The organism is Catellatospora sp. KI3 (assembly GCF_029948125.1).
In the GTDB taxonomy this organism is placed as follows: Bacteria; Actinomycetota; Actinomycetes; order Mycobacteriales; family Micromonosporaceae; genus Catellatospora.
The window spans coordinates 1-57,354 of sequence record NZ_JASAMB010000015.1 but is presented as its reverse complement, the minus strand read 5'-3'; the positions used below and the strand labels follow the sequence as shown (position 1 = coordinate 57,354).

The following is a 57,354-nucleotide window of genomic DNA, read 5'->3' as shown; positions in this document are numbered from 1 at the left end:
CAATGTAGACCGGAGCCGCCCGGCTCCGCCCGTGGCTGGAGGCACCCCCGTGCAGACATCGCTACCAGGTACGCGCCGCTCCCTCGGCGCACGGACGCTGCTCGCGTTCACGCTCGCGCTGGCGGCCGGTGCCGTCGCCGCGTCCCCGGCGCAGGCCGCCGACAACCCGTACGAGCGGGGTCCGGCCCCGACCACCGCCAGCGTCGAGGCCGCCCAGGGCCCGTTCGCCACGTCCTCGGTCAGCGTGTCCCGACTGCAGGTCAGCGGCTTCGGCGGCGGGGTCATCTACTACCCGACCACCACCAGCGCGGGCACCTTCGGTGCGATCGCGCTGTGCCCCGGCTACACGGCGAGCTGGTCCAGCATCAGCTGGCTCGGTCCGCGCCTGGCCTCGCAGGGCTTCGTGGTGATCGGCATCGAGACCAACTCCGTGTACGACCAGCCCGACAGCCGCGGCCGGCAGCTGCTGGCGGCGCTGGACTACCTGGTCAACTCCAGCTCCGTCCGGTCTCGGGTGGACTCGTCCCGGCTGGCGGTCGGCGGCCACTCGATGGGCGGCGGCGGCACCCTGGAGGCGGCGCGGTCCCGGCCGTCGCTGCAGGCCGCGGTGCCCCTGGCGCCGTGGAACCTGACCAAGTCGTGGTCGACGCTGAGCGTACCCACGATGATCATCGGGGGTGAGGACGACACCGTCGCGTCGGTGTCCTCGCACTCGGAGCCGTTCTACAACAGCATCCCGTCCGCGACCGAGAAGGCGTACGTGGAGCTCAACGGCGCCAGCCACTTCTTCCCGCAGGCGCCGAACACGACTGTCGCCCGGAACATGATCTCCTGGTACAAGCGGTTCGTGGACAACGACACCCGGTACGAGCAGTTCCTCTGCCCGGCCCCGAGCAGCTCCTCCATCGAGGAGTTCCGCATCACCTGCCCCCTGGTGAGCTGACCCCCAACCGGAGCGGCGGTCGGACCCCGCCCGACTTAGCATTGACGCTGGCCTATCTGGAGCACGGATGATCTCCATTCGTCCTCTGGATAGGCCAGCGTCGATGTAAAGCGGGGTGGGGGCCGGGGGCGGGGGGCGGGGCGGGTGGGGTCAGCGGGCGTGGGCGGGGGAGCGGGCGCTGCGGCCGTCGATCAGCTCCTCGGCGCGGCCGGCCGCCCCGTCACCCGCGTCGGCGTAGTAGTCCGCCGGCCGGGTCAGGTCCACCCCGCCGGGCACCCGCAGCCCGCGCAGCAGCACCGTCGCGCCGACCACCACGACCAGGTTGACCGCCAGCGCGAGCAGCCCGACGTACACCGCGCCGCCCCCGCCGAGCCCCAACTCCGACAGCGGCAGGTTCGATCCGCCGAAGTGCGCCTTCACCACGCTCCCGTCGGCGGCCCGCTGCGGCACCCGCCACAGCAGCAGCACCCCGGTGCCCAGCCCGGTCAGCAGCCCGCTGATCAGCGCGTACCGGTGGAACCAGCCGGTCCACAGCCCGAGCACCACCGCAGGCACCGTCTGCAGCACGATCACGCCGCCGATGAGCTGCAGCTCCACCGAGAAGCGCGGGTCGAGCAGCACGATGAACGCCAGTGCGCCGACCTTGGCCAGCAGCGACACCCACCGGCTGACCGCGGCCTCCTCGGCGGCGGTGGCGTGCGGGCGCAGGTATTCGCGGTAGACGCCCCGGGTGAAGAGATTGGCCGCGGCGATGGACATGACCGCGGCCGGGATGAGCGCGGCGACGGCGACGGCGGCGTACGCGATGCCCGCGCACCAGGCCGGGAACGCCTCGTGGAACAGCTGCGGCATCACGGTGTTGAGGTCGCCGCCGACGGGGCGTACGCCCTGGCCGATGGCGAAGAAGCCGAGCAGTGCCAGCAGCCCGAGGGCGAGGCAGTACACGGGCAGGGCGGCGGTGTTGCGCTGCACCGTGGCCCGGTCGCGGGCGGCGAGGATGCCGGTGAGCGCGTGCGGGTACGCGAAGACGGCCAGCGCCGACCCGAACACCAGCGTGAGGTAGCCCAGCGACCCGCCCTGGGGCAGCAGCAGGCCGGTGGCGGGGGAGGCGTCGCCGTCCAGCCGCACCCCGGCGCCGCGGAACGCCGCGGTCCAGCCGCCGGACATCGCCACCAGCAGCGCGACCGACAGCAGCAGCCACAGCAGCAGCGCGTCCTTGGCGATGGACAGCAGCGCCGGGGCGCGCAGCCCGGCCCGGAACGTGCACAGCGAGGCGGTGCCGACGGCCAGCAGCAGCGGCCACTCGCCGTCCACGCCGAGCGTCTTGAGCAGCGCCTGCAGTGCGATGAGCTGCACCGCGATGTAGGGCAGGGTGGCGATGATGCCGGTGACGGCCACCAGCGCGGCGAGGCTGCGCGAGCCGAACCGGGCGCGGGTGAACTCGGCCGAGGTGACGAAGCCGTGCGCGTGCGACACCGACCAGGTGCGGGTGCTGATGACGTACGCCATGGGCGCGGTGATGATCGCGAAGGGCACGGCGAAGAAGCCGACCGCGCCGACGCCGTACACCAGGGCGGGCACGGCGATGTAGGTGTACGCGGTGTACATGCTGCCGCCCAGCAGGAACCAGGTGACCCAGTTGCCGAACGCGCGGCCGCCCACGCCCCACTCCTCCAGCGACTGCGGGGTGTGCGGGCGGCGCCAGCGGGCGGCGTAGAAGCCGAGCAGCAGCAGTACGGCGAGCAGTGCGGCGAAGACGCCGAGCTCCAGTCCCCGGTCGGTCATCGGCGCCGCGCCTTGGTCGCCTGGTACACGACGGTGATCACGAGCATGGCCAGCAGCGCGTCGGCGAGCTGGTACCAGTAGAAGAAGGGCATGCCCCACAGCCGCGGCTCCAGCCGGTTGTACAGCCCCACCGGCAGCGGTGCGAGCACCGGCACCAGCAGCAGCGACTGCCAGGCGCGCCCCCGGCGGGCGGGTCCGGGACGGTCGACCACGATGTCTCCTCTCAGGACGCAGGGTGATCAGCGCAGTGTCGGCCGGTAATCGACCGGCGCCATCGGCGAAATCACCGGTCTGCCGTACTGGCTGGTGAAGGCCGGTATGCCGGAGCGGTCCGGCCCTTCCCCGGTGGCGGCGCCTCGCCTATATTGCACTGGCAGTGCAGATTTCCACGAGCTGAGGCAGGGGTACGAGTGGACGACACGGTCACCGACGGCGAGGTGCGCCGCCGGGTCGAGGAGTTCCTCGCCGGGCGGCCGGTTCCGGCGCCGGGCGACGAGGACGGCCGCCTGGCGTTCCTGCGTGCCCGCTTCGACGCCGGCCTGGCCTGGGTGCACTACCCCGTGGGCCTGGGCGGCCTGGCCGGGCCGCGCGAGCTGCAGCCCCGGGCGGACGCGCTGTTCGCGGCGGCGGGCGCACCCGACAACACGCCCCGGCGCATCGGCATCGGCCTGGGCATGGCCGCCCCGACGATCCTGCGCCACGGCACGCCTGAGCAGCACGAGCGCTTCCTGCGTCCGCTGTGGACCGGCGAGCAGATCTGGTGCCAGCTGTTCAGCGAGCCCGGTGCCGGATCGGACCTGGCCGCGGTGGCCACCCGGGCGGTGCGCGACGGCGACGGCTGGCTGGTCAGCGGGCAGAAGGTGTGGACCTCGATGGCGCACCGGGCCCGCTGGGGCATCCTGCTCGCCCGTACCGACGCCGACGTGCCCAAGCACCGGGGCATGACGTACTTCGTCTGCGACATGCACGCCCCCGGCGTCGAGGTGCGGCCGCTGCGGCAGCTCACCGGCGAGGCCGAGTTCAACGAGGTGTTCCTCACCGACGTACGGCTGGGTGATGAGCTGCGGCTGGGCGAGGTCGGCCAGGGCTGGGCGGTGGCGCAGACGACGCTGATGAACGAGCGGGTCGCCATCGGCGGCGGCCCGGTGCCGCGCGAGGGCGGCCTGGTCGGGCTGCTCGCGCGGACCTGGCGCGAGCACCCGGAGCTGCGCACCCCGGCCCTGCACGACGAGCTGCTGCGGCTGTGGGTGCGGGCCGAGGCGGTCCGGCTGACCGGCGTTCGGCTGCGCCAGCAGCTCGCCGCGGGTGAGCCCGGACCGGAGGGCTCAGCGGTGAAGCTGTCCTTCGCCACCCTCGCCCAGCAGCTGAGCAGCCTGGAGGTGGAGCTGCTCGGCGAGGCCGGGCTGCGCCACGACAGCTGGGAGTTCAGCCGCCCGGACGTCGTCGACTTCACCGGCCGGGGCGCCACGTACCGCTACCTGCGCGCCCGGGGCAACTCGATCGAGGGCGGCACCTCGGAGATCCTGCGCAACATCATCGCCGAGCGGGTGCTCGGCCTGCCCGCCGAACCCCGGGTCGACCTCGACCTCGCCTGGAAGGACCTGCCCCGATGAGCCTGGACCTGCGCTACGGCGAGGTGGAGGAGCAGCTGCGCGCCTCGGTGCGCGCGCTGCTGGCCGACCACTGCGCGCCCGCGGCCGTGCTGGCCGGGCTGGAGCGGTCCGGCGCGCCCGACCCGCGCCTGTGGCGCCTGCTCGCCGCGGACCTCGGGCTGTCCGGCCTGGCCGTGCCCGAGTCGCTGGGCGGGGCGGGCGCCGGGGCCTGCGAGCTGGCCGTGGTGCTGGAGGAGCTGGGCCGCGCCGCCGCGCCGGTGCCGTTCCTCGGTACGGCCGGACTGGCGGTCGCCGCGCTGACCACCTGCGCGGAGGTGCCCGAAGCGGCCGAGCTGCTGGCCCGGATCGCGGGCGGGGCGGTGGTCGCGCTGGCGGTCCCGTTCAGCACCGCGCCCGGCTCCGGCCTGACCGCGACCGTCGCCGCCACCGGCAACGTGCTGGCCGGCCCGGTCACCAGCGTGGCCGACGCGCTCGGCGCGGACGTGCTGCTGGTGCCCGCCGCGACCGGCCTGCAGAGCGGCCTCTACGCGGTGGACGCCGCGGCCGCCGGGGTGCGCCGCACCGCCGTGGTGTCGCTGGACCAGACCCGGCCGCTGTGCGACCTGACCCTGTCGGCGGTACCCGCCCGGCCGCTGGCGCTGGGCGCCACCGCCGCCCGTGCGGTCGAGGCGGCGCTGGTCACCGGCGCGGCGCTGCTCGCCTCGGAGCAGCTGGGCACGGCGCAGTGGTGCCTGGACGCCACGGTCGAGCACCTGCGCACGCGGCGGCAGTTCGGGCGGGTCGTCGGGTCGTACCAGGCGATCAAGCACCGGCTGGCGGACCTGTGGGTGGAGCTGGCCCAGGGGCGGGCGGTGGCCCGCTACGCGGCTGCCTGTGCCGCCGCGAATGATCCGGACGCGCCGGTGGCGGCGGCGCTGGCGCAGGCGCACTGCTCGCCGCTGGCGGTACGCGCGGCGGAGGAGTGCGTGCAGCTGCACGGCGGGATCGGGTTCACCTGGGAGCATCCGGCGCACGTGCACCTGAAGCGGGCCCGCAGCGCGGCGCTGGCGCTGGGCGGCGCGGGACGGCACCGGGCCCGCCTGGCGGAGCTGGTCGACCTGCCGCCGAGCTGATCTTCCTACACCACCGGTGCGTGAAGCCTGGCGCGGATCAGCGCTCCACCAGCGGAAATCACGGCCCGGTAACGAAGCTATTGACGAGACGTTGCACAAACATACACTCCAAGTGTAATTACTTGATCCCTTCCGGCTCGCGTCCACATCGAGGTGACGATGACACCGCTCGACGACTCCGCCGGTCTGGCCCTGCACGGCATCACGGTGCGGTTCGGCGGCCTGACCGCACTGGAGGGCGTGTCCCTGCGCGTACCGCCCGGCCAGGTGGTCGGCGTGATCGGCCCCAACGGCGCGGGCAAGACCACCCTGTTCAACGTGGTCTGCGGCCTGGTCCGCCCCACCGGCGGCACCATCGCGCTCGACGGCGCGCCGCTGGCCCCGCGCCCGCACCGGCTGGCCCGGCTCGGCATCGCCCGCACCCTGCAGGGCGTCGGCCTGTTCAAGGGCATGACCGTGCTGGAGAACGTGATGACCGGCGCCGGGCACACCGCGCGCGCCGGATTCCTCGCCGGCCTGCTCGCCCTGCCGCGCGGCGACCGCGACGAGCGGCGGCTGCGGGAGGAGGCGCTCGCGCTGCTGGACCGCTTCGGGGTGGCGGGGCACGCGAACGCCCTGCCCGGCACGCTGCCGTACGCGGTGGGCAAGCGGGTCGCGCTGGCTCGCGCGCTGGCCGCCCGGCCGCGCCTGCTGCTGCTGGACGAGCCCGCCGGCGGCCTCGGCGCGCAGGACATCGAGGAGCTGGCCGAGGTGATCACGAGCCTGCCGGGGGACGGCGGGTGCGCGGTGATGCTGGTCGAGCACCACGTGGACCTGGTGATGCGGGTCTGCGGCCGGATCGTGGTGCTCGACTTCGGCCGGCTGCTGGCCGAGGGCACCCCGGACGAGATCCGCGACGACCCCGCCGTGGCCGAGGCGTACCTCGGCGCGGCGGTCGAGGAAGGGGCGCAGGCGTGAGCGAGCTGCTGCGGGTCGAAGGGCTGACCGCCGGGTACGGCGCCGCGCCGGTGCTGCACGAGGTCGACCTGTCCGTGCCCGCCGGGACCATCGCGGCGGTGCTCGGCGCCAACGGCGCGGGCAAGACGACGCTGCTGCGTACGCTGTCGGGCCTGGTCCGGCCGTCGGCCGGGCGGGTGCTGCTGGACGGGCGGCCGCTGACCGGCGTCCCGGTGGAGAAGCTGGTGCATCTGGGCATGGCGCACGTGCCGGAGGGCCGGGGCGTGGTCGCCGAGCTGACCGTCGAGGAGAACCTGCGCCTGGGCGGCCTGTGGCGCCGCGACCGCGCCGACGCGAACAAGGCCCTGGCCGAGGTGTACGAGCTGTTCGAGCCCCTGGCCAAGCGCCGCCGCAGCGCCGGGCACCAGCTGTCCGGCGGCGAGCGGCAGATGCTGGCACTGGGCCGCGCCCTGGTGGCCCGGCCCCGGCTGCTGCTGCTCGACGAGCCGTCGCTGGGCCTGGCCCCGAAGGTGACCGCGCAGATCATGGCGCTGCTCAAGCAGCTGCGCGACCGCACCGGGCTGACCGTGCTGCTGGTCGAGCAGAACGTGCGCAGCGCCCTGTCGGTCGCCGACACCGGCGTGGTGCTGGCGCTGGGCCGCGTGGTCGCGGCCACCGGCGCCGACCGGCTGCGCGACGACGAGGAGCTGCGCCATGCGTACCTCGGCTTCTGACCGTCCGACCCCGAGAGGAGGTGCCCGGTGGACCGGTTCGTGTTCCTGACCTTCGACGGCCTGTCCAAGGGTGCGGTGCTGGCGGCGTTCGCGCTGGCACTGGTGCTGATCTGGCGCGCCGCGCGCATCGTCAACTTCGCCCAGGGCGCGATGGCCGTCGCCGCCGCGTACGCGGCGTACACCGTCACCACCGCGACCGGGTCGTACTGGCTCGGCCTGCTTGCGGCGCTGGTCGGCGGGCTGCTGCTCGGGGCGCTGGTCGAGCGGGCGGTGATGCGCTTCGTGGACCACCGCTCGCCGCTGGCCGAGGTCATCGTCGCGCTCGGGCTGGTGCTGGTGGTGCAGGCCGCGCTGGGCATGGTGTACGGCAACGAGTTCCGCGCCGCGGCCGCCCCGTTCAGCCGTACCGCGCTGGAGGTCGGCGGGGTGCCGCTGCTGTCGCGCTACGACCTGTTCGTGTTCGGCGCGGTGCTGCTGGTGCTGCTCGGGCTGGCGCTGCTGTTCACCCGTACCGGGGTCGGCCTGCGCATGCGCGCCGCCGCCTTCGCGCCGGAGGTGTCGCGGCTGCTCGGGGTGAACGTCGGCGGCATGCTGACGCTGGGCTGGGCGCTGGCCTCGGCGGTCGGCGCGCTGGCCGCGATGCTGGTGCTGCCGACCGAGCTGGGCCTGCACCCGCACGCGATGGACCTGGTCTTCGTGTCGGCGTTCACCGCCGCTGTGGTCGGCGGGCTGGACAGCCCGCCCGGCGCGGTCGTCGGCGGACTGTCGGTCGGCCTGATCCTGTCCTACGTCAGCGGCTACCTCGGCAGCGACGTCACCCCGATGGCGGTGCTCGCGCTGCTGCTGGTGGTGCTGCTGGTCCGGCCGGGCGGCCTGTTCGCGGCGACCGTGGCGAGGCAGGCATGAACCTGCTGCGCTCCGCCACGCTGCTGCGCCACCTGGCGCTGACCCTGCTCGCCGGCTTCGCGCTGTACCTGCTGAGCCTCGAACTCGACCCGTTCCGCAACTTCCAGCTGGCCACGGTCGCGGCGTACCTGTGCGCCACGGCGGGGCTGACCGTGCTGACCGGGCTCAGCGGGCAGCTGTCGCTCGGGCACGGGGCGCTGATGGCGGTCGGCGCGTACACCGTGGCGCTGTGCCAGAACACGCTGGCCGAGCACGACGTGACCGGCAACGGCGTGCTGCCGCTGTCGCTGCTGGCCGGGGTGCTGGTCACCATGGCCGCGGGTTTCGTGATCGGGCTGGCCGCCGCCCGCCTGCGCGGGCCGTACCTGGCCGGCGTCACCCTCGCCGTGGCCGTGGCGGTGCCCGCCGCGACGGTCACCTTCGACGAGCTGTTCAACAGCGAGCAGGGCCTCGGCGTGTACGTCGAACCGCCGCCGCTGTCGCTCGGGCCGTACTTCCCGAACGAGCGCTGGCAGGCCTGGATCGCGCTGCTCGGCGCCCTGCTTACCATGCTGCTGCTGGCCAACCTGGTCCGCGGCCGGTTCGGCCGGACCCTGCGCGCGGTCCGCGACGACGAGGTGGCCGCCCGCCTGTCCGGCATCGACGTGGCCCGCGCCCAGGTGCAGGCGTTCGTGGTCAGCGCGGCCGGGGCGGGGCTGGGCGGGGGACTGCTCGCCGTGCTGGCGCAGAGCGTCTCGCCCGGCGCGTTCTCGCTGACGCTGTCGCTGTTCCTGCTGATGGCGGTGGTGATCGGAGGCCTGGGCAGCCTGTCCGGGGCGGTCTGGGGCGCGCTGCTGCTGGTGGCGCTGCCGGACCTGGCCCACCAGGTGAGCAGCGGGCTGGTCGCCTCGTCGCCCGCGGCGGCGCAGCGGCTGGAGGGCAACCTGCCGCTGCTCGTCTTCGGGCTGACCCTGATCGTCGTCATGATCGCCATGCCGGGCGGGGTGCAGGGTCTGCTGCACCGCGTCACCGGCTGGGCCCGGCGGCGGCTGCCGAGCCGCTGACCTCGACTTCCCTCCTCAACCGGCACGGCTCCACGGAACAACATCGATAACAATCAATTTATTGCGACAGAAGGGTGTCGTCATGAACCGCCTGATGCGCCGTACGCTGGCAATCGCCACCGCGGCCGCACTGCTCACCGCCGCCGCGGCGTGCAGCGACGACGGCCAGACCCCGCCCGCGGGCGTCGAGGTCCCCGGCGTCACCGCCACCGAGATCGTCGTCGGCACGCACATGCCGCTGACCGGTCCCGCCTCGGCCGGATACTCCGAGATCGCCCCGGCGAGCAAGGCGTACTTCGACTACGTCAACGCCAACGGCGGGGTGAACGGCCGCAAGATCACGTACAAGATCATGGACGACGGGTACAACCCGGCCAACACCCAGACCGTGGTGCGCCAGCTGGTGCTCCAGGACAAGGTGTTCGCGATCCTCAACGGGCTGGGCACCCCCACCCACAGCGGCGTGCTCGACTTCCTCAAGACCAACCGGGTGCCGGACCTGTTCGTCGCCTCCGGCAGCCGCAACTGGAACCAGCCCGACAAGTACCCGGGCACGTTCGGCTTCAACACCGACTACACCGTCGAGGGCAAGATCCTGGCCACCCACGTGAAGGCGAACTTCGCGGGCAAGAAGACCTGCTTCTTCGGCCAGGACGACGACTTCGGCCGTGACAGCCTGGTCGGCGTCGAGGCGGTGCTCGGCGCCGGTGCCGTGGTCGCCAAGGAGAAGTACGTCGTCACCAACCAGAACGTGGCCCCGCAGATCGGCGCCCTGAAGGCGGCCGGGTGCGAGGTCGTCGTGCTGGCGACCGTGCCCGGCTTCACCGCCCTGTCCGTCGGCACCGCCGCCCGCCTGGGCTTCAGGCCGCAGTGGGTGGTCTCCAACGTCGGCTCGGACTACCAGACCCTGTCCAAGCTGCTCGGTGAGGGCAAGGTGCTGCTGGAGGGCGTCGTGGGCGCCTCGAACCTGCCCGCGCCGCTGGACCTGAACGACCCGTGGACCGCGATGTTCAAGAAGATCCACGACAAGTACAACGGCAGCGCCCCGTTCAACGGCAACACCGTCTACGGCATGTCGGTCGCGTACACCTTCGTCCAGGCCCTGCAGAACGCCGGCAAGGACCTGACCCGCGAGGGCCTGCTCGCCGCCGTCGAGAAGAACGGCTTCACCGGCCCCGGCTACGCCCCGTTCCGCTACAGCAAGACCGACCACTCCGGCTACGGCGGCTACCGCCTCACCAAGATCGAGGCCGGCACCCAGGTCTTCTTCGGCCCCGTCTACACCACCGACGACACCCCCACCAGCCCCGTCACCGAATACCCCACCCCCCGCCCCACCCCGCCGGCGGTCACCCTCCCCTGACGTGTCGATCATGAACCTATGGCACGGCTCGACGGCGTGTCATGTGCACAGGTTCCTGATCAACTAGGCGGCCGCCCCGGCACCCTCGACGGGTGCCGGGGCGGCCGGCCTGCCGTCAGGAGATGCGTTCGAGGACCATGGCCATGCCCTGGCCGCCGGCGGCGCACATGGTCTCCAGGCCGATGGTCTTGTCGTGCCAGCTCAGGGAGTTGAGCAGGGTGGTGGTGATGCGGGCGCCGGTCATGCCGAAGGGGTGACCGACCGCGATGGCGCCGCCGTTGACGTTCAGGCGGTCCCAGTCCAGGCCCAGCTCGCGGGCGCTGGGCACCACCTGCGCCGCGAACGCCTCGTTGATCTCGACCAGGTCGACGTCGGAGATGGACATGCCCGCGCGGGCCAGCGCCATCCGCGACGCCTCGACCGGGCCCATGCCCATGATCTCGGGCGACAGCGCGGACACGCCGGTGGACACGATCCGGGCCAGCGGCGTGATGCCCAGCTCCCGGGCCCGCCGGTCCGACATGATGACGACCGCGGCGGCGCCGTCGTTGAGCGGGCAGCAGTTGCCGGCCGTCACCGTGCCGTCGGGCCGGAACGTGGGTGCGAGCCCGGCCAGCGCCGCCATGGTGACGCCGGGGCGCGGGCCGTCGTCGGCGCTGACGACCGTACCGTCCGGCCTGGTCACCGGGGTGATCTCGCGCGCCCAGAACCCGGCCGCGACGGCCTGCTCGGCCAGGTTCTGCGAGCGGCAGGCGAACTCGTCCTGCTCCTGCCGGGACACGCCGAACCTCTCGGCGACGTTCTCGGCGGTCTGGCCCATGGCGATGTACACGTCGGGCAGCTCGCCGTCCTCGCGCGGGTCCTGCCACGGCCCGGTGCCCTCGCCGGTACGCCGCTCGGTGCGGGCCACGGCCGCGTCGAAGACGGTGTTGCGGGTGCCCGGCGTGCCGTCGCTGCGGCCGTTGCCGTAGTGCGACACCAGCTCCACGCCGACGGACAGGAAGGCGTCGCCCTCCCCGGCGCGGATGGCGTGCAGGGCCATCCGGGTGGACTGCAGCGAGGAGGCGCAGTACCGGTTGACCGTGGTGCCGGGCAGCCGGTCCAGCCCCAGCATGACCGCGACGACGCGGCCGAGGTTGTGGCCCTGCTCGCCCGCGGGCTGGCCGCAGCCGAGCACCAGGTCGTCGAGTTCGCGCGGGTCGAGCTGCGGCACGGCGGCCAGGGCGGCGCGCACCGCGGCGACCGCCAGGTCGTCGGGCCTCAGGTCGACGAGCGACCCCTTGTTGGCGCGGCCGATCGGCGTGCGGGCGGCGGCGACCACGACAGCTTCAGGCACAGGCATGTCCTTTCGGGAGTATGGCCAAACTATGTGCACTAAAGCTGCGACTTCTTTCCACCTCGTGTCAACGAGTCCCACCCGTGGATCACGTCACCATGCCGCCGACCTTGACATCGGTGTGGCGCCACAAATCGGTTACCGCTACAGTCAGCACTCAGAGTGCATCTAAATTCGCGCCCCGGCCCGCCGGGCGCGACTACACTCTGCGAGCACACCGGCCGGTCTCGACCCCTGGCCCGGCCCACCCCCGCAGTGATCACGGCGCCAGGGTGGGAACACGCCGTCAAACACGTCCATAAGTTCATGATCAACGTGGTGAAAGGGTGGGGGCGCCGGGGATGGGGAAGGTTGAGGGGCGGGTGGACGGGCGGACGGCTCGGGCGGAGCGGACGCGGGCGGCCATCGTGGACGCGCACCTGGCGCTGATCGCCGAGGGCGACCTGCGGCCGACCGGGGAGCGGATCGCCGAGCGGGCCGGGGTGTCGCTGCGGGCGCTGTGGACCAACTTCGCCGACATGGAGACGCTGTTCGAGGCCAGCGGCCGCCAGGTGCTGGCGGCGCAGGACGCGGCGTTCCAGCCGGTGCCGCCGAACCTGCCGCTGCGGCAGCGGGTGGCCGAGTTCTGCGCCCAGCGGGTGCGGCTGCTGCAGCTGATCGCCCCGATGGCGCGGGCGGCGCAGGTGCGTGAGCCGTACTCGGCGCAGCTGCGGCGCAACCGGCTCAAGCACATCGCGCGGGTGCGCGAGGAGATCGAGGTGCTGTTCGCGCCCGAGCTGGAGATGGCGGGCGCGGGCCGCGACCAGCTGCTGCACGCGCTGATCGCGTCGACGATGTGGCCCGCGTGGTCGATGATGCGCGAAGGGCTGGGGCTGGACGAGGAGCAGGCGGCGGCGGTGATGACCCGTACGGTCACCGCGCTGCTGCTCAACGCCATGGCGACCGGGCTGGGCTGACCGGCCGCCCCAGGCGGCACGTGCACACCCTTTTCATCGCGTTACTTATAGGTAACACTGGCGGCATGGTAAATGCATCTTCAGTGCACATACCTATGCTGCGCGGCCGCGACCGCCTCCGGGAGACCGTGGCCGACCTGCTGGTACGCGCCGAGGCGGGCGCCGGCGGCGCGCTGCTGCTGCACGGCGACCCGGGCTCCGGCCGCACCGCGCTGCTGCGCCACACCGCCGCCCGCGCACCCGGCTGGACGGTGCTCGGGGTCGGCGGCCTGCACGACGAGGCCGACCTGCCGTACGCGGCCCTGCACGGCCTGCTCCAGCCGGTCGGCGACCGCCCCGGACTGCTGCCGCCGCACCAGGCGAAGGTGCTGCACGGGGTGCTGACCGCCGGCGGCTGCGCCGGACCCGACCGGCTCGCCCTGTCCATGGCCGTGCTCACGCTGCTCGGCGCGCTCGGCCGCGAGCGGCCCGTGCTGTGCTGCGTCGACGACGCCGACGCGGTCGACCGGCCGTCCATGGCGGTGCTCGGCTTCGCCGCCCGGCGGCTGCGCGGGCAGCGGGTCGCCATGCTGCTCACCGCCGGCCCCGGCACCACCCTGGCGGGCGTGCCGTACCACGCGCTGGAACCGCTGGCGCCGGACGCGGCCCGGCAGCTGCTGGCCGACCTGCTCGCCGACGGCGACGCCCCGCTCGACGACGACGCCGCCGCGGCGCTGGCCGCGGTCGCCGCGGGCAACCCGCAGGCGCTGACCGAACTGGCCCGCTGCCTCACCCCGGCCCAACGGGAGGGCGACGCGCCGCTGCCCACCCGGCTGCCCGAGGGCAGCGTGCTGCGCCTGGCGTACCGCGAACGGCTCGACCGGCTGCCCGCCGACACCCGCTGGCTGCTGCTGCTGGCCGCCGCCGACGACGAGATGGACGCCGCCGGGCTGCTGCGCGCCGCCCGCGCGGACGGCGTCGACATCGGCGCGCTGGCCCCGGCCGAACGCCAGGGGCTGGTCCGGGTCGACCGGGGCGCCGTCGTCTTCGCCCAGCCCATGGTGCGCGCCCTGGCGTACGAGGAGGCCCCGCTGGCCCGCCGCCGCGCCGCCCACCTGCACCTGGCCGACGTCCTCGACCCCGACCGGGACCGGCTGCGCCGCGCCGTGCACCTGGCCGCCGCCGCGCACGGACCCGACCCGGCGCTGGCCGAGGAGCTGGAGCACGCCGCCGCGGCGGGCGGCTCGGCCTGCGGCGGCTACTCCCGCGCCGCCACCGCGCTGGAGCACGCGGCCCAGCTGAGCGACGAACCGGTCGGGGCGGCGATCCGGCTGGTCACCGCCGCGCGGTACGCCTGGCAGTCGGGCAGCCCGCAGCGCGCCCGGCGGCTGCTGCGCCAGGCCCGCCCCGCCACCCGCGACCAGGCGGTGGTGGGCGAGAGCGAGGTGCTGGCCGGGGAGATCGAGCTGCGCGCCGGGGCCACCGCCACCGCCGCCGACACGCTGCTGGCCACTGCCGCCCGGCTCGCCGCCACCGACCGCGAGCTGGCCGTGCACGCGCTGCTGCGGGTCGGGGAGGCGCTGTGCTTCTCCGGCGACTACCCGCGCTTCGGCGAGGTGGCGCTGCGGGCGGCGAGGCTGCGGCGCGCCGACGATCCGCCGTACCTCAATGTGATCTTCGAGCACTTCGCGGGCTTCGCGGCGACCTTCCTGGGGCGGCACGACCGGGCCGTCGCGCCGCTGCGGCGGGTCATCGAGCTGGCCGGGGAGGTCGACCGGGCCACCACGCTGACCTGCGCCGCCGCCAGCGCGCTGCTGCTGGCCGACGACATCGGCGCGCACCGGCTGGCCGCGCGCGCCGTCGAGGTGGTCCGCGAGACCGGCGAGGTCTGCGAGCTGCCGCTGGCCCTGGAGATGACCGCGTACGCCGAGTACTGGCTCGGCCGCCACGAGGCCGCCACCGCCACCAGCCTGCACGGGCTGCGCGCCGCGCGCGCCGGCGGCCAGGACAACTACGCCGCCGACCACCTCGGCATGCTCGCGGTGCTCGCCGCCGTACGCGGCGACCGCGACGCCTGCCTGCGCCGCGTCCGCGAGATCGAACTCGCCCCCGGCGCGGGCCGCGCCAACCGGCCCAAGGCGCTCACCCAGTGGGCGCAGGCGGTGCTCGACCTGCTCGGCGGGCGCCCCGCCGACGCGGTCACCCGCATCGCCGCCATCGCCGACCCGGTCACCGGGCGCGGGCACGTGGTGGTGCAGGCGCTGGCCACACCCTGGCTGGTCGAGGCCGCGGTACGCGCCGACGAACGCGAACGGGCCCTGCCCGCGCTGAACAGCTTCTCCAGCTGGGCCGACGCCACCGGCGACCCGGCCCGGCGGGCACTGGCGGCCCGGTGCCGGGCACTGCTCGCCCCGCGCGCCAGCGCCGAGGCCGACGAGTGGTTCCAGCGGGCGCTGCTGCTGCACCGGGCCGCCGAGTCCGATTACGAGCGCGCCCGCACCGAGCTGCTGTACGGCCAGGAGCTGCGGCGCAGCCGCCGCCCCCGGGACGCCCGGGAGCACCTGCACCGATGCCTGGAGACGTTCACCCGGCTGGACATGCCGACCTGGATCGAGCAGGCCCGCGCCGAGCTGCGCGCCGCCGGGGAGGCCGTGCAGGCGCCGGAGGTCACCGCGGTCGAGGTGCTGACCGCGCAGCAGCTCCAGATCGCCCGGCTGGTCGTGGACGGGGCGACGAACCGGGAGGTGGCGGCGCAGCTGTTCCTCAGCACCCGCACCGTCGACCACCACATGCGCAACATCTTCAGCCGCCTGGGCATCCGCTCCCGCATCGAACTCCACAAAGCCCTGACCTGACCTGCCCACTCCCGTGCCTGCCGTCTCGCGCGGGGCTTGGCATTGACGGTGGCCTATCCAGAAGACGGATTTCGGAAAATCGTCCTCTGGATAGGCCAGCGTCAATTTCAAAACGTGTGTGAGCGGGGCCGGAGGAGACGTCAGGGGAACTGGATTATGGAGCGGGCGCCCTCGCCGCGGGACATGCGGGTGAAGGCGTCGGCCGCCTCGTCCAGTGTGATGCGGTCGGTGACCAGCGGGGACAGGTCGAGGGTCCCGTCCAGGACGGACTCGGCGAGCAGCGGCACATCGCGATCGGGGTCGGACGACCCGTACACCGAGGCGCGCAGCGTACGCGCGTTGTGGAAGATCTCCAGCGCCCCCAGCGTGAGCAGGTCGTCCTTCGCCCCCATCCCGACGACGGTCACCTGCCCGCCGCGCCGCGTCGCCCGCCACGCCGCACGGATGGCAGCCGCCCGACCCACGCACTCCAGCGCGTGATCGGCGCCGCGCCGCCCCGTCAGCGCCCGTACCCCCGAGGACAGCTCGTCACCCGAGACCAGGAAGTGGGTCGCGCCCGCGGCCAGGGCCAGGTCCCGCTTGGCCTCGGACAGGTCGGCGGCGATGACCGGATCCGCCCCGGCCGCCCGCGCCGCCATGACGGCCGCCAGCCCGACCCCGCCGAGCCCGATGACCAGCACGGATTCCCCGGGGCGCACCCCGGCGGTCCGGTGCACGGCTCCGGTGCCGGTGAGCACGGCGCAGCCGAGCAGCGCCGCCTCGGCGAACGGCAGCGCGGCCGGTACTTCGATCACGGCGTGGTCCGGCGCCACGACCTCCTCGGCCAGCGCCCCGAGTCCCAGCGTGACGTGCAGCGGCTGCCCGTCGACGGTGCCGCGTCGGGCGGCCGGGGTGCCGCCGGTCTCGCACAGGTACGGCTGCTCATGCGTGCAGAACCAGCAGGTCCGGCAGGGCGGCGCCCAGTCGAGCACGACGTGGGCCCCGACCGCGACGCGCGCACCGGGCCCGGCCTCGACCACGACCCCGGCCGCCTCGTGCCCCAGGACCAGCGGGTACGGCGCCGACAGCGTCCCGTTGACCATGGACAGGTCGGAGTGGCACACCCCGGCCGCCGCGATGCGCACCCGCACCTCACCCGGCCCCGGCGCGGGCAGCTCGATCTCGGCGACCTCCAGGGCCGCACCGGGCTCACGGCACAGCAGCGCCCGTACGCGGCTCATCGCTGGATCGCCTTCGTCTCGAGGAACTCGGCGAGCCCGTGGGCGCCCAGTTCGCGGCCGATGCCCGACTGCTTGTACCCGCCGAACGGCGCGAGCGGGTTGAACGCGGCCCCGTTGACGTCCACGGCCCCGGTGCGCATCCGCCGGGCGACGGCCAGCGCGCGCTCCTCGTCACCGGACCAGACCGCCCCGGCCAGGCCGTACCGGGAGTTGTTGGCGATGGCGACCGCGTCGTCGTCGTCGTCGAAGGGCAGCACCACCAGCACCGGCCCGAAGATCTCCTCCTGCGCCACGGTGCTGTCGGGGTCCACGTCGGCGAGCACGGTCGGCGCGACGAAGTAGCCGGTCGGCGGCACGGGCGCGTCCAGTCCGCCCGCGACCAGCCGCGCCCCGTCGGCCAGGCCCTTGGCGATGTAGCCGCGTACGGTGTCGCGCTGGGCGGCCGAGGAGAGCGGACCCAGGCGGGTGCCCTCGTCGAGCGGGTCGCCGAGGGTCTGCGCGTTCGCGGCGGCCGCCGCCAGCTCCAGCGCCTCCTCGTAGCGGGAGCGGTGGACCAGCATCCGGGTCCAGGCGGTGCAGGTCTGGCCGGAGTTGAGGAACGCGTTGGCCACGCCGGTCTTGACCGCGCGGGGCAGGTCGGCGTCATCGAGGATCACGTTGGCCGACTTGCCGCCGAGCTCCAGGGCGACCCGGGCGATCCGGTCGGCGGCCAGGTGGCTGATCCGGGCGCCGGTGGCGGTGGAGCCGGTGAACGAGACCAGGTCCACGTCCGGGTGGGCGGCGATGGCGCTGCCCACGGCCGAGCCGGGCCCGCTGACCAGGTTCACCACCCCGGGCGGCAGCTGCGCCTCGTGTACGGCGTCGAAGAGCAGGTACGCGACCAGCGGGGTCAGGTCGGCGGGTTTCAGCACCACCGTGCAGCCCGCCGCCAGCGCACCGGCCACCTTGGCCATGATCTGGTGCAGCGGGTAGTTCCACGGGGTGATCGCCCCGACCACGCCGACCGGCTCGGACACGATCAGCGAGTTGCCGACGGTGTGCGCGGCGGGCGGGGCGGCGGCCAGCTCCGCGTACCCGCGCAGCACCGTCAGCGGCAGCCCGGCCTGGACCCTGGTGGCGACCCGCAGCGGGGTGCCCAGCTCGCGGGCGACGGTGGTGGCGATGTCGGCGGCGCGGGCGCTGAGCGCGGTATGCAGCCGGTCCAGGTGGGCGGCCCGTTCGGCCGGGGCCAGCCCGGACCAGTGTGGGAAGGCCGCCTTCGCGGCGGCCACAGCCCGGTCGACGTCGACCGCGTCGCCCGCCGGCACGTACGCGATGACCTGCTCGGTGGTGGGGTCGACCACGGCGATGCGGCCGGTGCCGTGCGGGGCCGCCCACTGCCCGTCGAGGTAGAGCGCGGTGCGGTCGGCGATCGGGGTGGCCCGTCCCGGATGCGCGACCGCGGTGTCGAGATCCATTGCTGTTCCTCCCGTCGAGCGGCCTGCCGCACACGTGCGGGGGAGGGGGCGGGCCGCGAAAACTAGCGCTGCAAGTTTCGACTGTAGTACGAGTCGGCGCTCGGCTCCAGAGGCGGGAGGGGGCCGATGGTGGCCTCGTACTCGGCGGCCAGGCCGGTGATGAGCGCCTGCAGGCCCAGCCGGAACGCGCCCTCGTCGACGCTGCGCTGGTGCCCGGCCAGGCGGTGGGCCTGGCTGAGGTGCGGGTAGTGCGCGGCGTACAGCTCGGGGTCCTCGACGAAGCCGCGCGCGAACGAGCCCAGCGCCGAGCCCGCGACCAGGTAGCGCATGACCGCGCCGATGTGGGTGGCCCGCGCGGGCGGCCAGCCCGCCTTGACCAGGCCGCCGTAGACCGCGTCGGCCATGGCCAGCGCGGCCGGGCGCCGCCCCGGGCCCTGGGCCAGGTACGGGACGATGTTCGGGTGCGCGGCGAGCGCGTCGCGGTAGGACGTGCCCCAGCCCAGCAGCGCCTCCCGCCAGCCGTGCGTGCCGAAGACCGACACGTCCACCTCGGCGATCACCGCGTCGGCGACCGCGTCCAGGATCTCGTCCTTGTTGGCGAAGTGGTTGTACAGCGACGGCCCGCGCACCCCCAGCTCACCGGCCAGGCGCCGGGTGGAGAACGCCTCCAGCCCGTCGGCGTCGATGAGCCGGGCGGCCGTCTCGACGATGCGTCGGCGGCTGAGCAGCGCCTGACTCGGGCGGGGCATGGCTCTCCTCCTGGTCGGGGGCGGTGGTCCGGGGTGGGAGAACAACTCTCCCATATCGGGGTCTGGACGAAATAAAACTTCCAGCGTTAGTTTTATTCCGTGGACCTGACACTGACGGCCGAACACGCCGCACTGCGCAGCCTGGCCGCCGACTGGGTCGACCGCGAGGTCGCCCCGCACGCCGCGGCCTGGGACCGGGCCGAGAGCGTCGACCGGGGCGTGGTCAAGCGCCTCGGCGAACTCGGGCTCCTCGGGCTCACGATCCCCGAGGAGCTGGGCGGCAGCGGCGGCGACCACCTGGCGTACTGCCTGGTGCTGGAGGAGCTGGGCCGGGGCGACTCGTCCGTGCGCGGGCTGGTCTCGGTCTCGCTCGGCCTGGTCGCCAAGCCGATCGCCGCGTACGGCACACCCGAGCAGCACGAACGCTGGCTGCCCGGACTCTGCGCGGGCGAGCTGCTCGGCTGCTTCGGGCTGACCGAGCCGGGCACCGGCTCCGACGCCGGGTCGCTGGCCACCCGGGCGGTCCGCGACGGCGACGGCTGGACCGTGCACGGCAGCAAGCTGTTCATCACCAACGGGACCTGGGCCGACGTGGTGCTGCTGTTCGCGCGTACCGGCGAGCCCGGCCCGCGCGGCGTGACCGCGTTCCTGGTACCGACCGACACACCCGGCCTGGTCCGGCGCGAGATCCACGGCAAGCTCGGCCTGCGCGGGCAGCCCACGGCCGAGCTGGTCCTCGACGGGGTGCGGCTGCCCGACGGCGCCCGCCTGGGCGAGGTCGGCCAGGGCTTCCGCATCGCCATGTCGACCCTGGACAAGGGCCGGATGTCGGTGGCGGCGGGCTGCGTCGGCATCGCCCAGGGCTGCCTGGACGCCGCCGTCGCCTATGCGCGGCAGCGGACCCAGTTCGGGCGGCCCATCGCGGGCTTCCAACTGGTCCAGCAGCTGCTGGCCCGGATCGCGGTGGACACCGCCGCCGCCCGGCTGCTGGTCTGGCAGGTCGCCGACCTGGTCGACCGGCACGAGCCGTACGCCACCCAGGCGTCGATGGCCAAGCTGTTCGCCAGCGAGGCGGCCGTGCGCTGCGCCAACGACGCGCTGCAGGTCTTCGGCGGGTACGGCTACATCGACGAGTACCCGGTCGGCAAGTACCTGCGCGACGCCCGCGTCACCACCCTCTACGAGGGCACCAGCCAGATCCAGCAACTCCTCATCGGCCGCGCCCTCACCGGCGTCAGCGCCTTCGTCTGATCCCGAGTTAAGAAGGGGCCCTTCTACCACGGATTCCGATAAGAAGGGTCCCTTCCTTACCTCACACCGAGTTGGGAGGAACGTGAGCAATGGACGCACGCTTTGAGGGGCGGGTGGCTGTGGTCACCGGCGCCGCGCAAGGTATCGGCGCCGCTACGGCCAGGAGGCTGGCGGCGGACGGGGCGAGGGTCGCCGTCGTGGATCTGAGCGGCGAGAAGGCGGAGGCCACGGCGGCCGAGATCGGGGGCGGGGCGATCGGGATCGCGTGCGACGTCACCGACGAGGCGGCGGTGCGGGCGATGACCGGGCGGGTGGTGGAGACGTTCGGGCGGCTGGACATCCTGGTCAACAACGCCGGCATCACCCGCGACGACCTGCTCCACAAGATGAGCTACGCGGACTGGAACGCCGTCCTGCAGACCAATCTGACCAGCATGTTCCTGTGCTGCCAGGCGGCGCAGCGGCACATGGTGGCCGCGAAGTACGGCAAGATCGTCAATCTGAGCAGCCGGTCGGCGCTGGGCAACCGGGGCCAGGCCAACTACGCCGCAGCCAAGGCCGGGGTGCAGGGCCTGACCGCCACGCTCGCCATCGAGCTGGGCCCGTTCAACATCACCGTCAACGCCGTCGCCCCCGGGTACGTGGCCACCGCGATGACCGCCGCCACGGCGGAACGGGTCGGGTCGACGCCGGAGGCGCACCAGGCGTGGGCCTCGGAGCACACTCCGCTGCGCCGGGTGGCTCAGCCGGCGGAGATCGCCTCCGTGGTCGCCTTCCTGAGCAGCGACGACTCCTCGTTCGTGACCGGCCAGACGCTGTACGTCAACGGCGGCGCGCGCTAATTCAAGGAAGGATCATCGATCGTGGACTTCTCTCTCAGCGACGAAGAGCGGGCCATCCGCGACACGGCGCGCGCGTTCATCCGCAAGGAGGTCGTGCCGCTGGAGGCGGAGCTGCTGCGCCGCGAACGGGCGCACCAGCCTGGACTGCGCCGTGACGAGTTGCGCGAGTTGCAGGCCAGGGCGCGCGCGTTCGGGTTCTGGGGCCTAGCCACCCCCGCCGAGTACGGCGGCATGGACCTGCCCGCCGTGCTGCAGTCGCTGGTCTGGACCGAGATCGGGCACACGCTGGTGCCGTTCCGGTTCGGCGGCGAGGCCGACAACATCCTGTTCTACGCCGACGCGGCGCAGCGGGAGGAGTTCCTGGTCCCGACGATCGAGGGGCAGCGGATCTCGTGCTTCGCGATCACCGAGCCGGGGGCCGGGTCGGACGCGGCGAACATCAAGCTCAGCGCGCGCCGGGACGGCGACGACTGGGTGCTCAACGGCGAGAAGACGTTCATCACCAACGGCAACGACGCCGACTTCGCCATCGTGGTCGCGGTGACGGACCGGGACAAGGGGGTACGCGGGGGCGGGACGACGGCGTTCCTGGTGGACCGGGCGATGGGGTGGCGGTCGGAGTTCATCGCCACGATGGGCGAGGGCGGTCCCGCGTCGCTGGTGTTCGAGGACGTGCGGGTGCCGCACCGCAACATCCTCGGCGAAGTCGGGCAGGGCTTCGAGCTGGGCATGAAGTGGATCGGCAAGGGGCGCTACATCATCCCGTCGCACGCGGTCGGGATCGGCGAGCGGGCGCTGCGGATGGCGGTCGACTACGCCGGCACCCGCGAGACGTTCGGGAAGAAGATCGGCGAGAACCAGGCCATCCAGTGGATGCTCGCCGACGCCGAGACCGAGCTGGAGGCGGCGCGCTGGCTGATCCTGCGCGCCGCGTGGACCGTGGACCAGGGCCTGGACGCCCGGCACGCGTCGTCGATGGCGAAGCTCTACGGCGCCGCGATGATCAACAAGCTGGTCGACCGCGTCATGCAGATCCACGGGGGCATGGGCTACACCCGCGAGCTGCCCATCGAGCGCTGGTACCGCCAGGTGCGCCTGCTGCGCATCTACGAGGGCACCGACGAGATGCAGCGGCTCATCATCGCCCGCGACCTGCTGCGCGGGTACACGAAGATCGGAGGTCACCTGGCATGAGAGTCTTCCACTCGCCGCAGGAGCTGGCCGCCGCCGTCGGCCAGGTCATCGGCCCCGGCCCGTGGCACCAGATCGAGCAGGGGCGCGTCGACGCGTTCGCCGACGCCACCGGCGACGACCAGTGGATCCACACCGACCCCGAGCGGGCGGCCACCGGTCCGTTCGGCGGCACGGTCGCCCACGGGTACCTGACCCTGTCGCTGCTGCCGCTGCTGGTGCGCGACCTGTACCGGTTCGACGGCGCCAGCATGGGCGTCAACTACGGCCTGAACCGGGTGCGGTTCGCCGCGCCGGTGCGCGTCGGGGCGAAGGTGCGGCTCACGGTGCAGATCGTGTCGGTCGAGCCGGTGCCGGGCGGGGTGCAGCTGGTCGCCCAGGCCACCGTGCGCACCGACGACAGCGACAAGCCCGCCTGCGTGGCCGAGACGGTCAGCCGCGTGTACTACCCCCAGGAGCAGCCGTGAGCACGCTGTCCCTGGCCGCCGTCCTGGCCGAGGGCGCGCGGCGGCACCGCGGCAAGACCGCCGTCGTCGACGGCGACCTGCGGGTCAGCTACGCCGACCTGTGGCAGCAGGCCCTGGCGTACGGGGCGGGCCTGCGCGAACTGGGCGTCCGCCGGGGCGACGTGGTGGCGCTGGTGGTGCCGAACACGGTCGAGTTCCCGCGCGCCTACTACGGGGCGCTGGCCGCCGGTGCCGTGGTGGTGCCGGTGCACCTGCTGCTCACCCCGGCGGAGGCGGCGTACGTGCTGCGCGACAGCGGCGCCAAGGTGGTGGTGTGCCACAGCGCGCTGCTGGCCCTCGGCGCCCCGGCCGCCGCCGAGGCCGGGATCGCACTGGTCAGCGTCGGTCCGCGCCCCGACGGCGGGGCGGTGCCGCCCCGGCTGGAGGACGTCAGCGCGGGGGTGCCGCCGCTGCGGTCGTACGAGTCGACCGGGCCGACCGACCCGGCCGTCATCCTGTACACCAGCGGCACGACGGGCGAGCCCAAGGGCGCGGTGCTGACGCACCTGAACCTGGTCATGAACACCGTGGTCAACGTGTTCGACGCCAACGACGCCCGGCCCACCGACGTGGTGCTGGGCTGCCTGCCGCTGTTCCACACGTTCGGGCAGACCGTCGGCATGAACGGGGCGTTCCGGCTCGGCGCGACGCTGGTGCTGCTGGCCCGGTTCAACGGCGCGGCGGCGATCGACCTGATGCTGCGGGAGCAGGTGGACGTCTTCCACGGCGTACCCACGATGTATCTGGGGCTGCTCGAAGCCGCCGCCGGCCGCACCGACCTGCCGAAGCTGCGCCTGTGCATCTCCGGCGGCGCGGCGCTGCCCGTCGCGGCCCTGGAACGGTTCAGCGCCGCCTTCGACACCACCGTGTACGAGGGCTACGGCCTGTCCGAGACCTCGCCGACGGCCACCACCAACCAGCCGCACTTCGGCGTGCGCCCCGGCACGGTCGGGCACACGGTCTGGGGCGTGGAGACCGAGATCGCCCGCCCGGACCTGGAGGACCGGATCGAACTGCTGCCCGACGGCGAGCTGGGCGAGATCGTGATCCGGGGGCACAACGTGTTCGCGGGCTACCTCAACCGGCCCGAGGCCACCGCGCAGGCGATCACCGACGGCTGGTTCCGCACCGGCGACCTGGGCACCAAGGACGCCGACGGGTTCATCACCATCGTCGACCGCAAGAAGGACCTGATCATCCGGGGCGGCTTCAACGTGTACCCGCGCGAGGTCGAGGAGGCGCTGGCCCGGCACCCGGCCATCGCGCAGGTGTCGGTGATCGGGGTGCCCGACGAGCTGCACGGCGAGGAGATCTGCGCGGTGCTGGTGCTCGACCCGGCGCGGGCCGCGCCGACCGAGGCGGAGCTGACCGAGTGGTCGCGCGAGCGGCTCGGGCGGCACAAGTACCCGCGCCGGTTCCGGTTCGTCGCCGAGCTGCCCATGGGGCCCAGCCTCAAGGTGCTCAAACGCGAGCTGCGCCGGATCGTCGCGCAGGAGACCGGCACCGCCTGACCTGCGCCGCCCCGGCCGCCCGCCCCGGTTTCCAACCCCGGCGCGGGCGGCCGGCGTATGTGCCGTGACAGTGGTCGGGCTCGGTTCGGGGAAGGCGGCGTAGGTGGACGATGATGAGTTTCGCGACTTCGTACACGCGCGGATGAAACGGTTGTCGCGGGTGGCCTATCTGCTCACCGGCGACCATCACAATGCGGACGACCTGGTGCAGAACTCGCTGGTGAAGCTCGCCGCGAAGTGGCCCTCGATCTCCCGGGACGGCAGTCCGGACGCCTACCTGCGCAAGATCATGTACCACGAGCACATCTCGGTGTGGCGGCGCAGCCGTCACCTGCGGGCCGAGTTCGCCGTCGAGCACCTGCCGGAGACGCCCGCCGACGAGGACATGGCCGCCCGTGCCGTGCGGCGCCTGCTGCTGGGGCAGGCGCTGGCCAGACTGAGCCGCAAGCAGCGCGCCGTGATCGTGCTGCGCTACTTCGAGGACCTGTCCGAAGCCGACACCGCTGCGGCGCTGAGCGTCTCGGTGGGCACGGTCAAGAGCCAGACCTCGTACGCGCTGGCCAAGCTGCGCGAGCTCGCGCCCGAACTGCACGTGCTGGTCCGCGAGCCGCAGGAGGTGCGGGCATGAGCGACCTGAGGGAACTGCTCGGCGACCTGGCCGGAGGCGCCCGCACCGGCGACTTCACCGAACGGGCGCTCGTGCTCGGCCGACGGCGCCGGGCGGGCCGCCGGATCGGCGCCTCGATCGCCGCCGCGCTGACGGCCGCGCTGCTCGGCGGCGTCGTGGTGCAGGCGGCCGCGCGCCGCGACGACGCACCGCCGCCACCACCGTCCCCCACCCCGAGCACGCTCACCCCGCCGCGCGACTGCGTCGCCCAGTACCCGGCACTCCCCGCCGGGTACGAAGGAGGTCGGGCCACCGTGACCGGCGGCGACCCGACCGGCCGCTACCTCGTCGGCGGCGTCGTCCCCTCAACTGACGCCGCCCCGGGCAGCCAGCCGGCGCTCTGGGACGGCGGCGAGCCGCAGGCGGTCCCGGTCGAGGGCGGCATGGCCGAGTTCGCCGCGGTCAACAGCGCCGGGACCGCGGTCGGCCGGAGCTACGTCGACGACAGCGTGTGGCAGCCGTGGGCCTACCGGAACGGGGCCGTCATCCGGATGAAGGGCTACCAGATGAGCCCGATGGCGATCAACTCCGCCGGGGTGGTCGTGGGCTACCAGCGCATCGACGGCGACGGCCACCACGACCGCCCGGTCCGGTGGCGCACCGTGGACGGCGAACCGGAGCTGCTCCCGCTGCCGAAGGGCATGGAACGCTGGTGGGGCATGGCGGTCGCGATCGACGACGACGGCACCGTCGCCGGCTTCTTCGCCGACGATAAGGCCGAGGGCGTCAGGTCGTTCCTCTGGGCGCCGGACGGATCGGTACGCGAACTCGTCGGCCCGCCGCAACCCGGCGTCACCGCGGCACAGCTCGACACCCGGGTGACGGCGATCCGGGGCGGCTGGGTGACCGGCTACTCCGGTGACTTCCGGGAGAACGGCACCTCGATCACCACGCTGTGGAACCTGGCGACGGACGAGGTGCGGCTGGTGGAGTCGCCGTCCATCAACCGGCCCGTCGTCAACGCGAAGGGCTGGCTGGTCGGGGCGGCCTCCGGCGGCGGCTTGGCGGCCGTGCGCGGTGCGGACGTGCTGGAGCTGCCGAAACCGGCCGGGAGCGGCTCGTACGCGCCGGTGTTCGTCAGTGACGACGGCCGGGTCGTCGCGGCGGCCGACCAGGTGCTGCCCATGCGCGGAGCCGCGCTGGTCTGGCACTGCTCCTGAGCCGGAGCATCCGGCGGCCCCGCCCCGACCAGCGGGGCGGGGCCGCCGGTCACAGGTCGGTGGAGCGGAACTGGTCGACGATCCGGTAGCCGAGCCTGTCGTACAGGTTGCGGGCGACCGTGTTGCTGCCGAAGACGTTCAGCCCGAGCTGGGCGTCTCCGGCGGCCGCGGTCTCCCGCTCGCCGAGCAGCATCACCGCCCGGCCGTACCCCTTGCCGCGGTGTCCCTCGTGGACGTTGACCCCGAAGACGTAGCCCATGCTGGGCGCGTGCCCGTGCCGCAGCCAGATGTGGGCCACCGCCTGCCCGTCGTCGCACAGCGTCCACAGGCTGTGCCCGGCCGTGGCCAGGCCGTCGGGCAGCAGCTCGGCGAACTCGCGGTCGGACCGGGCGCGGGCCGCCTCGGCCGTGGCCGACCCCGAGGCGGTGATGTCCTCGGCGTAGCCGACGATCTCGCCGCTCAGCCAGGGTCCGTACTCCTCGGGCGACATCGGGCGGCCGGTGAGGCCGTCGGGCAGCACGACCGGCAGGGACACGTCCTTGACCATCTGCTGGGCCCGCAGTTGCAGCGTCCCGAACAGCGCGTCCACCACCGGGTCACCGGTCGGCGTCACCGCGCCGAGCCGCTGCACCCCCTGCTCGGCGGCGTACCGCCGGGCGGCTTCGAGCAGCGCCCCGGCCACCTGCTCGTCGCCGGCGGCGTGCAGGTCGTGGACGAACGCCTCGGACGGGTCGGCGGTGGGGGAGACGCCGAGGGCGAGCTGCCCCACGACCTGTCCATCCGATTCGGCCACCAGCACCGTGGCGGACAGGGCGCGCTGCCGGGACCCGAGCCGCCGCTCCACCTTCTGCTGCCGCGCGGCCGGATCGGCGTACCAGCCGAAGTGGCTGTTCAGCCGCTCCCGCCAGGACTCCTGCCACGACTGCTGCTCGGCCTCGGTCGCCACCCGTACGCTCACCATGTCCGCGACCCTATGCCGCCGCCGCCGGGGACGCCACGCAGTTCGGGCGGCTTGACAGCGCGTGTGCGGGTGTGATGCCTTGACCCCGTGGAGCACCTGGTCCTCTGGGACATCGACCGGACGCTGATCAACGCGGGCGGCGGCGGCAAGGCGATCTTCCTGTCGGCGTACCGGGAGGTCGTCGGCGCGGAACCGCCCAGCCTGCCCGACTTCGGCGGCCGCACCGACCACTACATCTTCACCACCGCCCTGACCGGGCACGGCCGCGGCGTCGACGACCGGCTGACGGCCCTGTTCCTGGACACCCTCGCCGCGCACACCGAGGCCGCCCGCGAGCAGATCCGCGCCAACGGCGTGGCGCTGGCCGGGGCCGCCGCCGCGGTGGCCGCGCTGGCCGAGGTTCCGGGCGTGGTGCAGACCGTGGTCACCGGCAACATCCGCGACGCCGCGCGGATCAAGCTGGCCGCCTTCGACCTGCTCGGCCCGATGGACCTGGACATCGGCGGGTACGGCGGCGAGCACCCCGTCCGGTCGGTGCTGGTGCGGCTGGCCCGCGACCGCGCCGAGCGCAAGCACGGGGTCGCCCTGCCCGACCACCGGGTCGTGGTCATCGGCGACACCGAGCACGACGTCGAAGGCGCCCTGCACAACGGCGTCACCGCGATCGCCGTGGCCACCGGCGGCGCGACCGTCGCCCAGCTGCACGCCGCGGGCGCGCACACGGTGCTCGAGTCCCTGGCCGACACCGCCGCGCTGCTGCGCGCCATCGGTGTGGCCTGACCGCCCGTCGTGTCCGGCCGTGACCTGTCCGGCTGCGCCTCGACCGGTCGTCACCTGCCGCGACGGCCATAACCGGTTCGACAGCGACCCCGGCGGGCCAGCATGATCGGCGCCATGACGCGAACCGATCTGCCGTCCAGCTGGGACGAGCGAACCACCCTGACCACGTTCCTCGACTACGCCCGCGCCACCGTACGGGCCAAGTGCGAGGGCATCACCGAGGAGGCGGCCCGCACGGCGCCGCTGCCCGGCTCGCCGCTGATGACCGTCGCAGGGCTGGTCAACCACGTCCGCTGGGTGGAGAACAACTGGTTCCAGGTGGTCTTCCTGGGCGAGGAGGACACCGGGCCGTGGACCGAGGAGGAGCCGGACCGCGAGTTCACCGTCGCCCTCGACTACCCGATCGCGCAGCTGCTCGACGAGTACGACGCCCAGTCCGAGCGCTACCGCGCCCTGGTCGCCGCCACCGACCTCGACACGCTCTCGGTGCGCAGACTCCGCCGCAACGACGCTCCGGTCACGCTGCGCTGGATCCTGTTCCACCTGGTCGAGGAGATCGCCCGGCACAACGGCCACCTCGACGTGGTACGCGAGCTCGTCGACGGCACCACCGGCGTCTGACCTGCGTGTTTCCCCGGCCCGGCCGCCACCGCGCGCGTAGCGTCGACAGCCATGGAGCAGGAGCTGGCGGGCAGGGTCGCCGTGGTCACCGGGGCGAGCAAGGGCATCGGGCTGGAAGTGGTCCGGGCGCTCACGGAGCGCGGGGCGCGGGTGGCGGCAGGGGCGCGTACCGTCACCGCCGAACTGGCCGCGCTGGCCGCCGACGGGGCGGTGACCGCGCTGCCGGTGGACCTGGGCACGCCGGACGGGCCGGGGCAGCTGGTCGAGGCGGCGGTCTCGGCGTACGGCGGGATGGACGTGCTGGTCAACAACGTGGGGGCGGTGTTCCCGCGGCTGGGCGGGTTCACCAGCGTCACCGACGAGGACTGGCTGACCGGCTTCAACATCAACCTGATGTCGGCGGTACGGGCGACGCGGGCCGCCGTACCGCACCTGCTCGCCCGGGGCGGCGGCGCGATCGTGACGGTCAGCTCGATCAACGCGTTCTACCCCGACCCGGCCATCATCGACTACACCTCGTCGAAGGCGGCCCTGACCAACTTCTCCAAGGCCCTGTCCAAGGAGCTCGGCCCGAAGAACATCCGGGTCAACACGGTCAGCCCCGGCCCGGTCGAGACCCCGCTGTGGCTGGCCTCCGGCGGCGTCGCCGACCAGTTCGCCAAGGCCTCCGGCGCCTCCGCCGCCGAAGTCCGCCAGCAGGTCGCCGCCGCCGCCCCCACCGGCCGCTTCACCACCCCCGCCGAGGTGGCCGACGTGGTCGCCTTCCTGGCCGGCCCTCGCGCCGCCAACCTGACCGGCACCGACATAACCATCGACGGCGGCTACACCCCGACCCTCTGACCCGTTGATCATGAACTTATGGACGTTGTCGACGGCGTGTCACCACCCCGGCACCATGATCACCTTCGCGCCGGGCGGCGCGCCGGGGCATGGCTGCCGCGCGTAGTGAGAGTTGACCACGGCGCCAGGGTGGTGACACGCCGCCCATCACGTCCATAAGCTCATGATCAACGGGTCGGAGGGGCGGGGGTCAGGCGGTGGCGGGGGTGGGGGAGGAGGTGGGGGTGGGCTGGGGGGTGGGGGTGCCGGGGTTGAGGACCCGGCGGAGGACGGCGGGGGCGAAGAGGCGCTGGGGGGCGGCCATCAGGTTGGCGACGCTGAGGAAGGCGTGGCCGACCTGGGGGTGGCGGGCGGCGGCGACGTGCAGCTTGGCCACGTACCCGTTGAGGAACTTGACCTTGCCGGTGCGCTTGCCGGGCACCGCGTCGTAGCGCAGGTCCGCGCCGACCGCGATGTCCCACGGCACGTCGATGACCTTCGCCGCCGCCTTGAAGAAGCGCCGCTGCAGGTTCTCGCGGCCCTTGGCCAGCTCGTCGCGCAGCACCGCGGCCTCGACCGCGGCGACGGTCATGCCCTGGCCGTACGCCGGGTTGAAGCTGCACACCGCGTCGGCTACGGCCAGGAAGCCGATCGGCAGCCGCTTCATGTGCTCGTAGCGGCGGCGGACGCTGACGGGCAGCCGCATCCGGTGCGGCGGGCCGAGCGGCTCGGCCTTGCTGAGCAGCTCGTACATCTCCTGCCCGGCGAACTGCTTGGCGTACTCGTGGTAGGTCTCCGGGTCGCTGATCGGCGCGGGCGCGCCGCCCGCCGCGATCATGGTGACCATCCAGCGGTCGCCCTCGGCGGCGATCGCCACGCCGCCGACCGGCTGCTGCGGCGAGGGGCTGCAGAGGAACGCGGTGAAGTCGGCCTGCCCCGGGGTCCGCCGGTAGTTGCGCGACACGTACGTCGTCTTCGGGTCGACCAGGTCCTCGACCGGCTTGTCGTAGCCGAGCTCGGCCAGCCAGGTCGGGCCGCGGTTGCCCCGGCCGGTCGCGTCGACGACCAGCTCGGCCTCGTGGCGCTGCTCCTCGTCGCCGCCGACCGGCAGCACCCGCACGCCGGTGATCCGGCCGCGGTCCTCGGTGGCGAGCAGGCCGAGCGCCTCGTGCCTGGCGCGCAGCTCCACGTTGGGCAGTTCTAGCACGCGGGTACGCACGTACGACTCCAGCGCCGGGCGGCTCACGGCCAGCCCCTGCAGGCCGGTGGGGGTGCGGACGAGGCGGTGGCCGTCGTTGATCCACACCACGTCGCCCTGGATGTCGAGCGGGACGGCGCCGGTGGCGGCGAGGTCGGCGGCGAAGCCCGGGAACAGCTCCTCGAGCACCTGGCGGCCCCGCGCGAGCAGGCCGTGCGAGTGCTCGCCCTGCGGCACGCCGCGGCGGTCGATGTTGGCGGTCGGCAGCTCGTCGCGGTCGAAGACGGTGATCTTCGCGTACGACTCGCTGAGCACACGGGCGGCGAGTAGGCCGCCGATGCTGGCGCCGAGCACGATCGCGTGCCCGGACTTCTCCTTGGCAGACACTGCAGGGTTCTCCGTATCGGTGAGGGGTGTGCACTCACGGTAAGAACAGGTGACGCAATCATGAAAACGAATATCCGGTCTGGAAAACGACACTGTGTGCGCGCTCACCGGCCGCACCCGCCACGGATTCCGTCGCGTCGCGCGTGATCGGCAACGTGAGTGCCGCAGATTCGGGGAAACTGCGCGAATCGGCGCCGGGATTCCGACACTCTCCTGAAGCGGCGCGCACGCCTCCGCCCATACCCCGAAAGAATCTTTGAAAGATTTTGCAGATACTCGGCGCCCGCTGGGGGCGGCGATCTGGGGTGATGGTTGACGGATGGTCAACAAGTGCTGATCAGTTGTAAGTGCTGCCCCTATATGTCTGTATAGAACGGATACATCGGGCGGTCGCCGACTCTTCACGACCGAGCAATGCGGCGCTAACATCCATGAAACTTGCGCAAGAGTTTCCAGTGCGCACCCTCCCTGACCCCAGGAGGAAACCCGTGACCACCCGCACCCGTCCGTTCACCGCAGCAGCACTGTCGCTGCTGCTCGCGGCCCTGCTGGCCGCGTTCGCCGGCTGGCAGTCGGCACCCCGCCTCACCCCGGCCAAGGCCGACGCCAATCCCAGCGCCCGCGACGTCATCGTGCACCTGTTCGAGTGGCCGTGGGCCTCGATCGCCAACGAGTGCACCACCGTGCTCGGCCCGAAGGGCTTCGGCGCGGTGCAGGTCAGCCCGCCGCAGGAGCACGTCGTGCTCAGCGGCTCCGGCTACCCGTGGTGGCAGGACTACCAGCCGGTCAGCTACCAGCTGATCAGCCGCCGCGGCGACCGCGCCGCGTTCGCGAGCATGGTCAGTACCTGCCACGCGGCGGGCGTGAAGATCTACGTGGACGCCGTGATCAACCACATGGCCGGCGGCGCCTCCACCGGCATCGGCTCGGCCGGTTCGACGTACTCGCACTACGCCTACCCGAACCTGTACTCCAGCGCCGACTTCCACCACTGCGGCCGCAACGGCAACGACGACATCGCCAACTGGGGCGACCGCTGGGAGGTGTTCAACTGCGAGCTGGTCGACCTGTCCGACCTGGCCACCGAGACGTCGTACGTGCGCGGCAAGCTCACCGCGTACCTCAACGACCTGATCTCGATCGGCGTGGACGGGTTCCGGGTCGACGCGGCCAAGCACATCCCCGTCGCCGACCTGCAGGCGATCTACGGCGGCCTGACCGGCAACCCGTACATCTACCAGGAGGTCATCGAGGACACCGCGTTCCCGCCCAGCGAGTACGCCGGGCTCGGCGACGTCACCGAGTTCCGCTACGGCGACGTGGTCGGCAACGCGTTCCGCGACGCGAACCTGTCCAACCTGAACAACCTCGCCTCGCAGATGGCCCTGGGCAGCGGCGACGCGGTCAACTTCGTGGACAACCACGACACCCAGCGCAACGGCCGGGCGCGGCTGACGTACAAGAACGGGCAGACGCACGCGCTGGCGGCGGCGTTCAGCCTGGCCTACCCGTACGGCACCCCGGCGCTGATGAGCAGCTTCACCTTCAGCAACAACGAGGCCGGTCCGCCCTCGACCAACGGCACCACCAACCAGGTGGTCTGCGGCTCGGGCTGGGAGTGCGAGCACCGCAAGACCACGGTGGCCAACCTGGTCGCGTTCCACAACGCCGTCAGCGGTACGGCCGTGACCAACTGGACCTCGCCGGCCGCCAACCGGATCGCGTTCGGCCGCGGTGCCACCGGCTTCGCCGCGTTCAACCGCGACAGCGCCGCCTGGAGCACCACGTTCAGCACCGGCCTGCCCGCGGGCACCTACTGCAACGTGGCCGTGGCGAACTTCTCCGGCGGGACCTGCTCCGGGGCGACGGTCTCCGTCAACGGCTCCGGCCAGGCCACGGTCAGCGTGGCGGGCGACACCGCGCTGGCGATCTACACCGGCGCGCGCGTCACCGGCACGCCGTCGCCGACCGCCTCGGCCAGCCCCAACCCCAGCCCGACCTCGACCGCGTGCAGCAGCGTCGCCGTCACGTTCGAGTCGAACACCACCACGGCCACCGGCCAGAACGTGTACGTCGCGGGCAGCATCGCGGCCCTGGGCTCGTGGAACACCGGCAGTGCGGTGGCGATGTCGGGTGCGGCGTACCCGGTCTGGCGCGTCACCGTGAACCTGGCCGCCGGCACGTCCTTCGAGTACAAGTACATCAAGAAGGACGGGTCCGGGAACGTGACCTGGGAGAGCATCGCCAACCGGAGCCGTACCGTGCCGACGGGGGTGTGCGCGGTGACCTACAGCGAGACGTGGAACGTCACGGGCGGTACCACGCCGTCGCCGTCGGTCTCGCCGTCGCCGTCGCCGACCGGGGCGAACTGCTCGACCGTCGCCGGTTCGTTCGCGGTCAACGCGACCACGACGTGGGGGCAGAACGTGTACGTGATCGGGTCGATTCCGGCGCTGGGCTCGTGGAACACCGGCAGTGCGGTGGCGCTGTCGAGTGCCTCGTACCCGGTGTGGACCGGGTCGGTGTCGCTGCCGGCGGGGACGGCGTTCACGTACAAGTACATCAAGAAGGACGGGTCGGGGAACGTGACCTGGGAGAGCGACCCGAACCGGTCCGCGACGACCCCGACCACGGCCCCGTGCACCCTGACCCGGTCGGACACCTGGCGCTGACGCGGTGCGCTGACGCGGTGCGCTGACCGGCTGGTCAGTGCACCCGCCACCGCCCGCCTTTGATCGACGCTGGCCTATCTAGAGGACGATTCGACGAAATCCGTCTTCCAGATAGGCCACTGTCGATGCTAAGTCGCCGCCGCCGGGGCTCGCTCCGGGGCGCGGACCAGTGTGTTTCCTCGTAATAGGCCACCGTCGATGGAAAGCCGCGAGCCGCGACCCGTGAGCTGTGAGCCGTGAGCCGTGAGCCGTCGGTCCTGGGGTGGTTACGCGGATTCGCGGGGGACCAGTTCCGTGGGGAGGACGACGGAGTCGACCTGCTCCGCGCCGTCGATCAGCTCCAGCAGCATCCGTACCGTCTCCGTGGCCACCTGCTCCAGCGGCTGCCGCACCGTGGTCAGCCGCGGATGCGTCGATCCGGCCACCGCCGAGTCGTCGAACCCGCCCACCGCCACGTCGTCCGGCACCCGCAGCCCTCGCTCCCGCAGCGCCGCCAGCGCCCCGGCCGCCATCAGGTCGGACCCCACGAACACCGCGTCCAGCCCCGGCACCCGGTCCAGCAGCTCGTGCATCGCCGCCTCGCCCCCGTGCCGCGTGTAGTCCCCGTGCGCGATCAGCTTCTTCGTCGCCTTGCGCCCGAGGACGTCGCAGTACCCTTCGAGCCGGTTCAGCCCGCCCGGGGTGTCCAGCGGCCCGGTGATCGTGCCGATCTTCCTGCGGCCGAGGTCGACCAGGTAGCGGGTCATCTGCCGGGCGCCCTCGCGGTCGTCGGCCGCCGCGTACGGCAGCCCTTCGCGGCCCAGCACCGCCCCGCACGCCACCGCGGGCAGGGCCAGGCTCTCCAGCTCCTCCAGCAGCGGGTCACCGGCGTGCGCGGACAGCAGCAGCACCCCGTCGGCGTGGCCGCCGCGCAGGTAGCGGACCACGCGCTCGCGGTCGCCGTCGTCCCCGGCGACCATCATGACCAGCGCCACGTCGCGCTGGGCCAGCCGCCGGGTGGCCACCCGGAGCAGCACGCTGAAGTTCGGGTCCTCGAACAGCTTCTCCTGCGGCTCGGACAGCACCATCACCACGGTGCCGGTGCGCTGGGTGACGAGGCTGCGCGCGTTGCGGTTGACGACGTATCCGGTCTCGGCGACGGCCCGTTTGACGGCCGCCGCCGCGGCGGTGCTCACGTACGGGTCGCCGTTGAGGGCGCGGGACACCGTGCCCCGGGATACTCCCGAGGCACGGGCCACGTCGTGGATCGTCGGCCGCCGCCTGCTGTTGGTCACAGGCATCAGCTTTTCACAGACCCGCCGGACAGGTCAGTGCGCCAGTACCGCTGCATGGTGAGGAACAGCGCGATCAGCGGAATGATCGACAGCAGCGCGCCGGTGATGACGAGGTTGTACAGGGCGGGCTGGTTGGCACCGGTCACCAGCAGGGTGTAGAGCCCCACGGTGAGCGGGAACCGGTGGTCGTCGGCGAGCATGATGAACGGGAGCAGGAAGTTGTTCCAGATCGCGACGAACTGGAACAGGAAGATCGTCACCATGCCCGGCCCCATGAGCGGGACCGCCACCACCCGCAGCAGCCGCCCCTCGCTCGCCCCGTCGATGCGCCCGGCCTCCAGCAGGGCGTCGGGGATGGCGGCGGCGGCGTAGATGCGGGCCAGGTAGATGCTGTACGGGTGCAGGATGCTGGGCAGCAGCACCGCCCAGTACGTGTCGGCGAGCCCCGCCTTGGCCAGCAGCAGGTACTGCGGGACGGCGAGGACCACCGACGGGACGAGGATGCCGCCGATCAGCACGTTGAAGATGAGGTTCTGGCCGAAGAACCGGAACTTCGCCAGCGCGTACCCGGCCAGCACCGACACCGCGGTCGACAGGACGGCGCCGACTCCGGCGTACAGGGCCGTGTTGGCCATCCACTGCCAGAAGATGCCGTCGCGGTAGGCCGACAGGTCGGACAGGTTCTCCAGCAGCCCGGTGCCGGGGGCGAACGCGTTGGTGGAGAACAGCTCGCCCCGGGTCTTGCTGGCGGCCATGAGCACCCAGGCCACCGGTAGCAGGCAGTACAGTGCCCCGAGCAGCAGTACGGCGGTGGGCATGAGGCCGAGCGGGCGGCGGACCCGGCCCGCCCCTTCGGCCGAAGCGGTGATGCTCATCGTTCCTCCCCGAACGCGCGGCGGCGGACCAGCCGCAGGAAGCCCAGCGAGGGCACGAGCGCGATCAGCGCGATGACCAGTGACGTCGCCGAGGCGGAGTAGAGGTCGCCGGTGACGAAGGCGTCGCCGTAGACGTTCATCAGCGGGCTCCAGGTCGAGCTGACCGAGTTCGAGATCGAGCGCAGGGTGGTCGGCTCGGTGAACACCTGCATCGTCGCGATGATCGAGAACACGGTGGTCAGGACGAGGGCCGGTGCCAGCATCGGTACCTTGATCCGCAGCGCGATGGCCAGTTCGCCCGCCCCGTCGATGCGGGCGGCCTCGTAGTAGTCGCGGGGCACGGCCCGCAGCTGGGTGTAGAGCACCAGCATGTTGAAGCCGGTGCCGCCCCAGACCGCCACGTTGACCATGGAGAAGACGATGGTGGACGGGCTGAGCAGGTCTACGCCGTCGACACCGACGGCGTGCAGTCCGGCGTGGATCGGGCTCATGCTGGGCGGGTAGAGGAAGCCCCAGAGCAGCGTCGCGACCACGCCGGGGACGGCGTACGGCAGGAAGATGGCGATGCGGGAGAAGCGCGGCAGCCGTACTCTCGCGGAGTCCAGCAGCAGCGCGAACAGCAGTGCCAGGCCGAGCATGAGGGTGAGCACCATCGCGGCGTAGCCCAGCACCCGCACCCAGCCGTCCCAGAACTCGCCGTCGGCCAGGGCCGCGCGGTAGTTGTCCAGGCCGACGAAGATCTCGGTGCGCGACTTCTTGCCCAGCCCGAGGCCGGAGAACTTGACCCGGCGCAGGCTCAGGTACGCGGTGTAGCCGATCGGCGCGGCCACGAACAGGGTGAACAGCACCACCGCCGGGGCCAGGTACAGGTAGGGGGTGGCGCCCGCGCGCGATGCGCGGGCGCCCCGGTTTGCCTTGGTCATCGCTCAGGACACCAGCGTGAAGCCGGACTTCTTCATGTCGGCCACGGTGGCCTCCTGCACCGCGGTCAGCGCGGCCCCGAACGAGGACTTCTGCTGCACCGCCTTGTCGAAGGCGTCCTTGTACGCGCTGTAGGCGACGTTGACGTTCGGACCGAAGGTGAAGCCGCGCGCCGAGGACGAGATCGCGGTGGCCTGGGCCCAGAAGTCGGGCTGGTTGGCGAAGTAGTCCGGCGCGGTGGTGAGCAGCGCCTGGCCGCCCTTGGCCGCCGGGTAGACCGCGGCCTCCTTGATCAGCAGGTCGAGCGCCTTGGTGTCGGTGTTGAGCCAGGTGGCGAACTGCGCGGCGGCGGCGCGGTGCTTGGAGCCCGCGGCGACCGCGATCGAGGATCCGCCCCAGAAGCCGCTGTACGACTCCCCGGCGCTCCACTGCGGCAGCGGCGCGATGGCCCACTTGCCCTTGCCGTCGGGGGCGTTGCTGCTCAGCACGCCCGGCGCCCACACGGCCGAGGCCCAGGACAGCACCTTGCCGTTGTTGAGCGCGGCGTTCCACTCCGGGGTCCACGGGGCCTGGGTGTCCACGACGCCCTCGGCGGCCAGGCCGCCCCAGAAGTCGGCCACCTTGCGGGTCGGGCCCTCGTCGATGCCGACCTTCCAGGACTCGCCCTGGATCGACCACCACTGGCCGCCCGCCTGCTGGGCGAGGCCGGCGAACCAGCCCGGGTCTTTGCTGGAGAAGCCGCCGAGGTAGACGGTCTTGTCCTTGGCGTGCACGGCGCGGGCCGCGGCGGCGTACTCGTCCCAGGTCTTCGGGACGGCGATGCCGTACTTGGTGAACAGGTCGGTGCGGTAGTAGAGCATCATCGGGCCGCTGTCCTGCGGCAGGCCGTACACGCCGTCGGTGCCCAGCGTCACCAGGCCCCAGATGCCGTCACTGAACTGCGCCTTGGCGGCGGACACCTCGGCCTTGATGTCGGCGACGGCCTCGGCGGCCACGAACGACGGCAGCATCTGGTACTCGGCCTGCACCAGGTCGGGCGCGTTGCCCGCCTTGGCCGCGGTGAGGAACTTGGCCGCCGCCTCGTCGCCGCCGGCCTGCTTGCTGACCGTGACGTGGATGTCGGGGTGCTCGGCGTTCCACACCGCCGCGATCTTGTCCATGTTCGGTGCCCAGGTCCAGAAGGTCAGGTCGACCGGCCCGGTCTCCTGCGGCGCCGCCTCGTCCGGGGTGCTGGAGCAGCCGGCCGCCAGGGCCCCGACCAGCAGGGCGGTGAGCACCGTCCTGAGCCGTTTCGTGCGCATGGGTCCTCCGTTGAAATGGCGAGTTTCTGTGAACGTTCACAGTGCGCAACAGTGTGTAGTGGCTGTTACGCGCCCGTCAAGGCACGTTGGCGAACTCGTTACATGGTCAGGCATTTGAGGGGTGGCGGCTTCCGCGCGCCGGGTGCTTCCGCTACTGTGCACGTTCACAGAACAAAGGGGGATCGGTGGTCGACAGCATCAGCACCCGGCTCGGGGGCCTGGCCTACGGCGGGGACTACAACCCCGAGCAGTGGCCCCGCCAGGTGCAGGAGGAGGACGTCGCGCTGATGCGCGCGGCCGGGGTCAACCTGGTCAGCCTCGGCGTCTTCGCCTGGGCCAGACTGGAACCGGCCCCGGGGCGGTACGAGTTCGGCTGGCTCGACGAGATCGTCGACCGCCTGCACGCCAACGGCGTCGCCGTCGACCTGGCCACCCCCACCGCCGCCCCGCCGCCCTGGTTCTCCCGGGCGTACCCGCACACGCTGCCGGTGAACCGCGAGGGCGTCCGGATCGGCGTCGGCGGCCGCCAGCACGCCTGCCCCAGCTCGCCCGAGTACCGCGCGGCCACCGCCGGCATCGCCCGCGCGCTGGCCGAGCACTACCGCGACCACCCGGCCGTCATCCTCTGGCACGTGCACAACGAGTACGGCGCCCCGCTCGGCGAGTGCTACTGCGACGCCAGCGTCGCGGCGTTCCGCGGCTGGCTGCGTACCACCTATCAGGACCTGGACTCGCTCAACGAGGCCTGGGGCACCGACTTCTGGAGCCAGCGCTACGGCGACTGGGACGAGATCGACGCCCCGCGCGCCAACCACACCGCGGTCAACCCGGCCCAGCGCCTGGACTTCGCCCGGTTCACCTCCGCCGAGCACCTGGCCTGCTTCACGCTGCAGCGCGACATCCTGCGCGAGGTCACTCCGGACACCCCGGTCACCACCAACTTCATGACGGCCAACTGCAAGTCGATGGACCTGTGGCGGTGGGCGCCGGAGGTGGACGTGGTCAGCAACGACCACTACCTGACCGCCGAGCGCTCCGACAACCACATCGAGCTGGCCCTGTCGGCCGACCTGAGCCGGTCGCTGGCGGGCGGCGCCCCGTGGCTGCTGATGGAGCACTCGACCGGGGCGGTCAACTGGCAGCCGCGCAACCTGGCCAAGCGGCCCGGCGAGCTGCGCCGCAACAGCCTGGCGCACGTGGCCCGGGGCTCGGACTCGGTGCTGTTCTTCCAGTGGCGGGCCTCCCGCTACGGCGCGGAGAAGTTCCACTCGGCGATGCTGCCGCAGGCCGGGACGGACTCGCAGGTGTGGCGCGAGGTGGTCGAGCTGGGCGCGCAGCTGCGCGGGCTGGCGCCGGTACGCGGCACCCGGGTCGCCGCCGAGGTGGCGGTGGTGTGGGACTGGGAGTCGTTCTGGGCGCTGGAGCTGGAGTGGCGCCCCAGCGTCGAGCTGCGCTTCCGCGAGCGGATCGACGCGTACTACGAGGCGCTGTGGCGCGAGCACGCGACCGTGGACTTCGTCCACCCGGGGGCGGACCTGTCGGCGTACAAGCTGGTGGTGGCGCCTAGCGCGTACCTGCTGGGGGAGGGGGCGGCCAAGAACCTGTGCCGGTACGTCGAGTCGGGCGGGCACCTGCTGGTGTCGTACTTCTCCGGGATCGTCGACGAGCACGAGACGGTGCACCCGGGGGCGTACCCGGGGGCGCTGCGGGAGGTGCTGGGCCTGTCGGTCGAGGAGTTCCACCCGCTGCGCGCGGGCGAGGCGGTCGCCCTGGGCGACGGCTCGACCGGGGCGGTGTGGTCGGAGCGGGTGCGCCCGGCCGGAGCCGTGCCGGTGGTCGAGTTCGCCGCCGGACCCGACGCCGGGCACCCCGCCGTCACCCGCCACGACCTGGGCCGGGGCACGGCCTGGTATGTCGCGACCGCCGTCGACCGGCTGCGGCCGCTGCTGGCCCGGGCCCTGGACGCCGCGGGGGTACGGCGCCCGTCCGGCCTGCCCGACGAGCTGGAGTACGTCCGCCGCGGCGACGTCGTCTTCCTCATCAACCACGGCGAGCAGGACCTGGCGGTCCTCGACGTCGGGGGAGTCGACCTGCTGGACGGCAGCCTGTGGACCGGCGGGGTGACGGTCCCCGCCGGCGGGGTCCGGGCGGTCCGGCGGACGGAGCCGACCGTCCACTGAAGACGCGCAGGTCACGCCGCCGCAGGTGGTGAAGGGCGTTTCCGCTTTCGCAACATGAAGCGGAGACGCCCTTCGCGCGTGTAGTACTTCTGTGGCCGATCTGGAGTTTTCATAGACATTCTGGATTCACCTGGGTTCAAGATTATGTTCATATGTATCAATGAATCTACGGCCCATGAACCCCCTCGGTCGTCGCACATTCGTCCTGGGTGGACTCGCCACAGTCGGGTCCGCGCTAACCGCCGGCAGCCTCGCGTACGCCGCCGCCCCGTTCCCTTTCAAGCTCGGCGTCGCCTCCGGTGAGCCCGACGCGGGCAGCGTGGTCCTGTGGACCCGCCTGGCGCCGACCCCGCTGAACGCCGACGGCCAGGGCGGCATGCCCAACGCCGACGTCGCCGTCGACTGGCAGGTCTCCACCAGCGCCGCCTTCGGCACGCTGGTCGCCTCCGGCACGGTGACCGCCCGCTACGCCGACGCCCACTCGGTACACGTGGTCGCGGGCGGCCTGAACCCCGACAGCGACTACTACTACCGCTTCCGCGCCCAGGGCCACATCTCGCCGGTCGGGCGCACCCGCACCGCCCCGGCCGCCGGCACCTTCGGCCGCGACCTGGTGATGGCCTTCGCCTCCTGCGCGCACTACGAGTCGGGCTACTACACCGCCTACCGGCGCCTGGCCGAGGACAACCCCGGCCTGATCCTGCACCTCGGCGACTACATCTACGAGGACGCCGCCACCGCCGGCTCGGTCCGCGAGCACGTGGGCAGCGAGATCGTGTCGCTGGCCGACTACCGCCGCCGGTACGCCCTCTACAAGTCCGACCCGGACCTGCAGGCCGCGCACGCCGTCGCGCCGTGGCTGGTGGTGCCCGACGACCACGAGGTCGAGAACAACTACGCCAACATGGTCCGCAACGACAGCAGCCCCGCGCTGACCGCCGCGCAGTGGACCCAGCGCCGCACCGACGCCTACCGGGCGTACTACGAGAACATGCCGCTGCGGCCCGCCCAGGCGCCGACCGGCAACAGCATTCCGCTGTACCGCCGCATCCGCTGGGGCAACCTGGCCACCTTCCACATGCTCGACACCCGCCAGTTCCGCAGCGACCAGGCCTGCGGCGACGGCTGGAAGGTCTGCGCCGACGCCGACCTGGCCACCCGCAGTCTGACCGGCGCCGCGCAGGAGGCCTGGCTGCTCGACGGCCTGGCCCAGCACTACGGCACCTGGGACATCCTCGGCCAGCAGGTCTTCTTCGCCCGCCGCTTCGACGCCTCGGGCGCGTCCAGCATGGACGCCTGGGACGGCTACCGCGCCTCGCGCAGCCGGATCCAGCAGGGCTGGCTCGACCGGCAGGTGCGCAACCCGCTGGTGCTCACCGGCGACGTGCACGCGGCCTGGGCCAACAACCTCAAGGCCGACTACGCCAACGCCAACTCGGCCACCATCGGCACGGAGCTGGTCTGCACCTCGATCACCTCGGGCGGCGACGGCTCGGCCACCACCACCATCCCGGACGTCGCCACGAACCCGCACCTCAAGTTCTACTCGGCGCGGCGGGGCTACACGCTGACCACGATCAGCCCGAGCCAGGTCCGGGCCGACTTCCGCTCGGTGGCCACCGTCACCGAGCACGGCGCGCCGGTGACCACGCTGCGCTCGTACGTCATCAACGACGGCCAGCCCGGCCTGCAGCAGATATAGGAGAAGCCGGACCATGAACCGCCTCGCATCCCTCGCCGCGGTCAGTGCGACCGCCGCCGCACTGAGCCTGGCCGCGGCCGCCCCGGCGCACGCGGCGCCCGCCACCGTCACCTGGTCGACCGCCAACAGCGTCGCCACCGGCGACCAGGACGGCGCCGCCGTCGCCGCCAACCGCACCGGCTACACCGCCGTGGTCTGGGAGGACGACCGCGACACGGCCACCCCGGCCGACAGCAGCCACTCCGACATCTGGCTGCGGCTGTTCAAGGACGGCGCCGCCGTCTACGAGAAGAAGCTGTCCACCGGCGGCACCGCCGGCACGAACTGGAAGCACATCACCCCGGACGTGGGCCTGGACGACAAGGGCAACGCGGTCGTGGTCTGGGCCGACGACCCGGACGGCAACGGGTTCTTCAACGTGCCGTACCAGGTGGTCGGGCCGACAGGCACCGTGCTCGGCTCCGGCCGCGCCAACGCCGACACCGGCGGGCAGCAGATCGTGCCGAAGGTGGCGGTCGACCCCGACGGCACCCCGGGCAGCGCCGCCGCTGTCGCCTTCACCGTGGTCTGGGAGAACATCGCCGAGGGCGCGACCGTGTCCACGGTCCGGGCGGCGGGCTACACCAACGTCACCACCAAGGCGTACGAGGTGGCCGCCAGCCAGACCACCGGCACCCACCACCGCCCCGACGTCGCCGTCGCCGCCTCCGGCGACGCGCTCGTGGTCTGGGACGAGGACTCCGACGCCAACGGGTTCTACCAGATCGGCCTGGTCCGCCTGGCCAAGGCCAACGGCGCGGTCAACCTGACCCGCCGCTCCGCCAACGTCAACGGCGGCAACCAGCAGTGGCACGCCTCGATCGCGGCGGACTTCGCCGGGGACTTCGCCATCGCCTGGGAGTCCGACCACACCGGCACCGCCGGGGTGTGGGCGCGCTCGTTCAAGGCGGACGGCACCGCCCGGCACGCCGACGTGGAGGTGTCCACCGGGGCCGGGGCGATCTCGCCCAGCGTCGGCATCGACGACCAGGCCAACACCGTGGTCGCCTGGACGGTCCCGGCCAACGGGCTGGACGTGTGGGCGCGGGGCTACAACCCCGACGGCACCACGGCCGGTCGCCTGGCGGCGCAGTCGTACACCGACACCACCACCGGCCGCCAGGAGCAGGGTGCCGTCGCCGTCTCCCCGTGGGGCGAGATCTCGCTCACTTTCACCGACGACAACGACGGCAACGAGTTCGACCAGGTCCGGCTGGGCCTGGGCGGCACCAACTCCGACTGGTGACGCCGCCTTGAAATTGACGCTGGCCTATCTGGGAGACGGTTTCGCGAAAAACATGCTCTGGATAGGCCAGCGTCAATGCTAAGCGGGGCCGGGGGTGCCCTGCTCCGCGCTCGTCGGCGCTGGTCGGCGCCAGGGCTGGGTGGCGACGGTGACCAGGCGTTGGGTGGCGCGGGAGAGGGCGACGTACAGGGTGCGGCGGCCCGCGTCGATGTTGCCGGTGATCGCGGCGGGCTCCACGAGCACGACGCCGTCGTACTCCATCCCCTTGGCCTCCAGTGCGGTGACCACCCGCAGCCGCTCCTGCGCGTGCTCGGCCAGCCAGTCGCGGACCCGGGCGCGGACCCGCGCGTCGGCGGTGATCACGCCGACCGTGCCCTCGACCTCGCCCAGCTGCGCCGCAACCGCCGCGCGCACCGCCCGCTCCAGCTCCGACGGCTCGACCACGTGGTGCACCGGGGCGATGCCGGTGCTGCGCACCGCCTTCGGCAGCGGCAGGTCCGGCGAGACCTGCCGGATCACCTCGGCGGCGACCTCGAAGATCTCGGTGGAGTTGCGGTAGTTGGTGGTCAGCCGGTGCGGGTGCCGCTTGCGGCCGCCCAGCGCCTCGTCCCGGGCGCGGGCGGGCTCGCGCGGGTCGCCGATCCAGGCCGTCTGGGCCGGGTCGCCGACGACGGTCCAGCTGGCCGCGTGGCCCCGGCGGCCGATCATGCGCCACTGCATCGGGGTCACGTCCTGCGCCTCGTCGACCACCACGTGCGCGTAGTCGCGGTAGTCGCGCTCGCGCGGGTCGGCGGCCAGGCTGGCGCGGGCCCGCTCGTACGCCGTGGCGACCTCGCGCACCCCGCCCACCGTGTACGCCTCCCGGCGCCGCCGCTTGGGCACCGGCTGCGTGCCGACCAGTTCCTTCAGCTCGTCCAGCAGCGGCACGTCGTCGATGCTCGGGCCCTGCTCGCGCAGCGGCGCCAGCGCGCGGACGAGCTGGCGCTGCTCCTCGCCGGAGAGCGTGCCCTCGGCGTAGCGGCGCAGCCGGCGCGGGTCGCCCAGCCAGCCCAGCACGCTGAGCGGCGACACGATCGGCCACCACGCCTTGAGGAAGTCGCGGAAGCCCTCGTGCTCGGTCAGCTCCTCGTCGAAGCGCGACTGCTCCAGCCGGGCCAGTTTCGGCTTGGCCTGCTGCCAGAGCAGGTCCAGCACCGCGCCGAACGCCTTGGCGCGGATCTCGTTGCGGCGGTTGCCGCGACCGACCCGGCGCCGGATCTCCTCGCCCTGCTGCCGGGTGAGCACCAGCCACTCGCCGCGGTAGCGGATGCGCAGGCCGTCGGGGTTGCTCGGCGGGGCGTCCTCGGCCGCGCGGCGCAGCACCCGGCGCATCCGCAGCGAGCCCTTGACCGCCCGTACCGCGGCCGTCTCCTCCCGGGTGGCGTTGACGCCCACGACGAGCTGCCCGGTGGACCTGAGGGTCGCCGAGTCCTCGCCCAGGGCGGGCAGCACCGTCTCGATGTACTCCACGAACACCGGCGACGGGCCCACGATCAGGACGCCGCCCCCGGCGAACCGGGCCCGGTCGGCGTAGAGCAGGTATGCGGCGCGGTGCAGCGCCACCGCCGTCTTGCCGGTGCCGGGGCCGCCCTCGACCAGGGTCACCCCGGACGCGGGGGAGCGGATGGCCAGGTCCTGCTCGTGCTGGATGGTCGCGACGATGTCGCGCATGCCGGTGCCCTTGGCCCGGCTGAGCGCCGCCAGCAGCGCCCCGTCGCCGATCACGGTCATGTTCTCGGGCGCGTTGGCCGGGTCGAGCAGGTCGTCCTCGATGCCGGTGACCTTCTCGCCGAACGACGAGATCATGCGGCGGCGGATCACCCCGAGCGGCTGCGCCGCCGTGGCCCGGTAGAACGCGGCGGCGGCCGGGGCGCGCCAGTCGATCAGGAGCGGCTCGGCCTGCTCGGTGCGTACGCCGAGGCGGCCGATGTAGCGCGGCCGCTCGTCCCAGCCGGCGGCCTCCGGATCGGTCTCCGCCTCGCCGGGCTCCGCCCGCAGCACATCCGGGTGCAGGTCGAGCCGTCCGAAGACCAGGCCCTCGTGCTCGGCGTCGAAGGTGTGGCGGCGCCGGGCCGCGTGGAAGACCATCGCGTCCCGCTCGACCAGCGCGCCGTAGTTGCCGACGCGGGCGAGCTGGTAGCCGTCGGCCTCGGCCTGCGCCGCCTCGGCGCGCAGCCCGGCGAGCCGGGCATACACCCGGTCCACGTGCTGCTGCTCTGAGGCGATCTCTTCGTGCAGGGTGTTGTCAGACATGGGTCTCCCGGGCCGCGGGCAAAAGGTGCCCCGATAGGGTACGGGCTCGCCCCGTACCGAAGATCGATCACCGGGGCGATGCGGCCGGTGGTGGCACCCGATAGGCTGGAGGTCAGCCGACCCGCTGCTTGGCCGGCTTCTCGGCGCCAGGGGTGCCCTCCGCGAGCGCGATGTCCGGTTCGACCGTCTCAGCCAGATTCTCCTCGGCCCCGTGCTTGTGGGCGCGGCGCTTGAGATACCAGGTGGAGCCCAGTCCGAAGACCAGCGCGAGGACCAGGGCGGCCCAGGAGAAGCGCTTCATCCAGTGCTCGGCCACCGCGCCCAGCGCGTAGATGGCGAAGGTGGTGCCGAAGGCCCAGGTGATGCCGCCGGCCGCGTTGGCGACCAGGAACCTGCGGTACGGCACCCGCAGCGCCCCGGCCATCGGCCCGGCCAGGATGCGCAGCAGCGCCACGAACCGGCCGAAGAACACCGCCCAGGTGCCCCAGCGCCCGAACATGGTCTCCGCGCGGGCGATCTGCGCCGGGCCGAGGTGCTTGGGGAACCGGCGGCCCAGGCGCTCCAGCAGCGGGCGGCCGCCGCGCTTGCCCACGGCGTACCCGATGGAGTCGCCCACGATGGCGCCGACCGCGGCGCCGATCGCCACGCCCCACGGCGATGCGTAGTCGGTCGTCGCGGCCAGCAGCGACGCGCTGACCAGCACGATCTCGCCGGGCAGCGGGATGCCCATGCTCTCGGTGCCGATGACCAGCCCGACGATCAGGTAGATCAGAATCGGCGGCAGGGTCTCCAGCCACGCGGTCACGGTATCCACGAGCACCCCCTCCGACGGCCGCGCGGAACGCGCGTTGCGCGATCGTCGCGGTCGCGACGGGTCGGCGCCGCTGGAAAGATACCCGACCGTGGGACGCGGCAACACCGCCGGAGCAGCGAATCATCCGAATCTCCGGGTTTCCCGTAAGTCGGATCCGCGACCCCGCGCCCGGTGATCCCGTGCCCCGACGCGCTCGGGGTCCGCGCTGGTGAGAATCGTCGCACTACCCTCGCGTAACCTTCCGGCGCGCGCGGCAGACCAGCGAGAGTGATCGCATGACGCTGTCCGAGACTGCGCCGACGATCCACCAGACCGCACCCGACCGCGGGCCTAGCGCCCCCGGACCGGCTGAGGCGCTGGCAGACCTGCTGGCGGGCAACCGCCGGTTCGCGGCGGGACGTCCCCGTTACGGCCACCACATCGGCGAGGCGGCCGCCCGTTCCAGCACCCAGGAGCCGTACGCGGTGGTCGTGGGATGCATCGACTCGCGGGTTCCGCTGGAGGCCGTGTTCGACCAGAACTTCGGCTCGATCTGCGTGGTGCGCTCCGGCGGCCACGTGCTGGACCGGTCCGTGATCGGCTCGGTCGAGTTCGCGGTGACCGAGCTGCACGCCCCGCTGATCCTGGTGCTCGGGCACGAGCGGTGCGGCGCCGTGGCCGCCACCGTCGAGGCCGTGCGCAGCGGGTCCTGTCCGGACGGCTACCTGGGCTACCTGGTCGAGGAGATCACCCCGGCCGTCACCACGCTCGACCCGGACGCGGTTCCCGGCGCGATCCGCCGCCACGTCGAGCGCACCGCCGACCGGCTGCGCGTCGCCGGACGCCTGGCCGCCCCGGTCGCCGAGGGCCGGGTCCAGGTCGTCGGCGCCGTGTACGACCTGGACACCGGCGTGGTCAGCCTGATCTGAGCGGCCCGTCCACTGAGCTGCCCTGCCACGGGCATGAAAAAAGCCCCGGTCACCGCGAGGTGACCGGGGCTTTCAGGTTGTCCTGCGGCTCAGCCGCGGGCGGACCTGGAACAGCTCACTCGCCGAAGACGCCGGCCTCGGCCAGCCGCTTCTCGGTGGCGTCCCAGCCGTGGCCCGGGTGGGCGGTGTTCAGCGCGGCGAGCTCAGCCCGGATCTTGGCGGCGTGGCCGGCACCGGCCAGGACGCGGATCTCCTCGACGAAGGCGTCCGACGACGTGCTCAGGTGCACGGTCTTGCCGTTGGTGAGGTTGCGAACGTAGGCGTGCTTGCCGTTGTTCAGCGGGATGAGGTACTTGAACTCACCGAGCACGCTCAGCGCGCCACCCTTGGCCTCACCGGCCCGGACTGAGGCGCGCGCGGTCTTGGAGGTGTTGCTCGCCACGACGTACTCCTTGGAAAGTCTGGTTGACCCGCCAACTCTACACGACACCGCCGGTGACCTCGACGGGCGGCGGGCCGTCCGGTGACCGGCGTCCCTGCGGCACCCCCGCGACACCGTCCGCCGCACGGGTGATGGCCCGCACGGACAATTCATCCGGCGAGTTTCGCGATTCGCTGGCGCCACATCCGCCCCAGCCGTCATCATGGTGGAGATCGTCCGTGGCACCAGGCCGTAGGGGAAGACGAGCCTGTTCTCTCGGGAGGTCAACGTGCCTACGCGTGGCGTCGTACACGTCCACTCGAGCCCGCTCGCCGTGTGTCCTCACGTCGAGTGGGCGATTTCGCGCGCCCTGAAAAGCGGCGCGGTGAACCTGCACTGGACCGTGCAGCCCGTCGAGCCCAGCGCCCGGCGGGCCGAGTGCGGCTGGTCCGGCCGCCCCGGCAGCGGGGCGGAGATCGCGCATGAGCTGCGCCAGTGGCCGATGCTCCGGTTCGAGATCACCGAGGAGCCGAGCCAGGGCGTGGACGGCGAGCGCTTCATGCACGTGCCCGGTCGCGGCCTGTTCCGCGCGGCGATGGGCGCGGCGGGCGACATCCAGCTCGGCGAGGACCGCCTGCGCAGCATCATCGCGTCCGCGCGCAGCCCCGAAGCCCTGGCGCACGCCCTGGACCAGGCGATGGGCACCGCCTGGGACGCCGAGCTGGAGCCGTACCGCTACGCCGCCGAGGGAGCCCCGGTAACCCTGTTGACCAGGGCGGGTTAGCCGACCGTAGCCAGGCCGGGATCGTCCGTAAGGACGATGGGATCGCGTGTAACGGTTGACCCCGCACTGCCCGGCTGGTGGGATGTCGGCGTGACCTCGTCGACGCGGAAACTCAGAGGATTCGGTGCCGCCGTCTGTGCGCTGAGCGCCGTGGCGGTCGCGGCGGCCGGCTGCGGTACCGCGCCGGACAACGGGGGTGCGCTGCCCATGCAGGACCCGTCCGACCTGTCGGCCAAGGTCGCCGGCATCGTCAAGCAGATGTCCGACGAGGAGCTCGCCGGGCAGGTGCTGATGCCGTACGCGTACGGCCGCTCCGCTACCGACGTCTCCCCGGGCACCGCCTCCGGCAACCGGGCCCTGGCCGGCGTCGACACGCCCGCGCAGATGGTGCAGAAGTTCCACCTCGGCGGCGTCATCCTGGTCGGCTTCGGCGGCAGCGACCCCACCGCGGCCAACCAGCCGGTCAACAACGTGGAGAACCCGGCCCAGGTCCGGGCGCTGACCACCGGCCTGCAGAACGCCGCCACCGGGCCCGCCGCCGACCTGCCGCTGCTCATCGGCACCGACCAGGAGTACGGCGTGGTGACCCGGCTCACCGCCGGGGTGACCATGCTGCCCAGCGCGATGGCGTTCGGCGCCGCGGGCAACCCCGGCCTGACCGAGACCGCCTGGCGGGCCGCGGGCGCGGAGCTGTCGGCCGTCGGCGTCAACGTCGACTTCGCGCCCGTGGCCGACGTGCTCGGCCCGGCGGGCAGCGCCGTCATCGGCTCCCGCTCGTTCGGCTCCGACCCGCGCGCCGCGGGCGAGCAGGTCGCCGCCGCCGTACGCGGGCTGCGCGCCGGTGGCGTGGCCGCCACCCTCAAGCACTTCCCCGGGCACGGCCACACCACCGCCGACAGCCACACCGACCTGCCCGTGCTCAAGCAGACCCGGCAGCTGCTCGACAGCGACGACCTGGCCTCGTTCAAGGCCGGCATCCGCGCGGGCGTGCCGCTGATCATGTCGGGCCACCTGGACGTGCAGGCCGTCGACCCGGGTGTCGCGGCGACCTTCTCCCGCAAGGTCCTCACCGACCTGCTGCGCGGCGAGCTGAAGTACGACGGCGTCGTGGTCACCGACGGCATGAACATGGCCCCGGCGATGAAATACACGCCCGGTGACGCGGCCGTCAAGGCGCTGCTGGCCGGCAACGACCTGATCCTGATGACGCCCAACGTCGCCGCCGCGCACAAGGGCATCGTCGACGCGATCCGCGCGGGCACGCTGTCGCGCGCGCGGATCGTCGAGGCCGCCAGCCGGATCCTGAAGCTGAAGCTCAGCCTGGACCGGGAGGCCCCGGCGCTGTCCATCGTGGGCACCCACGGGCCGCAGGTGGCCCCGGTCGCCGCGGCCGCGATCACCATGCTGCGCGGCGAGTGCAAGCTGCTGCCGGTCAGCGGGCCGCTGCGGGTCACCGCCGCGAAGGGCCGCGACAAGGCCAAGGCGCGCCTGACCGGCGCCCTCAAGCAGGCCGGGGTGACCGTGGTGGAGACCGGCGGCAGCGTGGTGCACCTGGTCGGCTACGGCGACGCCAAGGCCGACCTGAACACCGAGGCGGCGGTCACGGTCGCGATGGACACGCCGTACCTGCTCGGGCAGTCGAACGCGAAGGTGCTGCTGGCGACGTACTCCTCCAGCGACCTGTCGATGGACGCGCTGGCCCAGGTGCTGGCGGGCAAGTCCAAGGCGACCGGCCGCGCCCCGGTCGAGGTCGTCGGCCTCTCCCGCACCACCTGCGCCTGACCCGGCTCCTGGACGTTCCAGATCATCTGAGTTGCCGGGCAGTCGTGCGTTTCTTGGTGCCCCGAACGCCAATCTGCCCGGCAACTTGACCGATCTAGGACGGTCCGGGGCGGTCAGAAGGTGAAGCCGCCGGGGCGCGCGTTGCGGTCGGCGATCAGGCCGGCCAGGGTCGCGACCGCGATCTCGGCGGGGGTACGGCTGCCGATGTTCAGCCCGATCGGACGGTGCACCCGGGCCACACCCGCCTCGTCCACGCCCAGTTCGCGCAGCGCCGCCACATGCGGGGCGGTGTGCCGGGGGCTGCCCATGACGCCGATCCAGCGGGCCGGGGTCTGCAGCGCGGCGTACAGCAGCGCGCCCAGCTCCGGCCGGTCGTGATCGGTCACCACCACGTCGGCGTCGTGGTCGGCGAAGGACGGGTCCACGCTGCTGGCCAGCTGCGCCGGTCCGCTGTGGCCGCCGTCGGCGACCAGCCCCAGGTCGGGCTCGACCAGCACGGTGCGGTAGCCGAGGTCCCGGCCGAAGTGCAGCAGATGCGCGGCGACCGGAGAGCTGAAGACCGCGACGAGGGTACGGGTGCCTGCCGGCTCCCGCGTCTGCCCGTGCGCCGCCGCACAGGCCGGGTCGATGTGCGAATGTCCCACCCCGCCACCCTATGCCGACCGCCCCACCCGGCGCCTCGACCAGCCCACCCCTACCGGCCCGCGTAAGGCCCGCGCCGGCGCGGCCAGTGGCGCGTTAAGAAGGGGCCCTTCTACTACGGATAGCGATAAGAAGGGTCCCTTCCTTAGCCCCTGCGTCAGAGGGGGATGTTGCCGTGGGCGCCGCGGGCGGCGGGGGCGTTGGCCAGCGCCTCGGCGAGCCGTTTGCGCGACTCCGTCGGCTCGATCATGTCGTCGACCACGCCGATCTCCAGGGCGCGCTGCACCCCGCCCGCGACCCGGGCCTGCTCCTCGACCAGCTGCCGGCGCAGCGCCTCGCGCTGCTCGGGAGGGGCGCCGGCCAGCCGGCGGCGGTGCAGGATGTTCACGGCCGCGCTCGCGCCCATGACGGCCACCTCGGCCCCGGGCCAGGCGAAGACGGCGGTGGCGCCCAGGGCGCGGCTGTTCATCGCGATGTACGCCCCGCCGTAGGCCTTGCGGGTCACCAGGGTCACCCGGGGCACGACCGCCTCGGCGAACGCGTGCAGCAGCTTCGCGCCGCGGCGCACCACCCCGTCCCACTCCTGGTCCAGGCCGGGCAGGTAGCCGGGCGCGTCGACCAGGACGATCAGCGGTACGCCGAGGGAGTCGCACATGCGCACGAAGCGGGCCGCCTTCTCGGCGCCGGACGCGTCGAGGCAGCCGCCCAGGCGCATCGGGTTGTTGGCGACGACGCCGACGGTGCGGCGGGCGAAGCGGCCCAGCACGGTGACCACGTTCGGGGCCCAGCGGGCGTGCAGTTCGACGCCGGGGGTGTCGAGCAGGTCCGCGACGACGGGGCGGACGTCGTACGCGCGGGTGGACTCGGGCGGCATGGACGCGGACAGGTCGCGGGCGTCGGCGGCGTCGGCGGGGGACAGGCGGCCCTGCGCGCCGAGCAGCTTGGTGACCCGGCGCGCCTCGGCCAGCGCGGACGCGTCGTCCGCGGCGGTCACGTGCACCACGCCGGAGCGGCGGCCGTGCGGCTCGGGGCCGCCGAGCCGCTCCATGTCGACCTGCTGCCCGGTCTCGCTGCGGACCACCTCGGGGCCGGTCACGAAGATCCGGCCCGCGCTGCTCATGATCACGATGTCGGTCAGCGCGGGGCCGTACGCCGCCCCGCCCGCCGCCGGGCCGAGCACCACAGAGATCTGCGGTACCCGGCCGGAGGCGCGGACGATCGCCGCGAAGACCTGACCCACCCCGTCCAGGGCGACCACACCCTCGGCCAGCCGGGCACCACCGGAGTGCCACAGCCCCACCACCGGCAACCGCTCGCGTACGGCGGCGTCGATGGCGTCCACGATGTGCGTGCACCCCTCGGCTCCCAGCGCGCCGCCCATGCTGCGGGCGTCGGTGGCGAAGGCGATCGCGGCGGTGCCGTCGATCTCGCCCCGCGCGCTGCGCACACCGGAGCCGTCCGCGGCCGCCAGCGTGCGTACGGTGCCCGCGTCGAACAGCGCCTGCAGCCGTGCCAGCGGGTCCCGGAGGTCGGCCGCCGACGAGTCGGCGGCCGCCGAGGTGGTGGTCATCCCGGGTCTCCTGAGGGGTCTGCTCGCCCGATCAGGCTCGGGTGAAGAGCAGGGCGACGTTGTGCCCGCCGAAGCCGAACGAGTTGTTCAGCGCCGCCGGGATCTGCAGCGGGCGGGCCTTGTGCGCGGCCACGTCCATCGTCAGGGCGTCGTCCGGGTCGTCGAGGTTGATCGTCGGCGGCACGACGCTGTCGCGGATCGCCAGGATGGTGGCGATCGACTCCAGCGCCCCCGCCGCGCCGAGCAGGTGCCCGGTCATCGACTTCGTCGCGGTCAGCACCGGGTGGTCGCCCAGGGCGGCCTTCAGGGCCGCGATCTCGGCGATGTCACCCACCGGGGTGGAGGTGGCGTGCGCGTTCACGTGCACCACGTCCGACTTGGCCACGTCGGCGTCGCGCAGCGCCTTGGCGATGGCCCGGGCGGCGCCGGTGCCCTCGGGGTGCGGCTGCACGATGTCGTACCCGTCGGAGGTCATGCCCGCGCCCGCCAGGCGCGCGTAGATCCGCGCCCCGCGGGCCGCGGCGTGGTCGGCGCGCTCCAGGATGAGCACGCCCGCGCCCTCACCCAGCACGAAGCCGTCCCGGCCCTTGTCCCACGGCCGCGACGCCTTCTCCGGCTCGTCGTTGCGCGTCGACATGGCGCGCATCGAGGCGAAGCCGGCGATGGGCAGCGGGTGGATGACCGCCTCGGTGCCGCCCGCGATCACGATGTCGGCACGACCCGAGCGGATCATGTCCAGACCCCACGCGATCGACTCCGCGCCGGTGGCGCAGGCGCTGGTCGGGGCGTGCACCCCGGCCTGGGCGCCGTACTCCAGGCCGACGAAGGCGGCGGGACCGTTGGGCATGAGCATCGGCACGGTGTGCGGGCTGACCCGCCGCGCGCCGGACGCCTCCAGGATGTCGTCCTGGGCCAGCAGGGTCTGCGCCCCGCCGATGCCCGAACCGACCACGACGCCGAGCCGCTCCGGGTCGATCCCGGCTCCGGCCAGGCCGGAGTCGGCCCACGCCTCGGCGGCGGCGATCAGCGCCGTCGCCTCGGACCGGTCCAGCCTGCGCAGCTTCACGCGGTCGATGACCTCGCTCGGCTCCACCGCCAGTTGCGCGGCGATCTTCACGGGCAGCAGCTCGGCCCACTCCTGGGTCATCACGCTGACCCCGGAGCGGCCGGCCAGCATCGCGTCCCAGGTGGACGCGACATCCCCGCCGAGCGGGGAGGTCGCGCCCATACCAGTGACGACAACGTCAGGCTTGGTCACGTCAGTTCTCGCAAACTTCAGGAGTTGGCGACGATGAAGGAGACAGCGTCACCGACGGTCTTCAGGTTCTGGACCTCGTCGTCCGGGATCTTCGCGCCGAACTTCTCCTCGGCGGCCACGACGACCTCGACCATGGAGAGCGAGTCGACATCGAGGTCCTCGGTGAACGACTTCTCCTCGGAGACGTCGTCGGGGTTCACGCCGGCGACCTCTTCGAGGATCTCGGCCAGGCCGCTGACGACCTCTTCACGAGTAGCCATGGATCTGTGTTTCCCTTCGGGTTGGTGGTTTCGATCCGTTCCCGCGAACGCGGGCCGGTCGTATCAGGGGCAGCGGATGACCTGACCCGCGTAGGTCAGACCGCCGCCGAAGCCGACGAGCAGCACCGGCGAGCCGGACTTCACCTCGCCGCGCTCGATCATCTTGGACAGCGCGAGCGGGATGCTCGCCGCCGAGGTGTTGCCCGACTCGATGATGTCGCGGGACAGCACCGCCGGGTCGACGCCGATCTTGCGGGCGAGCGGCTCGATGATGCGCAGGTTCGCCTGGTGCGGGACGAAGCCGCCCAGCTCCGTGGGGGAGATGCCGGCCTTCTCGCAGGCCTGCAGCGCGATGGACGGCGCGGTGCCGGTGGCCCAGCGGAACACCTTCTGCCCCTCCTGCATGATGTACGGCTGCCAGCCCTCGATCGCGATGGCGTCGCTGGGCTCCGAACCCCACACCACCGGGCCCACGCCGGGCTCCTCGCCCTCGGCGGTGGCCGTCAGCACGGCGGCGCCCGCGCCGTCGGCGAAGATCACGCAGGTGGACCGGTCGGACCAGTCGGTGATCTGCGACAGCTTCTCCGCGCCGATGACGAGCGCGTGCCGGGCCGCGCCCGCGCGGATCGCGTGGTCGGCGTTGGCCAGCGCGTACGAGAAGCCCGAGCAGGCGGTGTTCAGGTCGAACGCGGCCGCCCCGCTTATGCCGAGCTTGTCGGCGACGCGGCAGGCGACGTTCGGGCTGCGGTCGATCGAGGAGCAGGTCGCGACGATCACCAGGTCGATGTCGGCGGCGGTGAGTCCCGAGGCGGCCAGCGCCTTCTCGGCGGCGAACCCGGCCATGTCGGCGACCGTCTCGGAGTCGGCGATGCGCCGCTCCTTGATGCCGACCCGCGACTGGATCCACTCGTCGTTGGTGTCGACCATCTGCGCCAGGTCGTCGTTGGTGACGACCCGGGCGGGCTGGTAGTGCCCGAAGGCCAGGACCTTGCTGCCAGTGGCGGTGGTGCTCATGCGTGCTCTCCCGACGGGCTCGAACCGTGCCGGGCGATCAGGTCGCGGGCAGCGGCCAGGTCGTCCGGGGTGTTCAGATTGACGATCTCGGGGGTACCGGTCTTCAGCTCGCGCTTGACCAGACCCGTAAGCGTGCCCGCGGGCGCCAGCTCGATCACGGCGGTCACCCCGAGGTCGGCCAGGGCGCGCATGCACAGGTCCCAGCGCACCGGAGAGGTGACCTGGCGGACCAGTCGGCTGAGCACCTCGGCGCCCTCGGTGACGGCCGCACCGTCAGCGTTGGACAGCAGCTGGCGCTGCGGCTGCGCGGGGGTGACCGCGGCAGCGGCAGCGGTGAGCCCGGCCTGGGCCGGGGCCATGAACGGGGTGTGGAACGCGCCCGCGACCTGCAGCTTGATGACGCGGGTCCGGGCGGGCGGCGCGGCGGCGAACGCGTCGAGCGCGCTCAGCGCACCGGCGGCCACGATCTGCCCGGCGCCGTTGCGGTTGGCGGGGTAGAGGCCGTGCTCCGCCAGCGCGGCGAGGATCTCGGCCTCGTCGCCGCCGAGGATGGCCGCCATGCCGGTGGGCTCCACGGCGCAGGCCGCGGCCATCTCCCGGCCGCGCACCCCGGCCAGCGTGATCGCCGACTCCGGGGTGAGCACACCCGCCAGGGCGGCGGCGCCGAGCTCGCCGACACTGTGGCCGGCGACGACCGACACGTCCGCCATGGGCAGGTGGTCCGCTGCGAGCAGGGCCGCGGCCACCAGCAGCGGCTGGGTCTTCGCGGTGTCCTTGATCTCTTCAGCATCCGCCTCGGTGCCCAGATGCACCAGATCCACCCCGGCGAGATCGGACCAGGAGCGCAGGCGCGCCTCGGATCCCTCGAGGTCGAGCCACGGCTTGAGGAATCCTGGTTTCTGGGCACCCTGGCCCGGGGAGAGTACGGCGAGCACGTATTCCACCCTGAGGGATCCCGGCCGGGCGCGCCGTTGCCGGGGATGACTAAATCCTCCTACCGTTGTTGTCGGTAGTCGACAAAGATCGGTAAGGCGGCGCGGAATTCTGTCCTGGTTTAGGGGTTCTTGGCGTGCTGTTCGCCCTGCGTACCGGGCTCCAGTCGGCCCAGGGCCAGGGCGATCTTGAGCGTGAAAGCGTCACGCGGAGTCAGCGGCGCGAACCCTGTGACCTCAGCCACTCGTCGCAGCCGGTAACGCACCGTGTTCGGGTGTACGAACAGCGCCCGCGCCGTCGCCTCCAGCGCCCCGCCGTGCACCAGGAACGAATCCAGCGTCTCCAGCAACTCCCCACTGGTCCGCGCCAGCGCCCCGTACGCCGAGTGACGCAGGATGCGCCGGGCCTCGCCGTCCCCGGCCAGCGCCCGCTCGGCCAGCAGGTCATCGGCGTTCACCGGCCGGGGTGCCGCGGGCCACGCCGGCGCCGCCCGGTACCCCGCCATCGCCGCCCGCGCCGACTCCGTCGCCGCCTCCAGCGCGGGCACCGCCGGGCCCACCACCACCGGCCCCGGCCCGAACGCGGGCAGCAGCTTGCCGGCCGCCGTCAGCGGATCGACCGCCCCGCCGACCACCACCACCAGCCGATCCCCGTGTACGCCGCCCAGCACCTCGACATCGGCCCGCCGCGCCGCCCGGTGCACCCCGTGCAGCACCACCGCCGCCTCCCCGCCCGGCGAGCGGCCCACCACGACCACCACCGGCGGCGCGTCCGTCCAGCCCAGCGCGGCCGCCCGGCTCGCCAGCACGTCGGCGGAGTCACCGCGCAGCAGCGCGTCCACCAGCAGCGCCTGCAACCGGGCGTCCCAGGCGCCGCGCGACTCGGCGGCCCGCGCGTACACCCGCGCCGCCGCGAACGCGACCTCCCGCGAGTATCGCAGCACCGCCTCGCGCAGCTGCTGCTCCTCGCCCTTGACCGCCAGGAACGGCACCTGCTCCTCGACCACGTCGATGGTCACCTTGATCAGGGCCACCGTCTGCTGCAGGTTGATGCTGCGCGCCAGCGCCCGCGGCGCCACGTCGAACACCTCGTCCGACACCGCCTGCGGGCCGCCGCTGCTGCCGCCCTGACGCAGCCAGTTGACCAGCGACTGCACGCCCGCCTGCGCCACCAGCATGACCCAGGATCGCTGGTCGGCGGGCAGCTCGCGGAACCACGGCAGCGTCTCGTCCATCCGTGACACGCTCGCGGTCGCCAGCGCGCCGGCGGCGCGCTCGATCTGGCGCAGCGTCGCGGCGAGCGGCTCCGGCCGCGCGAGGGTCATGCGCCCATGATAGGTAGCCGCCGACCCGCCGCCCCGGCTCCCGCCACCACCCCACCACCCGGCTAGCCGCGTGGCGCGCATCTGACTCCGGCGCCCCACTGCGGCTTCGTGCCCAACACCGTGATCTTCCAACCGACTCTCGTCAGGATCGGCGCCTGCGGGCCGAATACGGGCTCCAACCAGCCGCCCCGGCCCAGGTCCTGACCCAAACCGGTGATCTTCGCCCTTCGCCAGCCGAAGATCACCACTTGCGGTCAGGAC

The 57,354-nt window shown here is 72.9% G+C and carries 48 protein-coding genes and 1 pseudogene; 27 read left to right on the top strand and 22 right to left on the bottom strand.

Annotated features, from left to right (window positions below; translation table 11 throughout):
• Window positions 1-118 precede the first annotated feature (118 nt).
• Window positions 119-943 carry an alpha/beta hydrolase gene (locus QEZ54_RS22895; protein ID WP_281306877.1) on the top strand — a complete coding sequence of 275 codons (825 nt, stop codon included), beginning with the start codon at window positions 119-121 and terminating at the stop codon, window positions 941-943.
• 150 nt (window positions 944-1,093) lie between these two features.
• On the opposite strand, the gene QEZ54_RS22890 is transcribed toward QEZ54_RS22895, so the two are convergent.
• Together QEZ54_RS22890 and QEZ54_RS22885 are read right to left on the bottom strand one after the other, a co-directional pair.
• Complete coding sequence (locus QEZ54_RS22890; protein WP_281306754.1) at window positions 1,094-2,728, bottom strand: sodium:solute symporter; 1,635 nt, start codon at window positions 2,726-2,728, stop codon at window positions 1,094-1,096.
• Window positions 2,725-2,940 (bottom strand): DUF3311 domain-containing protein, encoded by a 216-nt coding sequence (locus tag QEZ54_RS22885; protein ID WP_281306753.1) that lies wholly within the window; start codon window positions 2,938-2,940, stop codon window positions 2,725-2,727. Before QEZ54_RS22885 ends, QEZ54_RS22890 begins: the two co-directional genes overlap by 4 nt.
• A 198-nt stretch (window positions 2,941-3,138) precedes the next feature.
• Here QEZ54_RS22885 and QEZ54_RS22880 point away from each other — a divergent pair, with 198 nt between their 5' ends.
• From QEZ54_RS22880 to QEZ54_RS22850, 7 genes are all read left to right on the top strand, one after another.
• Entirely contained in the window at window positions 3,139-4,341 is a 1,203-nt protein-coding gene (locus QEZ54_RS22880) for an acyl-CoA dehydrogenase family protein (RefSeq protein WP_281306752.1), read from the top strand.
• Window positions 4,338-5,453, top strand: coding sequence for an acyl-CoA dehydrogenase family protein (locus QEZ54_RS22875; protein ID WP_281306751.1), 1,116 nt, complete (start codon window positions 4,338-4,340; stop codon window positions 5,451-5,453). Before QEZ54_RS22880 ends, QEZ54_RS22875 begins: the two co-directional genes overlap by 4 nt.
• 159 nt (window positions 5,454-5,612) lie before the next feature.
• Window positions 5,613-6,410 (top strand): ABC transporter ATP-binding protein, encoded by a 798-nt coding sequence (locus QEZ54_RS22870; RefSeq protein WP_281306750.1) that lies wholly within the window; start codon window positions 5,613-5,615, stop codon window positions 6,408-6,410.
• Window positions 6,407-7,123, top strand: a complete 717-nt coding sequence (locus QEZ54_RS22865; RefSeq protein WP_281306749.1) for an ABC transporter ATP-binding protein — start codon at window positions 6,407-6,409, stop codon at window positions 7,121-7,123. The genes QEZ54_RS22870 and QEZ54_RS22865 overlap by 4 nt, the downstream gene beginning before the upstream one ends.
• Window positions 7,124-7,150: 27 nt before the next feature.
• Complete coding sequence (locus tag QEZ54_RS22860; protein ID WP_281306748.1) at window positions 7,151-8,029, top strand: branched-chain amino acid ABC transporter permease; 879 nt, start codon at window positions 7,151-7,153, stop codon at window positions 8,027-8,029.
• Entirely contained in the window at window positions 8,026-9,072 is a 1,047-nt protein-coding gene (locus QEZ54_RS22855; protein WP_281306747.1) for a branched-chain amino acid ABC transporter permease, read from the top strand. Before QEZ54_RS22860 ends, QEZ54_RS22855 begins: the two co-directional genes overlap by 4 nt.
• A gap of 82 nt (window positions 9,073-9,154) precedes the next feature.
• Entirely contained in the window at window positions 9,155-10,435 is a 1,281-nt protein-coding gene (locus tag QEZ54_RS22850; protein WP_281306746.1) for an ABC transporter substrate-binding protein, read from the top strand.
• A 115-nt stretch (window positions 10,436-10,550) separates the two neighbouring features.
• Here QEZ54_RS22850 and QEZ54_RS22845 read toward each other — a convergent pair whose 3' ends face one another.
• Complete coding sequence (locus tag QEZ54_RS22845; protein WP_281306745.1) at window positions 10,551-11,777, bottom strand: acetyl-CoA C-acetyltransferase; 1,227 nt, start codon at window positions 11,775-11,777, stop codon at window positions 10,551-10,553.
• Window positions 11,778-12,112: 335 nt separating this feature from the next.
• Between QEZ54_RS22845 and QEZ54_RS22840 the strand changes: the two genes are divergently transcribed.
• Window positions 12,113-12,727 (top strand): TetR family transcriptional regulator, encoded by a 615-nt coding sequence (locus tag QEZ54_RS22840; RefSeq protein ID WP_281306744.1) that lies wholly within the window; start codon window positions 12,113-12,115, stop codon window positions 12,725-12,727.
• Between the two features lie 83 nt (window positions 12,728-12,810).
• A complete protein-coding gene (locus QEZ54_RS22835; RefSeq protein WP_281306743.1) occupies window positions 12,811-15,561 on the top strand; it encodes a LuxR family transcriptional regulator in 2,751 nt (916 codons plus the stop codon).
• Window positions 15,562-15,701: 140 nt separating this feature from the next.
• Here QEZ54_RS22835 and QEZ54_RS22830 read toward each other — a convergent pair whose 3' ends face one another.
• The 3 genes from QEZ54_RS22830 to QEZ54_RS22820 all read right to left on the bottom strand — a co-directional run bounded on the left by QEZ54_RS22830 (window position 15,702) and on the right by QEZ54_RS22820 (window position 18,987).
• A complete protein-coding gene (locus tag QEZ54_RS22830) occupies window positions 15,702-16,781 on the bottom strand; it encodes a zinc-binding dehydrogenase (protein ID WP_281306742.1) in 1,080 nt (359 codons plus the stop codon).
• Entirely contained in the window at window positions 16,778-18,238 is a 1,461-nt protein-coding gene (locus tag QEZ54_RS22825; protein ID WP_281306741.1) for an aldehyde dehydrogenase family protein, read from the bottom strand. The genes QEZ54_RS22830 and QEZ54_RS22825 overlap by 4 nt, the downstream gene beginning before the upstream one ends.
• Before the next feature lie 62 nt (window positions 18,239-18,300).
• Window positions 18,301-18,987 carry a TetR/AcrR family transcriptional regulator C-terminal domain-containing protein gene (locus QEZ54_RS22820; RefSeq protein WP_281306740.1) on the bottom strand — a complete coding sequence of 229 codons (687 nt, stop codon included), beginning with the start codon at window positions 18,985-18,987 and terminating at the stop codon, window positions 18,301-18,303.
• Between the two features lie 99 nt (window positions 18,988-19,086).
• Between QEZ54_RS22820 and QEZ54_RS22815 the strand changes: the two genes are divergently transcribed.
• The 7 genes from QEZ54_RS22815 (at window position 19,087) to QEZ54_RS22785 (ending at window position 26,115) form a co-directional block, all read left to right on the top strand.
• Window positions 19,087-20,238, top strand: coding sequence for an acyl-CoA dehydrogenase family protein (locus tag QEZ54_RS22815; RefSeq protein ID WP_281306739.1), 1,152 nt, complete (start codon window positions 19,087-19,089; stop codon window positions 20,236-20,238).
• An 89-nt stretch (window positions 20,239-20,327) separates the two neighbouring features.
• A complete protein-coding gene (gene fabG / locus QEZ54_RS22810; RefSeq protein WP_281306738.1) occupies window positions 20,328-21,080 on the top strand; it encodes a 3-oxoacyl-ACP reductase FabG in 753 nt (250 codons plus the stop codon).
• Between the two features lie 21 nt (window positions 21,081-21,101).
• Window positions 21,102-22,274 (top strand): acyl-CoA dehydrogenase family protein, encoded by a 1,173-nt coding sequence (locus QEZ54_RS22805; protein ID WP_281306737.1) that lies wholly within the window; start codon window positions 21,102-21,104, stop codon window positions 22,272-22,274.
• Window positions 22,271-22,738 carry a MaoC family dehydratase gene (locus tag QEZ54_RS22800; protein WP_281306736.1) on the top strand — a complete coding sequence of 156 codons (468 nt, stop codon included), beginning with the start codon at window positions 22,271-22,273 and terminating at the stop codon, window positions 22,736-22,738. The genes QEZ54_RS22805 and QEZ54_RS22800 overlap by 4 nt, the downstream gene beginning before the upstream one ends.
• Window positions 22,735-24,288 (top strand): long-chain fatty acid--CoA ligase, encoded by a 1,554-nt coding sequence (locus QEZ54_RS22795; RefSeq protein WP_281306735.1) that lies wholly within the window; start codon window positions 22,735-22,737, stop codon window positions 24,286-24,288. The genes QEZ54_RS22800 and QEZ54_RS22795 overlap by 4 nt, the downstream gene beginning before the upstream one ends.
• Before the next feature lie 103 nt (window positions 24,289-24,391).
• Window positions 24,392-24,916 (top strand): SigE family RNA polymerase sigma factor, encoded by a 525-nt coding sequence (locus QEZ54_RS22790; RefSeq protein WP_281306734.1) that lies wholly within the window; start codon window positions 24,392-24,394, stop codon window positions 24,914-24,916.
• Entirely contained in the window at window positions 24,913-26,115 is a 1,203-nt protein-coding gene (locus tag QEZ54_RS22785; protein ID WP_281306733.1) for a hypothetical protein, read from the top strand. The genes QEZ54_RS22790 and QEZ54_RS22785 overlap by 4 nt, the downstream gene beginning before the upstream one ends.
• 49 nt (window positions 26,116-26,164) lie before the next feature.
• Here the strand turns inward: QEZ54_RS22785 and QEZ54_RS22780 are convergent, their stop codons facing one another.
• Window positions 26,165-27,076, bottom strand: a complete 912-nt coding sequence (locus tag QEZ54_RS22780) for a GNAT family N-acetyltransferase (RefSeq protein WP_281306732.1) — start codon at window positions 27,074-27,076, stop codon at window positions 26,165-26,167.
• A gap of 87 nt (window positions 27,077-27,163) precedes the next feature.
• Here QEZ54_RS22780 and QEZ54_RS22775 point away from each other — a divergent pair, with 87 nt between their 5' ends.
• From QEZ54_RS22775 to QEZ54_RS22765, 3 genes are all read left to right on the top strand, one after another.
• Window positions 27,164-27,856: a haloacid dehalogenase-like hydrolase gene (locus tag QEZ54_RS22775; protein ID WP_281306731.1), complete on the top strand. Its 693-nt coding sequence runs from the start codon at window positions 27,164-27,166 to the stop codon at window positions 27,854-27,856.
• A gap of 114 nt (window positions 27,857-27,970) precedes the next feature.
• Entirely contained in the window at window positions 27,971-28,477 is a 507-nt protein-coding gene (locus tag QEZ54_RS22770) for a DinB family protein (protein ID WP_281306730.1), read from the top strand.
• 51 nt (window positions 28,478-28,528) lie between these two features.
• A complete protein-coding gene (locus QEZ54_RS22765) occupies window positions 28,529-29,317 on the top strand; it encodes an oxidoreductase (RefSeq protein ID WP_281306729.1) in 789 nt (262 codons plus the stop codon).
• Between the two features lie 190 nt (window positions 29,318-29,507).
• On the opposite strand, the gene QEZ54_RS22760 is transcribed toward QEZ54_RS22765, so the two are convergent.
• Window positions 29,508-30,881, bottom strand: a complete 1,374-nt coding sequence (locus QEZ54_RS22760) for a squalene monooxygenase (protein WP_281306728.1) — start codon at window positions 30,879-30,881, stop codon at window positions 29,508-29,510.
• Between the two features lie 488 nt (window positions 30,882-31,369).
• Between QEZ54_RS22760 and QEZ54_RS22755 the strand changes: the two genes are divergently transcribed.
• Window positions 31,370-33,553 carry a carbohydrate-binding module family 20 domain-containing protein gene (locus tag QEZ54_RS22755; protein WP_281306727.1) on the top strand — a complete coding sequence of 728 codons (2,184 nt, stop codon included), beginning with the start codon at window positions 31,370-31,372 and terminating at the stop codon, window positions 33,551-33,553.
• A gap of 266 nt (window positions 33,554-33,819) precedes the next feature.
• Here QEZ54_RS22755 and QEZ54_RS22750 read toward each other — a convergent pair whose 3' ends face one another.
• Genes QEZ54_RS22750 through QEZ54_RS22735 form a run of 4 tightly spaced genes read right to left on the bottom strand, consistent with a single transcriptional unit; the run spans window position 33,820 to window position 37,924 of the window.
• On the bottom strand, window positions 33,820-34,833 hold the full coding sequence (locus QEZ54_RS22750) for a LacI family DNA-binding transcriptional regulator (protein WP_281306726.1): 1,014 nt from the start codon (window positions 34,831-34,833) through the stop codon (window positions 33,820-33,822).
• Window positions 34,833-35,702 carry a carbohydrate ABC transporter permease gene (locus tag QEZ54_RS22745; protein WP_281306725.1) on the bottom strand — a complete coding sequence of 290 codons (870 nt, stop codon included), beginning with the start codon at window positions 35,700-35,702 and terminating at the stop codon, window positions 34,833-34,835. The genes QEZ54_RS22750 and QEZ54_RS22745 overlap by 1 nt, the downstream gene beginning before the upstream one ends.
• Window positions 35,699-36,625, bottom strand: a complete 927-nt coding sequence (locus tag QEZ54_RS22740; protein WP_281306724.1) for a sugar ABC transporter permease — start codon at window positions 36,623-36,625, stop codon at window positions 35,699-35,701. Before QEZ54_RS22740 ends, QEZ54_RS22745 begins: the two co-directional genes overlap by 4 nt.
• A gap of 3 nt (window positions 36,626-36,628) precedes the next feature.
• Window positions 36,629-37,924, bottom strand: a complete 1,296-nt coding sequence (locus QEZ54_RS22735; protein WP_281306723.1) for an extracellular solute-binding protein — start codon at window positions 37,922-37,924, stop codon at window positions 36,629-36,631.
• A gap of 185 nt (window positions 37,925-38,109) precedes the next feature.
• Here QEZ54_RS22735 and QEZ54_RS22730 point away from each other — a divergent pair, with 185 nt between their 5' ends.
• The 3 genes from QEZ54_RS22730 (at window position 38,110) to QEZ54_RS22720 (ending at window position 43,091) form a co-directional block, all read left to right on the top strand.
• Entirely contained in the window at window positions 38,110-40,104 is a 1,995-nt protein-coding gene (locus QEZ54_RS22730; protein ID WP_281306722.1) for a beta-galactosidase, read from the top strand.
• A 175-nt stretch (window positions 40,105-40,279) separates the two neighbouring features.
• Entirely contained in the window at window positions 40,280-41,806 is a 1,527-nt protein-coding gene (locus QEZ54_RS22725) for an alkaline phosphatase D family protein (RefSeq protein WP_281306721.1), read from the top strand.
• 13 nt (window positions 41,807-41,819) lie between these two features.
• Window positions 41,820-43,091 carry a hypothetical protein gene (locus QEZ54_RS22720; protein ID WP_281306720.1) on the top strand — a complete coding sequence of 424 codons (1,272 nt, stop codon included), beginning with the start codon at window positions 41,820-41,822 and terminating at the stop codon, window positions 43,089-43,091.
• Window positions 43,092-43,169: 78 nt separating this feature from the next.
• On the opposite strand, the gene QEZ54_RS22715 is transcribed toward QEZ54_RS22720, so the two are convergent.
• Together QEZ54_RS22715 and QEZ54_RS22710 are read right to left on the bottom strand one after the other, a co-directional pair.
• Window positions 43,170-45,383 (bottom strand): ATP-binding domain-containing protein, encoded by a 2,214-nt coding sequence (locus QEZ54_RS22715; RefSeq protein WP_281306719.1) that lies wholly within the window; start codon window positions 45,381-45,383, stop codon window positions 43,170-43,172.
• A 112-nt stretch (window positions 45,384-45,495) separates the two neighbouring features.
• Entirely contained in the window at window positions 45,496-46,197 is a 702-nt protein-coding gene (locus QEZ54_RS22710) for a DedA family protein (RefSeq protein WP_281306718.1), read from the bottom strand.
• Window positions 46,198-46,472: 275 nt separating this feature from the next.
• On the opposite strand from QEZ54_RS22710, the gene QEZ54_RS22705 reads away from it, so the two are divergent.
• Complete coding sequence (locus QEZ54_RS22705) at window positions 46,473-47,105, top strand: carbonic anhydrase (RefSeq protein ID WP_281306717.1); 633 nt, start codon at window positions 46,473-46,475, stop codon at window positions 47,103-47,105.
• 115 nt (window positions 47,106-47,220) lie between these two features.
• Here QEZ54_RS22705 and QEZ54_RS22700 read toward each other — a convergent pair whose 3' ends face one another.
• Window positions 47,221-47,547: a hypothetical protein gene (locus tag QEZ54_RS22700; protein ID WP_281306716.1), complete on the bottom strand. Its 327-nt coding sequence runs from the start codon at window positions 47,545-47,547 to the stop codon at window positions 47,221-47,223.
• 268 nt (window positions 47,548-47,815) lie between these two features.
• Here QEZ54_RS22700 and QEZ54_RS22695 point away from each other — a divergent pair, with 268 nt between their 5' ends.
• Window positions 47,816-48,310: a DUF3145 domain-containing protein gene (locus QEZ54_RS22695; protein ID WP_281306715.1), complete on the top strand. Its 495-nt coding sequence runs from the start codon at window positions 47,816-47,818 to the stop codon at window positions 48,308-48,310.
• 207 nt (window positions 48,311-48,517) lie between these two features.
• Entirely contained in the window at window positions 48,518-50,092 is a 1,575-nt protein-coding gene (locus QEZ54_RS22690) for a glycoside hydrolase family 3 protein (protein WP_281306876.1), read from the top strand.
• A 113-nt stretch (window positions 50,093-50,205) separates the two neighbouring features.
• Here QEZ54_RS22690 and QEZ54_RS22685 read toward each other — a convergent pair whose 3' ends face one another.
• The 7 genes and pseudogenes from QEZ54_RS22685 to QEZ54_RS22655 all read right to left on the bottom strand — a co-directional run bounded on the left by QEZ54_RS22685 (window position 50,206) and on the right by QEZ54_RS22655 (window position 57,093).
• The gene (locus tag QEZ54_RS22685) at window positions 50,206-50,736 is read right to left on the bottom strand and encodes an XdhC family protein (RefSeq protein ID WP_281306714.1); all 531 of its coding nucleotides are present in this window, start codon (window positions 50,734-50,736) and stop codon (window positions 50,206-50,208) included.
• A 155-nt stretch (window positions 50,737-50,891) separates the two neighbouring features.
• Window positions 50,892-52,304, bottom strand: a complete 1,413-nt coding sequence (locus QEZ54_RS22680) for a carboxyl transferase domain-containing protein (RefSeq protein ID WP_281306713.1) — start codon at window positions 52,302-52,304, stop codon at window positions 50,892-50,894.
• 31 nt (window positions 52,305-52,335) lie between these two features.
• Window positions 52,336-53,562: a beta-ketoacyl-ACP synthase II gene (fabF, locus tag QEZ54_RS22675; protein ID WP_281306712.1), complete on the bottom strand. Its 1,227-nt coding sequence runs from the start codon at window positions 53,560-53,562 to the stop codon at window positions 52,336-52,338.
• A 17-nt stretch (window positions 53,563-53,579) separates the two neighbouring features.
• Entirely contained in the window at window positions 53,580-53,822 is a 243-nt protein-coding gene (locus tag QEZ54_RS22670) for an acyl carrier protein (RefSeq protein WP_212826145.1), read from the bottom strand.
• A 63-nt stretch (window positions 53,823-53,885) separates the two neighbouring features.
• Entirely contained in the window at window positions 53,886-54,836 is a 951-nt protein-coding gene (locus tag QEZ54_RS22665; RefSeq protein ID WP_281306711.1) for a beta-ketoacyl-ACP synthase III, read from the bottom strand.
• Window positions 54,837-54,844: 8 nt separating this feature from the next.
• Window positions 54,845-55,771, bottom strand: a pseudogene (locus QEZ54_RS22660) (ACP S-malonyltransferase); the annotation flags it as partial.
• Window positions 55,772-55,890: 119 nt separating this feature from the next.
• Window positions 55,891-57,093: a helix-turn-helix domain-containing protein gene (locus tag QEZ54_RS22655; protein ID WP_281306710.1), complete on the bottom strand. Its 1,203-nt coding sequence runs from the start codon at window positions 57,091-57,093 to the stop codon at window positions 55,891-55,893.
• Window positions 57,094-57,354: the final 261 nt, after the last annotated feature.

Bases quoted from the DNA above. Each gene is read 5' to 3' on its own strand.
- QEZ54_RS22890 (WP_281306754.1), bottom strand. From the start codon at position 2,728: ATGACCGACCGGGGACTGGAGCTCGGCGTCTTCGCCGCACTGCTCGCC.
- QEZ54_RS22875 (WP_281306751.1), top strand. From the start codon at position 4,338: ATGAGCCTGGACCTGCGCTACGGCGAGGTGGAGGAGCAGCTGCGCGCC.
- QEZ54_RS22870 (WP_281306750.1), top strand. From the start codon at position 5,613: ATGACACCGCTCGACGACTCCGCCGGTCTGGCCCTGCACGGCATCACG.
- QEZ54_RS22855 (WP_281306747.1), top strand. From the start codon at position 8,026: ATGAACCTGCTGCGCTCCGCCACGCTGCTGCGCCACCTGGCGCTGACC.
- QEZ54_RS22850 (WP_281306746.1), top strand. From the start codon at position 9,155: ATGAACCGCCTGATGCGCCGTACGCTGGCAATCGCCACCGCGGCCGCA.
- QEZ54_RS22845 (WP_281306745.1), bottom strand. From the start codon at position 11,777: ATGCCTGTGCCTGAAGCTGTCGTGGTCGCCGCCGCCCGCACGCCGATC.
- QEZ54_RS22840 (WP_281306744.1), top strand. From the start codon at position 12,113: ATGGGGAAGGTTGAGGGGCGGGTGGACGGGCGGACGGCTCGGGCGGAG.
- QEZ54_RS22830 (WP_281306742.1), bottom strand. From the start codon at position 16,781: ATGAGCCGCGTACGGGCGCTGCTGTGCCGTGAGCCCGGTGCGGCCCTG.
- QEZ54_RS22825 (WP_281306741.1), bottom strand. From the start codon at position 18,238: ATGGATCTCGACACCGCGGTCGCGCATCCGGGACGGGCCACCCCGATC.
- QEZ54_RS22820 (WP_281306740.1), bottom strand. From the start codon at position 18,987: ATGCCCCGCCCGAGTCAGGCGCTGCTCAGCCGCCGACGCATCGTCGAG.
- fabG (WP_281306738.1), top strand. From the start codon at position 20,328: ATGGACGCACGCTTTGAGGGGCGGGTGGCTGTGGTCACCGGCGCCGCG.
- QEZ54_RS22800 (WP_281306736.1), top strand. From the start codon at position 22,271: ATGAGAGTCTTCCACTCGCCGCAGGAGCTGGCCGCCGCCGTCGGCCAG.
- QEZ54_RS22785 (WP_281306733.1), top strand. From the start codon at position 24,913: ATGAGCGACCTGAGGGAACTGCTCGGCGACCTGGCCGGAGGCGCCCGC.
- QEZ54_RS22780 (WP_281306732.1), bottom strand. From the start codon at position 27,076: ATGGTGAGCGTACGGGTGGCGACCGAGGCCGAGCAGCAGTCGTGGCAG.
- QEZ54_RS22770 (WP_281306730.1), top strand. From the start codon at position 27,971: ATGACGCGAACCGATCTGCCGTCCAGCTGGGACGAGCGAACCACCCTG.
- QEZ54_RS22765 (WP_281306729.1), top strand. From the start codon at position 28,529: ATGGAGCAGGAGCTGGCGGGCAGGGTCGCCGTGGTCACCGGGGCGAGC.
- QEZ54_RS22750 (WP_281306726.1), bottom strand. From the start codon at position 34,833: ATGCCTGTGACCAACAGCAGGCGGCGGCCGACGATCCACGACGTGGCC.
- QEZ54_RS22745 (WP_281306725.1), bottom strand. From the start codon at position 35,702: ATGAGCATCACCGCTTCGGCCGAAGGGGCGGGCCGGGTCCGCCGCCCG.
- QEZ54_RS22740 (WP_281306724.1), bottom strand. From the start codon at position 36,625: ATGACCAAGGCAAACCGGGGCGCCCGCGCATCGCGCGCGGGCGCCACC.
- QEZ54_RS22735 (WP_281306723.1), bottom strand. From the start codon at position 37,924: ATGCGCACGAAACGGCTCAGGACGGTGCTCACCGCCCTGCTGGTCGGG.
- QEZ54_RS22725 (WP_281306721.1), top strand. From the start codon at position 40,280: ATGAACCCCCTCGGTCGTCGCACATTCGTCCTGGGTGGACTCGCCACA.
- QEZ54_RS22720 (WP_281306720.1), top strand. From the start codon at position 41,820: ATGAACCGCCTCGCATCCCTCGCCGCGGTCAGTGCGACCGCCGCCGCA.
- QEZ54_RS22715 (WP_281306719.1), bottom strand. From the start codon at position 45,383: ATGTCTGACAACACCCTGCACGAAGAGATCGCCTCAGAGCAGCAGCAC.
- QEZ54_RS22705 (WP_281306717.1), top strand. From the start codon at position 46,473: ATGACGCTGTCCGAGACTGCGCCGACGATCCACCAGACCGCACCCGAC.
- QEZ54_RS22690 (WP_281306876.1), top strand. From the start codon at position 48,518: ATGCAGGACCCGTCCGACCTGTCGGCCAAGGTCGCCGGCATCGTCAAG.
- QEZ54_RS22680 (WP_281306713.1), bottom strand. From the start codon at position 52,304: ATGACCACCACCTCGGCGGCCGCCGACTCGTCGGCGGCCGACCTCCGG.
- QEZ54_RS22670 (WP_212826145.1), bottom strand. From the start codon at position 53,822: ATGGCTACTCGTGAAGAGGTCGTCAGCGGCCTGGCCGAGATCCTCGAA.
- QEZ54_RS22665 (WP_281306711.1), bottom strand. From the start codon at position 54,836: ATGAGCACCACCGCCACTGGCAGCAAGGTCCTGGCCTTCGGGCACTAC.
- QEZ54_RS22655 (WP_281306710.1), bottom strand. From the start codon at position 57,093: ATGACCCTCGCGCGGCCGGAGCCGCTCGCCGCGACGCTGCGCCAGATC.